Source organism: Ruoffia sp. FAM 26255 (assembly GCF_045528525.1).
In the GTDB taxonomy this organism is placed as follows: Bacteria; Bacillota; Bacilli; order Lactobacillales; family Aerococcaceae; genus Ruoffia; species Ruoffia tabacinasalis.
The window spans coordinates 57,672-112,373 of the sequence record NZ_JBGQQX010000001.1 but is presented as its reverse complement, the minus strand read 5'-3'; the positions used below and the strand labels follow the sequence as shown (position 1 = coordinate 112,373).

Here is a 54,702-nt window from a genome sequence, read left to right as displayed (position 1 = left end):
AGAACGAAAAAGCCGTATATATATTGCTTTACCCATGCCAAATCGCTCTAAAGTTGCTATGCAAACTGCGATTGAAGATTTGAGAGAAAACTTACCTAAGGAAGCTTTAAAGTCCTTTACCTCAGATTGAGGAAAAGAATTTGCTTGTTACCCTGAGGTCGAAGCAGCAGGGATTGATTTTTATTTTGCCGATGCTTATAGTGCCTGGCAAAGAGGAACCAATGAGAACTCTAACGGTTTACTGCGTGAGTTTTTTCCTATTAATTGAGTAAATAAAAAATTGTCGCAATAATTATTGCAATTCAACAAATGAAAAAAATTTATTACTATTATTCAAATGGATGTTCCCATGAAACATCTAACTAAATGGTGTTAAATAAGCGTTTTGTTAGATTGAGTTCTGAATGTTTGAAATCAGATTAGAATGTGATACAATTAATTTGTTAAAAAATTCTTGGAGGTTTTGTTATGAAAATTATTGTTGTAGGTACTTCACATGCTGGGTATGAAGCAGTGCAAACTATCTTAAAAGAAGATTCAAATGCTGAGATTCATTTATATGAACGCGGGGAAACAGCATCATTCTTATCTTGTGGGATTCAAAGTTATTTAGAAGATATCTCACCTTCTTTAGATAGCTTACATTATGCAAATGAAGAAAGTTATAAAGAGCAAGGCGTAAATGTTCATATGAATAGTGATGTTGTATCTGTAGATCCAGAAGCTAAAACGATTACAGTTAAAACAGCTGACGGAGAATCTGAAGAATCATATGATAAATTATTCCTTAGCCCAGGGGCTGTACCGATTGAAATTCCAATTCCTGGAACTGATTTAGATCATTTATACTACTTACGTGGCCGCAATTGGGCAGATAAAGTAAAAGAACGTATGTCATCTGCTAAAAAAGCAGTTGTTGTAGGTAGTGGATATATTGGAATTGAAGTTGCTGAAGCGTACGCGAAAGCAGGAATTGATACAACGGTTATTGATTCATTAAATTCAATCTTACCTACGTATCTAGATAAAGAATTTACTTCAGTCTTACAAGAGAACGCACTTGAACATGGAATGAAATTCCATGGTGGGGAAAAAGTTCAAGAAATCATCGGTGAGAATGGATCTGTTGCAAAAGTCGTGACAGATAAAGGTGAATACGAAGCAGATACTGTTATTATGGCCGTTGGTGTGCGTCCAAATACAAAATGGTTAGACGGTATCTTAGCGCGAAACGAACGTGGTTTTGTTGAAGTGAATGAACATATGCAATCAACATCAAATCCAGATATTTATGTAGCTGGAGATGCGACATTAATTCCATTTGCTCCAACGGGGGAAAAACGTGCCATTGCTTTAGCTTCTAACGCACGTCGCCAAGGTGTAATCGCTGCTAAAAATATGCTTTCAGATAACAAATTTGAAATGTCAGCCGTTTCGGGCACATCTGCATTATCATTATTCGATTACCACTTTGCTTGTACAGGTGTTAAAGACTCTGACGCAGATTTAAGCAAAGTCGACAGTAAATATTATGAAGAGACTATTCGTCCTAAATTTATTGGTGATGATACAACTGTTATGATGAAAATTCACTTTGAAAAAGAAACAAATCGTATTGTTGGTGCGCAGTTAATGTCTAAACAAGATGTTATGTTTGCGATAAATACAGTTTCAACAGCAATTTCAGCTGGCTGGACATTAGAACAATTAGCTTTAGCTGACTACTTCTTCCAACCAGAATATGACAAACCATGGAACTTCTTAAATGTGCTTGCACAACAAGCTTTAGGAGAAACGTTTGGTAGTGACAAAGAATTATTCTAATTAATTAATGAGGCGCATCTTAGATTTTATAATCTAAGATGTGTTTTTTATTAGTTTTAAATTAGAGAAAGTGTTGACAATCTCATTTAAAGGTGATAAATTGTATTTACTAAAGATATTTGGAGAGAGATAACATGAAAACTTTTAGCACACACACATTTAAATTAGCTACAATTATTAGCATTATTAGATAGTGTTTGTATCCGCAGTATAGATACAAACACGAAAAAACTTTCAAGTTTGTATCTATGCGTGCTAAAGATTTTTGTTGCTCGTATAGACTAATAATCTAAACGAGTGGCAGATTCAAATCTCGCTTCTTAATATACAGCAGTCAAAGCCTGTTTAGATTATTAGTTAATCTAAATAGGCTTTTTTTGTAATAAAAATTTGTTTAGGAAAGGGAATGAAGATTAATAATGGAAATGTCAGTTAAACCACAAGATTTAAATTGGGAAACCTTAGGTTTTGGATACATTAATACTGGTAAGAGTTTTAGAGCTTACTACAAAGATGGAAAATGGGGCGAAGGCCAAGTAGTAGATGCCAATACAATCACAATTAGTGAAGCTTCGCCAGCCGTTCATCTAGGTCAACAATGTTTTGAAGGACTTAAAGCCTACAGAACTAAAGATGGTTCAGTTAACTTGTTCAGAGTAGATGAAAATGCGAAACGACTGGCACGTTCAGCTGATCAAGTGATGTTGCCACCGTATCCAGAAGAAGCGTTTGTTGAAGCGGTGAAAGAAATCGTCCGTGCAAACGAAGAATGGATTCCTCCTTATGGAACAGGTGCAACACTTTACATTCGACCATTCTTAATCGGAGTCGGTGATATCGTCGGCGTATCTCCGGCATCAGAAGCCTTATTCGGAATATATGTCACACCTGTCGGTGCATACTTTAAAGGCGGTTTACAACCCGCACCTTTCATGGTCAGTGAATATGACCGAGCTGCACCAAGAGGAACCGGATCAGCTAAAGTGGGAGGAAATTATGCCTCAAGTTTTAAAGCAGGAAAAGAAGCTCAAGTGCATAACTTTGCGGATTCAATCTTCTTAGACCCAGCAACACATACAAAAATTGAAGAGGTCGGGGCAGCGAACTTTTTCGCTATTACTGAAGATGATGTCTTTGTCACACCTAAATCACCGTCTATTTTACCAAGTATTACAAAATACTCTTTATTGCATTTAGCAGAACATGTGCTTGGTTTAGAAACTTTTGAAGGTGACGTCTTAATTGACCAACTGGATCACTACAAAGAAGCAGGGGCTATGGGGACAGCCGCAGTGATTACACCGATTGGAAGTATTACTCAAGGCGACAAGAAACATGTCTTCTATTCAGAAACTGAAGTCGGACCACTAACTAGAGCCCTTTATGATGAATTAACTGGAATCCAATTTGGTGAAAAAGAAGGACCCGAAGGTTGGATTCAAAAAGTTGAATTTTAATTGTTGATGACTTGGATTAAAAGAAAGGAATTATAAAAAATGACAAACAAAGCAGAATTACTATTTAAAGCTTACCGAGTTAACGCACCTTTGGAAAAAGGGAAGTTTAATTTCGAATCGACTCAAGAAGCCTATCAAGTACAAGATGATGTACTTGCTCTGAAAGAAGAGAATGGTGAAAAACATCAAGGTTACAAAATCAGTTTAACGAGTAAAGAAACGCAAGATTTATTCAATAGTGACTCACCTTTATTCGGACAAATGACCGATGTCACTGTGAAAAAAGATGCTTCACTTTCATTAACTGATTACAATGAACCTCTTCTAGAAACTGAGTTAGTCTTCTTAGTTCAAGAAGATGTTAACGGCGACGATACAGACGAGGAAGTAATGAGAAAATGTTTGGTTGCCCCAGGGATTGAAGTACCCGATGGCCGTTATGATGACTGGTTCCCTAAGACAACTTTCTATGAAGTTATCGCAGATGGTGCAGTGAATGGGGCAGTCGTATATGGAGAAGCCAAGCAATACAGTTATGACGATGTGAAAAATATCGAAGCAGCTCTGTATTTAAACGATCAAGAAGTCAAACGAGGAAATTCTGAAGAAGTATTAGGACATCCAGTTAATTCCGTGAAATGGCTAGCCAAAGCCTTAGAAGAGCGTGGGGAAAAATTAACTGCTGGTCGATTTGTCTCATCAGGAACATTTATGCTCCCAGAGAGATTAGAAGCGGGAAATTATCGCGTTGAATATGAAAATGTCGGTGACGTTCAATTAACTGTCAAACCATAAAAATCGGAGGAAAATAAAATGAAATTAAATAAATTAAGTAAGTTATTATTATCAGGTTTAACTTTAGTCGGTGCCTTAGCGATGCCATTCTCTAACAGTGTGAGTGCTCAAGAAGCAACAGGTGAACCAGTTGTTCTAGGTGTAAACTTAGAACTGACAGGACCCGCAGCGCCATACAGTGTACCCGCTGTCGAAGCCTTTGAATTGTTTGTTGAACAAAAGAATGCTGAAGGCGGAGTATTAGATGGACGCCCATTAGAACTTGTAGTCTTAGATAATAAGACAGATACAACCGAAGGAGTTTCTTTACAAAAACGTTTAGCGAATGATGAAGACGTTGTTGCTGTCTTTGGACCAAACGCTTCTGCAGTTGTTAATGCAGCAAAACCTGTAATCGAAGAAAATAATAAACCAAATGTCCTTCCAGCGACGACAGGAGATGGCCTGACATTAGATAGTAACGGCGAAGCCGTAGAGAACTTATTTAGAGTTGCCTATGAAGATTCATATCAAGGACGTGCCGGAGCTGAATATGTTTATAATACACTTGGCGCTGAGAACACGCTTCTTATCGTAGATAACGCATTAGATTATTCTTTAGGTCTAGCGGACGCTTTCGTTGAAGATTATGAAGCTAAAGGAGGAACTGTTGTTGCAACTGAAGCTTATACTTCAGGTGATACAGACTTTTCATCACTGTCTACAGCAGTTTTAGGACATGAATTCGATGCCATTTATGTACCTGGTTACTATACAGAAACAGGCTTATTAGTCAAAGCACTCCGTGAAGTTGGCGTAACAGCACCAGTGGTTGGAGCAGATGGATTTGCGAGTGATACATTCGTAGAATTAGCTGGACCTGAAAACACAAATGACGTTCACTATACAACTCACTATGACACATCTTTAGAAAACGAAAAATCTAATAACTTTGTCGCAGACTATGAAGAAAAATTTGGTAAAGCCCCAGATACATTCGCTGCTTTAGGTTATGATGCGATTGCTTTCTTAGTTGACGGTATCGAAAGAGCTGGATCAACAGAGGCTGACGCAGTTAACCAAGCTTTAGCTGAAACTGTCGACTTCGAAGGAGTGACAGGTACATTCTCTATTAATGAGGAACATAACCCTGTGAAACCAGCCGTGATGGTTACCCTAGAAAACGGGGAAATTGTCAATGCTCAAGAAGTAAATGTGGAATAAATAGAAAAAAACGAGAAAGTACAGTTCATATTTGACTGTGCTTACTCGTTATTTTTGTAATAGCTCAGTTAATGCGCATTCGCTTAAAATACGAATGCGCGTTTCTGGCTAAACTAGAACTCGTTTAAAATAGGAATGCGCGTTTCCAGCTAAACTAGTATTCGTTTAAAATAGGAATGCGCGTTTCTGGTTAATCAAGTATTCGTTTAAAATACCAATGCGTGTTTTAGATTTTATGCTGGTCCTATGGACGTGGACAACCAGAGACACGCTCAATTTATTCATGAACTAAACTTATTTCTACCAAAAAGATAGTCAAGTAGTGTATTTCAGAATAAATATAAACTACGCTCCATTAATTGTTATTTTTTATAGAAAAAAGAAGCATGAATAATTCGTAAATTATCCGTGCTTCTTAATATTTCTATTTTTGTGAACTAGAATTGAAATCCTATCAGATATCGAATTTATGGCAGTAAATTCGGTATCTTTTATTTTACTTTAGTTACTGAATACTTGTGTTGAATAGATAATGATGTTGTCTCCATTTTCGTACGTATCAAGTTGAATTGCATGATCTAAATACGAACCATCCATCATGTTTTCATAGTGTCCTGGACTCTTCTTCCAATTATCAAATAATTTTTGAGCAATTTCTTCAGGTGTTGCATTGCGTGAAATGTATGTTTGTTGTAGGTTCTCTCCGACAATCGTTCCACCTTGATCAAAGCCAGGTGCGGTGAAGAATGATAATCCATTCGGTCTTGTATGTGAGAAATGCTCTGTAATTTCTGTTGTTCTATTTACGGCTGCAGTTTGTAAATGATCACCATAATTCAATTGACTCTGACCATTATTTAAGCGTTCTTGATTAACTAAATTATGGAATTCTTGAGTAACTGCATCTAAATTGACATTATTGGAATCAGTTACTGTTGTATCAACGGGAGGTAATTCATCTAATGTAGTTTCAGCTACTTGATCATTTCCTGTTTGATCTGGCGATTGTGTTGTTTCTACTTCTCTCTCCTGAGCTATCGTTGTAGGGATATCACCTTCGGTTTTCGGAGTGTGTCCTGGAATGTTATTTGGATCGTTATAGAATCTTTCTAACCAATAATTGTCGTCATCGTCCCAATCATCGTCGTCCCAGTCATCGTCATCCCAATCATCGTCGTCCCAGTCATCGTCATCCCAATCATCGTCGTCCCAGTCATCGTCATCCCAATCATCGTCGTCCCAGTAGTCATCAACCCAGTCATCGTCATCCCAATCATCGTCATCCCTGTCATCATCGTCCCAGTCGTCATCATCCCAGTCATCATCATCCCGGTCATCGTCATATGCACCAGCGACGTGAATACCTTGGTTATCTATGAGACCGATTAAGACATCTGAAGTATTGATATGATAATCCGAACTTAGACCATTTAAGTCTAATAATTCATTAACAGTCAATCCTGCAGCGGAAGCAATATTAGGAAGTGTGTCTCCCCATTGAACGACATAAGCAATTGAGCCTGCTTCTTCTTGACGAAGTAACTCCTCTTTTATTTCTTCAGGAGACTTTTCTTGCCAACGATTAATCAATGCATTTAAAGCAGCATTTTGTTCTTTTTGCACTATCGGATGGCTTAATACATTATTTGTTTGAGTTTTTTCTACATTTTCAGTTGCAGAATTAGCCAAAGCACTTTCTAAGATCTCAGTCGAATGACTAAAAGCTAATCCAATGGAAGCAACAACACCAATTGATAATAGAGCCTTTTTAACACTAAAACCTTTTCTTCTTAATAGATATTTCTTGTTTCGCATTTTCGTACCTTCTTTCTTATTTTTGACTTTGCTTTGCCAGTCGATACATAATACGAAAGCTATATCAATTTTAGGGACCTTTTTGGAGGATAATTAGATTAAATCAATAAATATTTGTGCTATGATTTAACCAACTACAGAAAAAGGTCCCTAAATTGTTAAAAAGTTACGTATTATATATTGAGCAGATAGGAGGCATTTCAAATCGAAAAACAAATTGAGCAACTAATTGAAGAACATTACGGCTTCATAATAAAAGTAGTTAGTGAGACTACCAATAGATATGTTAATGTTCAAAATGATGATGCTTTTTCAATTGCTTTGTTAGCTTTTAAGGAAGCCGTTGAAAAATATGACGAGTCAAAAGGATCCTTATTGAATTTTGTAAAAGTGGTTATTCGAAGTCGCGTGATTGATTATCTAAGGAAAGAAAAAAAGAATGAAGAGATGGCATCCTTAGATTCGATGGCAGAATCAGGCGTACAATTTCAAGACGAATCGAGACAAAGTGAAAATGTATTAGCGATTGAAATTGAAGAGTGGAAAAGTACGATTGAAGACTTTGATATTAGTTTGGAGCAGTTAATAGAAGAATCTCCAAAACATAAAGATAGTCGCGAAAGAGCTATTCATATCTCGGAGAAATCAAGTAAACATAAGCCGATAACAATTCCCTTATTTGAAAAGAAGCGTCTCCCTATAAAACTAACCGCAACATATAATAATGTCTCAGTGAAGGTTATAAAAGGAAACAAAGTGTTTATCACATCGACTATTATTATATTTAAAAATGGGTTAGCAAGCTTAATAGATTGGATAAAGAGGGGATAAGATGAGTAAATATGATGTAAAAGAAACGATTGTCATAGAAATCAAAGAAGATTACGTCATCGTCATGGACCCGAGTGGTGAAATTCATCGGTTGAAAAGAAAAGATTCTTTAGCCGTAGGTGATCAAATTTTTTACTTTGATTCTGATCGATATCAAGCGAAAGAAAAAGTTCGTCATGTGAATTTTAGGCCACTAATAAGTCTCGTAGCGGTTGCAGCAGTGTTGTTCTTATTCTTTAATCTTTCTCAAAATATTTTTGGTCCATCAGAACCTGCATATGCAGCCATTTCAATCGGAACTCAAGAAGGTGTTCAAGTTGAACTGAATGATGATTATGAAGTCGTTAGAGTCATCAATCGACTGGGTGAAATGGAGAATGAAAGTATAACTGAAGGAGAAAAACTAAGTGAAATTACGCCTTCACTGGTAAGTCTCATTGATGAATCAGATTCCTTAGATGTACTTATTGCTATCTCAGCCGCCAATGCGGATGATACGAATGCGATTGAGGATCTAGTAATAGATGAGTTAAGGAATGCAATGGCGAATAATAATATTGTCGTCATTAAAGGGTCAATGGAAGATTACGAAAATGCAACTCAACAAGAAGTCTTATTGGGTGATTATCAATTGGCTAATGCAAATATTTCATTGTGGACAGATGAAGAGAGTCGCGTATTATCAGCTAAAGAAAAACGTGACCGCTTATCAGGAAACGCGGAGTATTATAATTTTAACCAAAGTAGTGAACGTTTTAGAGAATTATTAGAAAGTATCTATAATCGCTCAGAAGTTCAAGAACTACAAAGCTTCTTCAAAGGATTAGTTACACCAAAACCAACAGATAATAGTGAATTTAATTCAGATGATGATTGGTTCGAATCGTTTTATGATGAAGATTCGTATAGTACTGATGACAATGTCAATAGTTCAGTGAATTCTTATATAGAAGGTGATGATGACTGGGATGACGATGACTGGGATGATGACGATTGGGACGACGATGATTGGGATGATGACGATTGGGATGATGATTTTGACGATGATGATGATTAATTTTTAAAAAAGGTACCTAAAAACAAATCGACATTCGTATTATTTAATAAGCCGAGCAAACGGTAAAAAAATAAGGGAGAGATAGAAAATGAAGATGAAAAAATTCCTTCTACTCAGTGCATCAATGCTTGCTCTAAGTGGCATTACGCCTGTAGTAAGTATTAATGCGCAAAATAATGATGTTGGTACTGTTGCGATTTCTCAAGAACAAACAAGTGAGTTACAAAATGCTTTTGATGAGGCAGTTTCACTTTATCAATCATACTATCCAAATGCCGAATTAACAGATATTGATATTCACATGCATCAAGAAACAGGGCAGTTTATTACAAGAGTTCTTGGTCGTGGTGAGACAGAAGCATATCAATTAATTAGATATAACGGGGAAAACTTTTTTGCAAGTAAATCTAGAGATGATGACGATGATAATTTAGCTATAAATGTTGATGAGCTGGCTTCCATCGAAGAAATCACTCAATCAGTCATGGATCACACTCAAAATAATAATATCGTTAATTGGAGTTTAGATAGTGATGATGATGATGATATCAGTGATGACGATAAACTAGAGTGGGAGATTACACTCATTGATGGTAATCGGGAAATCGAAGTCGAGATTGATGCCTTAACAGGGGATATTCTTGACCAAGATGATGATGATAGAAATGACATTAATGACGATGTAAATGATGACGATAACGACGATGATGATGATCGCCATTACTACCGTCAATTCTATAATGATTATAGTGGAAGCCGCCCAACAGTTTATGATAATAATTATTACTATGGACGTGATGATGATCGCTACGATGACGATGATAGGGATGACGACGACCGTTATGACGATGACTGGGACGACGATGATTGGGATGACGACGACCGTTATGATGATGACTGGGACGACGATGACTGGGACGACGATGACTGGGACGACGATGACTGGGACGATGATGACTGGGACGATGACGACTGGGATGACGATGACTGGGACGATGATGACTGGGATGACGATGACTGGGACGACGATGACTGGGATGACGATGACTGGGACGACGATGACTGGGATGATGACGACTGGGATGACGACGATTGAGACGACTAACGAGACGCATCGTTTAAATTAAGACGATTCAAACTAAGTTGAATAATTATTTTTAACAAGAAAAAAACGTAATGAAAGTGGATTTGCTTCCCCTCTTCACTACGTTTTTATTTGTTTATCTTTTGAAGCTAGTCGCAGATCCAAGTTCCATTTTCAACGCGACACGATGCGCCAGTATTATCACCTAATACTTGAAACTGAGGTGTCGTAGGTTTAGTGATATTAATATTTGCTTCTTGTGCTGCTTGCTCTAAAGCTTGTTCAATCAGCTCTTGAGGTTGGGCACCACTAATGAGGTATTTTTTATCAATCACTAAAGCAGGGGCTCCTTGAATACCGTAAGCATTAACAAGCGCTAAGTCATTTAAGACTGCTTGTTTAGTTTCATCATTAGTTGCTTGTTTTTTCCATGAATCAAAGTCGATGGACGTTTCTTTTACTAAGTCATCAATGACATTTTGATCTGCTATATTTAAATTGCGTACAAACAAGCCTTCTTGAAGTTTATCAAAGACTTCCCAGTACATTGAATCGCCACCAATTAAACCTGCAGCTTTAGCTGCAATTAGACCAGGTTGCGAATGAGGGAAGTTGAAGTCAGTCTGTCTCATACCTTCGATATTAAAGCGGTGCTCATCATCGTTTTGATTTGCGGCATCCCAGTGATTTAAAACTTCGGGTTTAACTGCTTCATGACTGCCAAACATTTGCTCAAAGTGTTCTACTTCCCAACCTAGGGCAAATGAACGGTGTTGTATATCTAAATTCTGATATTTATCCATGACTTTTCGCATGCGATTTGCATCGGAAAGCAAAAAGAACAGATAACATCGTGAAAAAATTCGATTTCTAGCATAATAGCCTCCTTTATTCCGTAGTGTTAGTATAGCATCCACACCTATCATTACAATGGATATTTGATTGTGTAAGCGCTAAGCTAAATTATATTTTTTTTGCCAGACTAATTTACGTTCAGGGTGTTCAATATTTGATAAGTATAAGAGGTCACCTTCAATATTAACTGAACGTTTTTGTTTTGATCCTCGATATGCAGGGATAAGGCTTAATTATACAGAAGTAGTCATCACAGCTTTTTCTTCATCCAAACTAAAATGCCCTGAATATGCATGATACCCATGCATTCCCATTGCTTTCTCAACATCCGTTCTATAGTGAGCGACGGCATCTTTAGATAAAGCTTCTTTAGCCATTAATTGAACAGAGAATAAGCCAGTATGATCAAAGACTATAAAACCTTTAGCATCCTCACCTAAAGGGTAATAAATATGGTCATTTTGATCGACTGATTCGAATGATTTAAGTGACCAAGTGGTTCCGATTAATTGTTCTTCTAAGTTTTTCATATTTACCTCCAGATAATTGTAGTTGATAATTATAGAATACTATAGTTGTCTAAGATTGGCTGTATTCATGCTTGCGTACATTTTATTAAAAGTTTTATCGAATTAAAAAAGGGAATTATGTTATAGTAAATTAATTGACATATGAAGAAAAAAGAAGCAAAATATAATTAGTTTTTAACTATCCTGTAAGGAGGATTTAATTATGATAAATATTGGAATTGTGGGTTACGGTAACTTAGGGCGCGGTGTAGAGGCTAACTTAAAGAATGCACCAGACATGAACTTAGTGGGGATTTTCTCTCGTCGTAATCCAGATACTTTAGATACAGAAGCAACAGCATATCACATGGATGATATCTTAAACTTCAAAGATAAGATTGATGTTTTAATTTTATGCGGGGGGTCACGTTCGGATATTCCAGAACAAGGACCCGCTTTGGCAGAACATTTTAACACTGTAGATAGCTATGACAATCATAGTCAGATTCCAAACTATTTTGAAAGTATGGACAGTGTGGCAAAAGCACATAAATATGTGTCAATTATTGCGACGGGATGGGATCCAGGATTGTTTTCTTTAAATCGTTTAATTGGAGAGGCTATCTTACCTAAAGGAGATACATATACTTTCTGGGGTGAAGGCTTGAGCCAAGGGCACGGAGATGCGGTTAGACGTGTTGAAGGGGTTAAAGATGGCGTTCAATATACAATTCCAAATACAGAATTAATTGATCAAATCCATGCAGGAGAAACCGTCGAATATACATCTAAATCCGCTCATAATCGTGATGTTTATGTGGTGTTGGAAGGGGGTGCAGATGCAGAAAAAGTAAAAAATGACATTGTAACGATGCCAGATTACTTTGAAGGGTATCAAACCGAAGTCACTTTCATTACGGAGGAAGAATTACATGCAATTCATGCTGGTTTACCACACGGTGGACGAGTGATTCGCTCAGGAGAAACCTCCCCTGACATGCAGCAAGTCTATGAATTTGGTTTAAATTTAGGCAGTAACCCTGAGTTTACAGCTGCAGTCAATGTGGCATATGCACGTGCCGCTTATAAATTGCATCAAGAAGGGCTTTCTGGAGCTCAGACAGTTTTTGATATTGCACCAAAATATTTATCACCTAAGAGTGCTGCAGATTTACGAAAAGAATTATTATAATGAGAAACCCCCGAAAGAAATGCGGTGACATTCCTTTCGGGGGTTATTGTTATCCTAATTTGATACTAGCATCTTCAAGTGCTTTCTCTGCCACTTCCATGACGATTTTACTATGTGTGAGTTTCTCACGAACAGTATCCATATCATGTTCATTAATGATGCGGTTGAAGGCGATAAATTCCTCATACATACGATGCGGGTGTACTTTTAAATCAATGACTTCTTCCGTGAGTTTGCCAATAATTTTAGTATAACTTTCTAACGTGTTTGTTGGACCATTAATAATGAGCGAGCCATCGGTTCCTTGAATCGTACTTTTAATCGGTGCGCTCGTGTCTTTAGATCCAATACAGACAACTTTTGTTTGATCATATTCCATGACTAATATTCCGGATGTATCAATTTCTCGTTCGATATTGGCATAATATTCAACCCGGTTTGGTTTACCTAATAAGCCAACAACGAGGTGGATGTTATAAATATTAATATCCATTAGCGATCCGCCACCCATTTTTGGGTTAAAAGCCGGCAGAATAGTTCCTTCTTTGAAAGCGTCATAACGTGAAGAATACTGTGAATAATTACATTCAATGATTTTTAAATCACCAACATCATTTAAATCCTCTTTAAGTTGGGCAAAATTAGCAAAGTATTGATTGGTAATTGCTTCAATTAAAACTAAATCTTTCTCTAAAGCGATGGCTTCTAACTCTTCTAATTCTTTTAACGTTAAGGTGAAAGGCTTCTCGCAAATCACATGTTTGCCTGCTTCAAGAGCTTTTTTACTAAATTCATAGTGCAGATGGTTCGGTAAGGCAACGTAGACAGTATCTACATCAGTGCGCTTAAGAATCTCATCTTCATTAGTATAAACCCCATCAATATCATAAGTGACGATTAAATCTTTGTTTTTTTCTATGCTCCGCTCAGAAGATAATAGAGCAGTTAGATTAATTTCTGGAATGTCTTTTACCATTTCTAAGAATTCTTGAACGATTTTTCCAGCGCCAAAGATAGCTAAATTCATAAAACTTCCTCCATTCAATGGTTTAACTTAAGTGTTTTGTTCCTTCTTCAAGTAATTTAATTTGTAGTAAAGTTTGGTCGTCTTTAACAACTTTATCTTGCTTGTTAATAAGTGTTTGATAGACATCTTCATAGAAGCGACTATAGTCGCCCACTTCAGAGATGACTTTTTCTTGATGATAGTGATTGTCATCATCCATATATGTTAATGTGCCGTAATGTTGGGGTAAGTCAACGCCAAAGTCAGGTTCAGTTGGCATGTAAAATTGTTTCAAATGCTCTTCCTGACGGTCTTTAGTCTCTTTAATAAATGAGCCTTTTTTACCATAAACAATAAAGCTAGGACGCGGTGTCAAACGGAAGTAACTAGATTTTACGGATACCTTTAATTTGCCGTAGTAAAGGTCTAAATCAAAGTAATCGTTCATTCGACCTTTACCTAATAACTGGCGCACGTCTGAATAAACTTCGTCAGGCTCTCCAAAGTATGAGATAACTTGATCTAAAGTATGGCAAGCATGTCCATACAAAAAGCTGTCAATTCGAGAATACGTACTATTCTCTGGTACTTCGGGTCGGAAGTAATCAAAATGCATCTCAAGTTCTAATAAATCGCCTAACTTATTTGATTCAATCACTTTTTGAACCGTTAAGAAATCTGAATCGTAACGTCTATTTTGATAACTTTGAACAAATAAATTCTTTTCATTAGCGAGCGTGAATAATTCTTGAGCTTGTTCAACTGTTTCAGTGAAAGGTTTCTCGACCAACATATTTTTCCCACGCAATAAACCTTCTTTAGCTAAGGGATAATGACTTGAACTTGGTGTTGTTACTACTACAAGTTGGATTTCTGGGTCATTATAAATATCGTCGATATTCGTTGTATACTGCACTCCTTCAATCGGAGTCCAGTCACTTTTTCCACTGCGAGAATAAATGGTTTTGATTTTTATTTTGTCAGATAATTGGGTTGAAAAAGGCAAATGGTAGCGATTAGTACTTTTACCATTGCCAATGTATGCAATTGTAAGCATGAAAATCCTCCCTTTATATTGTTATTACTAACTATATGCTAAAAATGAGAAAATTAATAGAGATAACTATTCGTAAGATATTATGAATCGAGAAAAAAATAAGGTACAATTTACATAATGAAAACTCTTTTATAAAAAATACATTTAAAAAAAAGGGGTAACGTATGATTAAATGGGGAATTATTGGCGCGGGAAATATTGCACATCGCTTTGCGACGAGTTTAGAACAAGTGAAGGGTGCACGTTTATATGCCGTAGCACGACGGACGATGGAGAAAGCAGAAGCTTTTAGAGCAGAACATCCATGTGATGTCAGTTATGATAATTATCAAACTTTATTAGATGATTCAGAAATTGATGCGGTCTACATTGCTTTACCACACCAATTTCACCTAGAATGGGTTAAGAAATCATTGCGAGCTGGAAAGGCTGTTCTGTGTGAAAAGCCGGCGACGCTGTCACTTCAAGAAATGGAAGAGATTACTGAGACGGTGAAAGAAACGAATGTATTCTTCATGGAAGCAATGAAAAGTCGCTTTGTCCCGGCTTATCGTGAGATTAAAGAGCGCATCGAAAAAGGAGGTATTGGTGAAGTGTTAAGTGTTTCAACGTCTCTGTGCCGTGTATTTACTGAAACGGATGCAAGTTATCACTTTGAGCCTGTTCAAGGGGGCTGTTTACTGGATATGGGAGTGTATAATATTTCATTGATTGAAGATTTCATGACATCACCGGTTCAAGTGAAAGCCGTAGATTATGAAGTGACAGATAATGGGGTTGAAGTCTATGTCGATGCGAAATTAGAATCGAATGGTGTGATTGGACGAGTGGAATCAGCTTTTGACCGTGAAACGGAGACAGTCGCAATTATTACGGGAACGATTGGAGAAATACGTATTCCAAACTTTCATCGACCAGCTTCATACACACTCACTTTAGCTGACAGCAATGAATCACAATTACATGAAGTGCCATATGATCATGATGATTTCTATAGTGAAATCGTTCATGTCGTTGAATGCATTCAAGAACACAAAACAGAAAGTCCGATCATGTCATTAAAGCATTCAGAGAATGTAGCTCAAATCATGGACCAAATTAAAGATGAGATTGTGTTATAATAGAAGGTTGTTATAAAAGATCTAAAGGAGGAATACAAATGAAAGATGGAACTAAACGTGCCGATATTCAAATCGGGACAAAAGTAAAGGTTGTTCAAAAACAAGATCAACGTTCAGGAAAATTGACTGAAGGAGTTGTCAAACGTCTCTTAACTAATTCACCTAATCACCATCACGGAATTAAAGTGATGTTAGAAAGTGGCATTGTAGGTCGAGTTAAAGAAATTATTGAATAATTTTTCAAAGGATGTATAATAGGTGACTTGAAAAAACTGAGAGGAGGAATGTAATGAATCTAACGTTTGATTTATATGAATTAAATACAATAACGATTCTTGTTCGAATTTTACTGGCTGTTCTCATTGGCGGATTAATTGGGATGGAACGTGGGATGAAGAATCACACGGCAGGGCTGCGAACTTATATTCTCGTCTGTCTTGGTTCTACCATGGTCATGATGACAAACCAATACGCTACTGAGAATATTGGGGGAGGAGACCCAACTCGTTTAGGTGCCCAAGTAATAAGTGGGATTGGCTTTTTAGGAGCTGGAACCATTCTTGTTACCAATCGAAATCGAGTGAAAGGCTTAACAACTGCTGCTGGTTTATGGGCGGCTGCCTGTATTGGTCTTGCGATAGGTATTGGCTTCTATGAAGGAGCGATTGCTGGTGGTATTGCCATTTTACTGATTATGACCTTACTTAGACCTTTAAAGAAAGTCATCCAAGGTAAGTCGAGTAAGATTGATTGTTATATTATTGCAGATTCTTTAGATAGCTTTAATCACTTTTTAGAATTTTGTGCGGATTTACGGGTGAATATCATTGATATGCAGATTGAGAGTGAGCATGTCATTGAGAGTGACTACGAAACGGACTCCAATGAAATTGTTTACTTTGTAGCTATCGATTTATATAACCGAATTCAGAAGCAAGACTTTATATTGCGTGTCAAAAACTTAAAAGGGATCAATTATTTTGAAGAATTAGAAGGAGAGTAGTCATACCCTCCTTTTTTTATTTCCAAATTTGTGCGTATTTCTTTTGATACTTGGAGTCATCGACAAAGGTGATAAGTTCAAGTGCTTGAGTTTTAATGACTTCGTCATGCGTTTCGTCATATAAATTGCGCATACCTTGTAAGAAGTCATTACGAATGAGTGTATAATTTTTTTCTTTGTCGCCATCATTGAAACGGTCTATCACGTGTGCTAAGAATAGATTCTTAGCCGCGTCGCTTCCAAGCCCGACTCGCCATAGAGTTTGAATAGTGTGGCGTGCAGTGACAAATTTTTCATCGAAAGTGACTTGCCATAAAGCATCAAAATCTTTTAAAATTCGGTCTTCAGGGTCGCTATAGGCAGCTAAGCGAGATAAATATTGGGCAGCTCGTGATCTTTGATGACCATCTTTATCTGATAATAATTCAATTAAATCATCCCAAACGTCATACGCCCAATCCACCGGTTGTTCTAAAGTCGAATTTAGTTCAATTAAAGCATTATAACGTTCTTCTTTGGTTCCATTTTTAGATAGTTCAAATAAGTCTTGGATTTTTTGATCCATAACGCACCACTTTCTATTGTTTTATTTCTAGCCATTGTTGATAGGCGATATTGAATACTTTTTCTAAAGTTGGTAAATCAATATCATCAAATTGTTTGAAACTAATGCTACTGCTACCAACCTTTACTTTCCCCAGTTGATCTTGATATTTCTTAGCCAAGTATGTCTTATCCTCAACTGCATTCACATACAGACTGAAGTAAGCTTTTTGCCGGGCTAAACCTACCATAAACCATGTTTCATCGGTCTTACCTTTTATTGGGATTTCTCCGTAACCGATGATTTGTTGTTGGGGCCCGCCCAAAAATTTACCTTCCCAAATATTGCGACTATCTCTGCCAAATTGTTTCGTTAACATTTGATCTAATCGAATGATAGTATCTTGATCCTTTTCGTCTAATTCATTTAAATATACATCAAACGTTGTGTCTGTTTTAACTGTCGCCATAATAAGACTTCCTTTTCTTAATCAATATATCATATTATTTATAAAAACACTGCGAAATTAACTTTAACTAAGTTGAATGATTTTGTTGATAGATTGTGTGGTATTAAAATATAGATATAAGAAAAGGAGAGGTTTAAATGGAATTCTATAATGTAAATGACGGAAATAATTTTCCTAAGATTGCTTTAGGGACAGTTGGCCTCAAAGGAGCAAAAGGCGTTCAGTCGATTAAGACAGCACTCAGAAATGGTTATGAGTTAATCGACACATCGACGAATTACAATAATGAAGGGGCTGTTGGGAAAGCCATTCGTGAATTAAATATTCCTAGAGAGCACATTCAAGTCTCATCTAAACTACCAGGAGCTAATCATGAATATGATAAAGCGATTGATGCGATACAAGAATCATTGTATCGGATAGGCATTGATTATTTTGATAAATATTTAATACATTGGCCACTACCAAAACGTGATAATTATGTTGAAGCTTGGCAGGCATTAGTTGATGCTCAGAAATTTGGTTTAATTAAGACCATAGGTGTGTCTAACTTCTTACCAGAACACTTAGACCGTATTATTGAAGCCACTGGTGTGACATCAGTAACGAACCAAATTGAACGCCATCCCTATTTCAATAATTTAGATTTACATCAAGCGAATAAAGATCGAGGGATACTTACGGAAGCATGGAGTCCACTTGGACGTGAGTTAAATGACTTATTAGAGAATAAAGTATTAGCTGAGATTGCTAGAGAACACGACAAATCAATCGCACAAGTAATTATTCGCTGGAATATTCAAACAGGTATCTTAGTCAATGTAAAATCAGGGCAACTGGAACATCAGATTGAGAATATTGATGTTTTTGACTTTGAATTAACCCAAGAAGAGATGGAATTAATTAATCAATTAGACAAAGGAAAAGAAGGTTTAGTTGAAGGGCAAGATCCTAGAGAATACGAAGAGTTTGACTAAGAAAAATAAAAAAATAAGAAGGCGAAAAAGATGAAGCTTTTACAAGGTCTGCATGCAGTTTTGGCTTTAATCATTGAAATTGTTGCTTTAATTAGTTTCGGCTATTTTGGCGCAAGCTTCTTCTCACAAAGGTGGTTACAAATATTTGGAGCTATCGTAACTGTGGGTGTCATCATTATTATTTGGGGAGCCTTTTTCGCACCGAAAGCAACGTACCCACTGCCAATTGCTTGGATGATCATCGGTAAATTCCTTATCTTAATGCTGCCAAGTTATATGTGGTTTCAAAAGGGGAATACTGTGTATGCCGGCAGTTGGTTTGTACTCATTCTTTTTCACCAGTTTTTTCTTTATAACTTTCGAGAAAAATCAATTGTATAAGTATTTAAACTGAGTGAAAAAACTCAGTCTTTTTTTATAGATATTATTGGCGAATGATGAAAGTATTGCTATACTTATTTGTAAACGCTTAAATAAAAAGGAGACACATATGAAATTACAATTCAAAGCTGCTCTAGCACTCAGTTTACTTAGTTTAATGTATCAACCAGTCACAGTTAGTAACACTCAATATGTCATGGCAGAGGCCGTCGAAACGAGTGTCGAATCGGATGTCGTCACAGCCAATGTGAGCCAGCCTTTTCATTATAACCAACATGCCATACTCGAATTGGATGTCGAAGAGGGAGTACAAATTGAACAAATTGTTGCGGATGTCTCACAATTAGGAGGCTCTAGCCAATTAAACATCTCACCTGAATTATTAAAAGTGACCTTATCAGTCACACATGATGTGGAACCGGGTGACTATTCGATTCCGATTACTTGGTGGGATTCAGAAGAACAAGAATATCAAACTGAAACAACCGTGACGATTCTTCCGAGAGAGAAAGAAGAAGGAGAACTGGATTGGGATGAAGAAATTATTTACTTTATGCTGACAGATCGCTTTAAAGATGGCGATGAGTCCAATAATAATCCATGGAATTTAGCATACGAAGAAGCAGATAATCAACGAGGTGTTTATCAGGGTGGGGATTTTAAAGGGATTACTGAACAGATTGATTATTTAGATGAGTTAGGTATTACGACGATTTGGATATCACCGATTGTATCGAATATCGCTTATGATGTATCTTCAGGGACGAATGATGGGGCATTTTATGGCTACCATGGTTATTGGGCACAAAACTTTGAAGAATTGAATCCGCATTTTGGTACGTTGGAAGAGTTTCATGAATTAATTGATACAGCAGCTGAAAAAGATATAAAAATTATGGTCGATGTTGTCTTAAATCATGCAGGTTATGGCATGCACAGTAAAGATAGTGATGTCGATAATGCGCCCGAAGGCTACCCAACAGAGGAAGATCGAGAAGTGTTTGAGGGGATGTTGCGTGATTCCCCAGGTATGGATTCACTGACTCAAGAATTATCTGGTTTGCCTGACTTTACGACAAAAGAACAAGACGTCTATGAACAACTAGTTGATTGGCAGACAGCTTGGCTAGATTTATCAACCACACCTGCTGGTAACTCGATTTCTAGCTTTAGAGTGGACACAGTGATTCATGTTGATAATAAGGCTTGGCAACACTTTAGAAATGAACTCACAGCAATTGATCCAGACTTCCAATTAATCGGTGAAGTATGGGGAGCAAGTGCAACAAGTCCGAAAGGGTATTTGAATTTCGGAATGATGGATAGTGTCTTAGATTTCGAATTTAAAAACTACGCTAGAGATTTCATTAATGGTGACTTTAGAGGTGTAAACTCTCGTCTAGAACGCCGAAATGGTGCAATGACAAGTGCGAGTCCGACTGGGCAATTTCTAAGTAGTCATGATGAGACCGGTTTTTTATATATGATAAACGGCAATGAAGATAAATATAAAGTGGCAGTCACATTACAAATGACTGCTAAAGGGCAACCAGTCATTTACTACGGGGAAGAATTAGGTCAGACGGGAGCCAATAATTGGCCGGTGTATGACAATCGGTATGATTTAGCATGGGACCAAACGGAAGACAATGATATCTTAACGCACTATAAGAAATTACTTCAATTCCGTCGTGCAAATTCTGAATTGTTAGCTCGTGGTTCTAGAGAAGTTTATGGTCAGTCATTAGAAGATCAATGGACAATCGTGACTAGAGAGCTTGAAGGGGAACAAGTTTATATTATCTTTAACTTATCTGAAGATTCACACACAATAAACTTACCCGTATCATCAGAAGATGCAGCAATAACTGATTATTATAGTGACCTCACCTATACTGCGGAGGCAATTGAATCGGGAGAAGCAAGCATTGAATTGATGATTCCATCAATTTCAGAAGGCGGCACAATGTTGTTAGTAGTAGAAGACGGCGAACTGACTCCAATGACTGAGGAGTGATATTCAGTGACTGTGATGCAAATTTCTTTATACTGAAATAAGTCACACTGTACAAATTATGAAAGGAGTTTGATATGTTTAATTTATTAAAGAGGGTATCTCAATTATGTAAATATTTATTAGTTGTAATCCTCGCTGTATCAACGATGACACCGGGATTAGTCTCGGCATCTGAACAAGTGGAAGGAGATTTTGAAGGAAACTTAGCCCAACAAATTCAAGACTTTTCCCAGGAACTTAGACCCTTAGTATCAGAGGAAGTGGAAGAGAATGCGCTTTACTCACCCTTATCGTATTACTTAGCCTTACTCACCTTAGAACCAGGTTTAACCGGATCAGAAAAAGAACGACTCAGTGAAGTTCTAATTCCAGAGGGGATGGACCGAGATGAGTATGTTGCCTCGATGGCAAGTTTTATAAAGGAAGCGACCGAAGGTGATGAACCAATCTTTGATACGAAAACGTATCTTTTAGGTCGGGAAGATTTAAAATGGAATTCGACTTATTTGGAAGATACAAAAGATTTAGCGACTGAAGCGAGTCGAGTTGATTTTCAAGATTCATCAACCTACGAGTCATTGAATGAAGATATTGCTGAATTAACGGAAGGTCTGATTGATCCGTATTATAGTGAAGCACGTATCGCTGAGATGACATCCAATGATTATTTACAAATAGTCATGATGAATTTACTGTATTTCAAGAGCAATTGGTTAAATGTGTTTAACGAAGAATTAAATACAGACGAAACTTTTTACGGTCGCGATGATGAAACAGTTGTTCCAATGATGCATTTGGAAGAAAGTATTCCTTACTTAGAAGGAGACGGCTTCCAAGCTATCTTACTTCCGTATCGTAACCAAGCTAACTTATTAATCGTCATTCCTGATGAATCGGCAGATGATGAAAGCATGTGGGAAGCGTATCAATGGGTATTAGAACAAGAGGAAGAAATTAATAACAAGACAATCGCTTTAACTTTACCGAAATTTGAAAGTAGTGGTTCCTTTGATTTAACGAACTCGTTAGATGCTTTCGACTTAAGTAATTTTAAAGAAGACTTGGGTGAGACCGACTTTTTCACTACTCAAGAAGAAACTGCTTTGAGTCAAATTCTTCAACGCGTTGAACTTGTTCTGGATGAAGAAGGAACAAGTGCAGCGGCAGTCACAGAGATAAATATTGAAACAACGATGGCGCCGGTTGAAGAAGAACCGATTGAATTAAAAGTAGACCGCCCCTTTGCTTACGGGATCATCTATAAAGATATTCCTTTATTTGAAGGATTGATCCATAATATTTCTGAATAAATATACTTAATAAATAAATGAATTAGTCATGCAATTTTCAATGTTTTTTTCTGAGTAGACTGCTATAATAATCTTGTTGTCTATAGAAAGGAAATAACAGATGAAAATAAAAAACAAACTAAATATAATTTTGTGGATGATGTGTGCATTATTAATGACACAAATCACTTTACCTGTAATTCAAGCTGAAGAGGCTTCGAGTTCAGACTTATCTGAATCAGAAGCGACCGAAGAAAAAGATGAATCTGAAGAGAGCAACATTTATGATTATGAAGCGATGGAAAATTTAGATATGGAGCCGCTTGCGTATTCTGAATATGAATCTTTAGAGGATATTGTGTATGAATTATTAGCCAAATATGGTTTAGATGTTTCACAAATTGGTTTAGCTTATACAAATTTACAAACGGATGATGCGTATTATTTAAATGAAGATGAGCAATTTATTGTCGCAAGTATGTATAAAGTACCGATGGTTGCGATGTTTATTGACTTGATTAACCAAGGATACTTAACTTGGGATTCAGAATTACCATATAGTGAAGAATATTACCAAGATGGGGCAGGCGAGATTACCGCAAATCCTAAACAAGCCTATTATCGTTTAGATGATCTGGCATATCAAGCTATTGTTTACTCTGATAATACAGCTTCGCTCATTCTTTATTATTATTACGTAAATAACTTTGGAAGTTTCCGAACAGGACTTTTAGACTTTGTTGATTTTTATGAAGTACCAGAAGTTTATTACTCTGATAATTACGGTTCAGCTTACATGATGAACTTGTCTCTACAAAAGATTGCGACTTACGATACTTACGCTCATGTTCGTGATTTAATGATGCAGACATCACCAAAACAATTATTTTCATTATTTGTTAATGACATGGCGACAAAGTATGGTCGTTATGAGAACATGTTAAATGATAGTGGTATTTTCTATCAAGACGATGAACCGATTTATTCTTTAGTTGTTATGGTAAGTGATGATTTATATGCAGATATGTTCATTGCGGAATTAAATCTACGTGTCAATGAATGGACACTCGCCCAAACAGAAGCATCAGAAAGTTAATCTCACAAACAAATAAAAACACCCGTGAAAGAGGCAGTGATATTCGTCCTCAGTTACGGGTGTATTTTTGGATTTTATAAACCAGTATGTCTTAACCATTGATCTGCGATAAAGGCATGACCTAGACTTGTCGGGTGAACCCCATCAGCACCAGTTATTGTCTCATAACCTAAGTTTTCTCCAGCTTGATTTAAGGCGTCGTCTAACTTCACTAACGTTGCGCCGTATTCTTCGGCTAAGTCTGCAATTACTTCTTTCATTATATCGACATAGGGACGCCAATCTAAGCGGTCCTCAGGGTATGGTAATACATAAGGTTCGACTAAAATAATTTGAACCTCTCGTTCAGTCAATGTCTTTAATAAATATCGATAATTCTCTTTATATTGTTCGAGAATTGTTTCTGTATAGGGAATACCAGCAGACAAACGGTGCCATATATCATTAATTCCAATTTGAATCGTTACTATATCTGGATTTAAATCAAGGCAGTCCACTTGCCAACGAGTGAATAAATCGGTCAATTTATCACCACCAACCCCTTGATTTAAGATATTTAATTGAAGGGGAATATATTGACGATATAACTGTCCGGCAATCATATTGACATAACCTTGCCCTAAATTCGCACCGAAGTATTCACCACGCCCAGCATCCGTAATGCTATCACCGATAAACAGTAGCGTATTTTTATGTTGTAATTGTACCATTTGTTTAACCTCCTAATAGAATTGTTAAGTATGTATTCAATTATTATTATATGATACTTGGAAGCGATTCACTAGTAATGTGAATAAACTGGTTTTTATATCAATTAGCTTGAAAATTGGTTATGATGTAAGAAATTCAATGTGGAGGTCGACTAATGATTCAAGGTATATTTTATTCATTATTTGCGGGAATCTTAATTGCTTTACAAAGTATCTTTAATACGAATATTAGCGCTAAGACGGGTTCTTGGACAATGACAACCGTTGTTCACGGAGTTGGATTTTTAGCAGGTTTGTTAATTGTTATGTTTGTTCGAGACGGTAGTGTGGAAGAGTTACTTTCAGTAAACAAGATGTATTACTTAAGTGGTTTCTTTGGTGTATTAATTGTATACGTTGCTGCACAGGGAATGATGAGTTTAGGACCCGTTTATTCCTTCATGATATTAATGGTTGCACAGTTGTTAATTGCGCTCATCATTAATACGAATGGTTGGTTTAACGTAGAAATGATTGAATTAACATCCGGCAAAGTCTTTGGTATGATAATAATGATTATCGGTATCGTTATTTTTCAAAGAGGCTAGCTTTAAAGGTAAATAAAATATCAAAAGGGGTAAAGTAGAATATGACATATTACTTTCAAGAACATCAATGGGAACCATATGTATACAACAGATTAAACCAGTTAATTGACCAATTTAAAACAAGCGAATCATCAAGTTTTCAAGCAAAACCCTATGTTGTTTTTGACTTTGATAATACAAGTATTATTGGCGATGTAGAAGATAATTTGATGATCTACATGCTAGATCACTTATTATATAAGATGACTCCCGAAGAGTTTGAACAAATAATTATATCTGACATATTTGATATGGATACTAACTTAGATGAGGAACTTGAACATACTTCCCCAAGAAAGTTAGCGATAGATATTATCCAATGCTACACTTGGCTGTGGGAGCACTACATCAAAAAAGATAAAAGTGAACGACCTAGCATAGAAGCTATCAAAGAAACAGGACAATACAAAGCTTTCCAAGCAAAACTTCGCTTTTATTATGTCAATGTGAATGGTAAATTTACTCGTCAAGCAGGCAAACCTTGGCTCACTTATTGGTTTAAAGGCTACACTCCTGAAGAGTTAACAAGCTTAACAAAAGATATGCTAAAAGAAGCAACGAATAAAAAAGCTGAGAAACATATTTATTCAACACCTAAAGAGTTTTTAGGTAAAACAGGTCAAATCAGTAGTGAATTCCAAAGTGGTTTAATCTATCCAGAAGAATTAATTGCTTTATATGAAGCCTTTCAAGCGAATGGTATTGTGACTTATGTCGTGAGTGCGAGTCCGGTTGATGTTGTCAGAACAGCAGCAAGTGAATATCAATTCAAAGTGCCAAAAGAGCAAGTCATTGGAATGAATTATGATTTAGACGCTGAAGGTAAGATCAAAGCTTATATGACTGCTGGGGCGCCGATTACGAAAAAAAACGGTAAGACAGAGGCGATAATGAATTTAATTGCTCCTAAGCATGAGAACCGCCAACCTATCGCTTTATTTGGTGACAGCATGGGGGATTATCATATGATGACAGAATTAAAAGATGTATCGTTAAATGTGATCTTTAATTGTTTAAATCAAGATAAGACTAAAGACTTGAAACAGATTGCAAAGAAGCAGTATCAAAGTGATGGTGCGAATTTTGTAGTCCAAGGGCGAGATGAGAATGCAGTTCGTCTGATCCCGAATACTAAGACATTAGCTCTTGGTCAAACTGAATTAGAATACTAAATTGAGTAGATAATTAGATTAAGTCTTTGAATTATTTTATAATAATTAACATAGGAGGCGTTATAAATGAAGAAAGTTGCAGTAATTTTAGCTAATGGTTTCGAAGAAGTTGAGGCAGTTGCACCGATAGATATTTTACGCCGAGCGAAATTTGAAGTTGATATTTATGGATTAACAGAAGAAGTAACGGGAGCGCATAATATTATTATTAAAGCGGATCACATTCTGGAAGAGCCTATAAAAGGTTATAATTTAATTATGCTACCAGGTGGGATGCCAGGGGCGAAAAATCTACGTGACAATGAACTTGTTATCAAGTCTCTTCAACAAGCCAATCAAGACCAACAACAGATTGCAGCAATTTGTGCGGCACCCATTGTATTAGAAAAGGCAAATCTCTTAGACGGTAAGAAATTTACCCACTTCCCAGGATTTGAAGATCAACTGACAAGTGGTTTTGATCAAAAAGAAGCTGTCGTAATTGTAGATGGCAATATTGTCACGGCACGTGGTGCGGGGGTAGCCCTTGAATTTGGTTATACTTTAGTTGATTTACTTGGCGGTGACGGTGAAGCGATACGTCAAGATATGCAATATAATTATTTATTTAGCTAAACAATAGATAGTAGGTTTAAAGCTGTAAGAATTGTTCAAAGCAATTCCTACAGCTTTTTCTAAATATCAGACCATATGCTGATGCCCGCAATTATTAGCATTGATATATTAGAAACAAATAAACCGATGGAGGTAACAATGGCAAGGAAAACGAACAGACAGGCGAAATCTTTTGGTACGGGAAAATTAGTCTTAACGTTATTTGCACTTATAATTATCATTGGAATAAGTATGTTAGCTTTTATTTTTATTACCGAAGATGCCAAAACTAATTACCAACCATACTATACAATGGCTCAAGTTAATGAAAACTATTTAATTGAAAATCAATCCCAGATTGTAGAGGATATAGAAGCAACGGATGTTGACCTACAACAATTAGGGCACGTCTTTATCCCTGAAGAGCCTGCGAATTATATTGATATTCAACATGTTGGACAGCATAATGTACCATATTTAAACCAAAATGATCCAAGATGGGCGGACAAACATTATGGTACGGATGGTTCACAAACAATTTGGGAAAATGGCTGTGCTGTGGTTGTCTTAGCAATGATAGATAGTTACTTTACTAACACAAAAGTCAGACCTGAAGAAATTACACGTTGGGCTGGAGACGAATACTATATGACAAATCAAGGAACGTCTTGGTCTATTTATTCAACTTTTGGACAAGATTTTGGTTATGAAGTTGTGGATGTAGGTAATGATTTCTACTCAGCGGTGAATCTATTAGACAATGGTTACTTAGTTGTCGTATCAGTTGGACCAGGCACATTTACTCAAGGTGGCCATGTGATGTTAATGCGAGGTTATCAAGATGGATTAGTCTATCTGAATGATCCGAATGATGCACCAGACAAAATGTTTAGTATTCAAGGGATTGAAGCACAGACAATGATAGATGATGCGCTAAATTATTGGGCAATTGCCCCAGTTTAGTGAGTTTAGACATAACTTTAAGGAGGGATATGCATGATTCACGTATTATTTGTATGTTTAGGAAATATTTGCCGTTCACCGATGGCAGAAGCGGTCTTTAGAAAGATGATTCAAGAAGAAGGACTGACTGACAAAGTTACAGTAGACTCTGCCGGAACGAGTTCGTGGGAAGAAGGGAATGCCACACACTCGGGTACTCGAAGACGATTAGCTCAAGAAGGTATTTCAGTTGGTGGTATGTACTCACGACCACTAAACAAAGATGATATAAAACAAGCGACTTACATTATCGGTATGGACGAAAGTAATATGCAGAACATCCAAAAATTTACAAATGGCCAAGCAAAAGGGCAAACGAAGAAGTTACTTTCTTTTATTGGCAGTGATGAAGATATTGCAGACCCTTACTATACATGGGATTTTGAGACAACCTATACTCAGGTTTATGCAGGATGTCAGGCCTTATTAGAGTAAATCAAACAAGAACTTAAATGAATTCAATAGAATGGTATTAATTCACCATGATATTAGTTATAATTAGATGAGAATGATTAGAATAGAGGTAACGTATGAGTCGAGATTTTATGAAAAATTACAAGCGAATTGTGATTAAGATAGGAACAAATTCAATTATGCTTGAGGGAAACCAAATTGATTATAAGAAGTTGGATCGATTGGCATTTGTATGTTCAACATTAATCCAAGAAGGAAAAGAAGTTATTATTGTGACTTCGGGAGCTGTCGGAGTAGGGGCAAGTCATTTGAATTTAACTGAATATCCCCAAACGATTGAGGAACAACAAGCTTTGGCTGCCATTGGACAAAGTATTCTAATGGGGCACTATAGTCGTTTTTTCCAATATTACAACCGAGACACAGCTCAAATTCTACTGACTCGTGATGTTGTGACGTTTGAAACCTCATACTACAACGTTAAGCGAACAATGAATACATTGTTGAAGCAGAAAATTGTTCCAATCATTAACGAGAATGATGCGATTGCTGATGATGAGTTAAATCATCAAACAAAATTTGGTGATAACGACACACTTTCTGCGATCGTTGCAGGTGTCAGTGAAGCGGATTTACTCATTATAATGAGTGACGTGAATGGTTTATACGATTCAAATCCAAAAGAGAATCCAGATGCTACATTAATCGAACACGTTGCGGAAATTACTGATGAAATTGAGTTAATGGCAAGTGGTAAAGGTTCAGCCTTTGCGACAGGTGGTATGGCTACGAAACTTAAAGCAGCCAAAAAAATACTCAATCAAAACCAAGCCATGATTATAACAAGTGGTGAAGATCCGGTATCTATCTTTAGAATACTGGAAGGAGATGTTATTGGTACTTTATTTAAGTAATACATAGAATAAGGAGAATTAATAATGACTGAACAATGGGATGCTAAATTAATTGAATTAGGTAAAAATGCAAAAGCAGCAGCAAAAACCTTGCGCCATGTTACAGAAGCAGAAAAGAATGAAGCTCTTTTAAAAATGGCAGACGCAGTAGTTGCGAATCAAGAAGCAATTATTACTGCAAATCAAAAAGACCTTGAACTCGGAAAAGAAAAAGGACTTACAGATGCTTTGCTAGAAAGATTGACACTGACAGAAAAACGAGTGGAAGCAATGGCGAATGGCCTTCGTCAAATGGCAGCGTTACCCGATCCAACCTTAGTGACTGAGAAACAATGGATAAACCGAGATGGTTTAAAAATTTCTCAAAAACGTGTTCCATTAGGTGTTATTGGTATCATTTACGAATCTCGTCCAAACGTTACGGTGGATGCGACTGGTTTATGTATTAAAGCTGGTAACGCGGTTATCTTAAGAGGTGGGAAAGAAGCCTTAGAGAGTAATCAAGCAATTGTCAACGTTCTTCAAGAAGCTTTAGAAGAAACTAAACTTTCAACAGAGTCTGTTCAACTTATTACGAACCCTTCACGTGAATTAGCGAGTCAATTCATGCGATTAAACGACTATGTAAATTGTTTAATACCTCGTGGTGGCGCAGGCTTAATCAATGCTGTCATGCGACAAGCGACTGTACCAGTGATTGAAACGGGTGTAGGGAACTGCCACTTATATATTCATGAAGCAGCTGATATTGAAAAAGCACGCAACATTTTAATTAATGGTAAGACGCAAAGAAATTCTGTATGTAATGCCTTGGAATCATTAGTGATTGACGAAGCAATAGCTAAGACAGCTTTACCGGAATTTGTTGAAGCTTTAAAAGAATATCAAGTTGAAGTTCGTGGAGATGAGAAAGCGAGAGCGATTGTTTCAACAATTGGAGCAGCAACGGAAGAAGATTATGCTACAGAGTTCCTTGATAGCATTATCGCAGTCAAAGTTGCAACGGATTATGATGAAGCCATCCAACATATTGAAACATACTCTACAGGGCATTCAGACGCTGTGATTACTGAAGATTACTCAACAGCTCAAGCTTTCTTAAAGGATATTGATTCCGCTGTTGTCTATGTCAATGCATCAACTCGATTTACAGACGGCGAAGTCTTTGGTTTTGGTGGCGAGATGGGGATTAGTACCCAAAAACTACACGCGAGAGGACCAATGGGCCTTGAAGCATTAACAAGCTATAAATACACAGTCGAAGGAAATGGGCAAGTTAGAGCATAAAAATTGAAACAGATGTAAGATGGGATAATGACGCGATCATTATCCCATTTTTATATCCACAACACTGATATTACTTGAATAATTGTTGTCTACGCATTATACTATACATATGAAAGTAAATTCATATGAAAGGTGGCTTTTATTATGAAATATCAACTCGTTGGCATTCGTAATCAAGATCACGCTAATAAATTATTTAATCAAATTAAGCAATTACCAAATAAAGAACAAATACATCTGAATGAAGAAGAACTAGAAATTGAAGTTGAAGATATTACTTGCTATGAGAACTTACAAAGATTACTCAGCTATGAAAAAGTAGGCTTAAAGTCACTTGATTATCATGAGCTTGAACATCATCATTCACAAGAACATAATCATAGCCATGACCATAGTCATGATGTAGACTTTACTAGTGGCAGTCAAGCGGTACGCAATATGATGCTTGTCTTTGGTATTAATATTGTCTTTAGTGTTCTAGAAGCCATTTTTGGCTTGTTATTTAATAGTGCATCAATATTAGCCGATGCCGTACATGACTTTGGGGATGCTTTGTCCATTGGACTTGCGTGGTTTTTCCAAAAGATTTCTTTAAAAGGCTCAGACTCGACGTTTTCATACGGTTATAAACGATATTCGCTTTTAGGTGCTTTAATTACAAGTGTTGTGCTCTTGGTAGGGTCGGCCGTGATGATTATTCACTCAGGTGAAAAACTGATGAATCCTGAACCAGTAAATTATCAAGGGATGCTCATATTGGCGATTTTTGCAATTGCTGCGAACGGGGTTTCTGCTTGGATTATTAGTAAAGGTTCATCGCACAATGAATCAATCTTGTCGCTTCATTTACTTGAAGATGTCTTAGGATGGGTTGGAGTATTAATCGTGAGTGTGGTGTTACATTTTACCGACTGGTACTTTTTAGACCCGCTACTATCAATTGGAATTGCGCTCTTTATACTCTATAAGACCATTCCAGAATTTATGAAAGTGGTGAGACTGTTCCTACAAGCTGTGCCAGATAATATTGATAGTAAAAAACTACGGGAAGAAATTCAAAACATCGATAATATCAATGGCTTATCGCACTTCCATCTACGGTCTTTAGACGGGGAAGCGCATATGATGTCTATGACAATTAGTACAACATCTGATTCAGTCCCAACGCATGAACAAATTAAAAATGAAGTGCGTCATATTCTGTCAGAGAGTGACATCGCCCATTCAAATATCGAAATTGTTTATGATCCATATAATATTTTAAATAGTAAGTAAAAAATGAACCTGATTTTGACTGGGCAAGCCTAGCCATCATTCAGGTTCATTTTTTGTATTAATTATTTTTCAAAGTAGTTTAAGTATAGATTATTTAGAGCTTTTTTAAGGTCTTTACTTGGAATAGCGAAGAACATACTAATCTCAGAAGCACCTTGGTTAATCATACGTAAACTAATATTACTATCTGTAAAGGCAGCTGTTGCTTTGTTCGCAATACCAATCGTATCACGCATTCCTTCACCAACAATCGCAATAACGGCTAAGTCTCTCTCAACATGAATCCATTCTGGTTCGAATTGTTGTTTAATATCTTCAAGCAGTTCTTCAAGTTTATTATTATGTTCAAATTGATTTGCGCGCATAACCACTGAGATATCATCAATTCCCGTTGGAATATGTTCAACGTTTATATCATGGTCTTCAAAAATTTGTAATAGACGACGCGTATAACCAACTTCTCGGTTAAGTAAGTAGCGTTTAATAGTGACAGAGATAAATCCTTCGTCTCCACTCACTCCAATCACTGGATATTTATTAACCTCCCCGCGGTCGACAACAATTTTAGTCCCTACAATTTCGGGGGCATTAGTATTTTTAATTTGAATTGGGATGCGAACTTCATATAAAGGTGTTAGAGCTTCATCATGGAAAATACCAAAACCAGAGTAAGCAAGCTCTCGCATTTCTCGGTAAGTAATTTCATTAATCGCATGTGGATTATCAACGATACCAGGATGAGCTGAGTAAATATGTGATTGATCCGTATAGTTCTCATAAATCTCTGCTTCGACCCCACGAGCAATAATCGCACCTGTAATATCTGACCCTCCACGTGAGAAAGTGACGATATCACCTTTTTTTGATACTCCGAAGAACCCAGGAATCACAAGAACTTTATCACTGTCTTTATTTGCAGCGATTTTGCCATACGATTCTTTAAGAAGTTGGGCATTACCGGGTTCATCGGTTACAAAGATTCCCATAGCTTCTGGTGATTTATATTCTGCTTCTAAACCGATTTTGTTAAAGTATTGGCTGATTAGTTGGGCATTAAAGTCTTCACCACATGATTTTAAGGCATCGAGTAATCGTTCTGAATTCGTAATCGTTTGAAGTAAATCATGTAATTGTGCTTGGAATTCTTTAACAATCGCTACATCAATATCAAGATCTTCAGCGATTTGTTGGTATCTATCTATGATTTGATTTTCGATACTTGTCGTCGATATGCCGATCGAATGATTCGTATGAAGGGCAATGAGTAAGTCGGTTATTTTAATATCCGAATCATTACGTTTACCTGGGGCGCTGACGACGACAAAGCGAATGTTTGAATCATTTCTAATAATATTTGCTACTTTTTTAATTTGAGTTGCGGAACTTAAAGAACTTCCGCCGAACTTTGCAACTTTCATGTATTATTACTCCTCTTTTTTTAATCTGATTATAATAATACATTATTTATTGGCAAATTCATACCACCTGTTGTAAAATATGCATGAGGGAAATTTTAATGTATCTCTAATATAAATTAAGGAGAATTTAAATATGAAGATTGCAATCTTAGGTATGGGGACAGTTGGAAGTGGAGTAATAAAGGTAATTCAAGAGAATCAAATGGAAATCCAACAGTTCACCAATGAACCGATTGAAATTTCACATGTGTTTGCTAAAGCGATTAATAACCAGCATAATGCGGATTTTCAAAATGTGACAGTTACAGAGAATATCGATGATATATTGAATAGTGATGTAGAATTAGTTGTTGAAGTGATGGGTGGGATTGATTTTACCTTCAGTCTTCACCAAAAATTCTTATCACATGGGATACATGTTGTCAGTGCTAATAAAGATATGTTGGCAGTTCATATAAAAGAATTAGCTAAAATTGGCGATGAAAATAAAGCGCAATTAGGTTATGAAGCCAGCTGTGCCGGTGGAATTCCAATTATTAATGCGTTAACGTATGGTTTACAAGCGAATAAGATAAATCGCGTGATGGGGATTTTAAACGGAACGACAAATTATATTCTAACAAAGATGACACAAGATGCTTGGTCATACGATAGAGCATTAAAAGACGCCCAAGAAAAAGGCTATGCTGAAAAGGATCCAACCAATGATGTGGAAGGTTTGGATGCAAGACGTAAGATTGCCTTACTATCTCGTATCGCTTACAAACTAAACTTAAATGTTGAAGATATTCCAGTTAGAGGGATCAGTCAAGTGAGCGTACAAGATTTAGAATACGTCCAAGCTGCCGGGCTGACTATGAAATTATTAGGTAAGAGTGAATATCACGGTGACAAAGTTCAAATCAGTGTTGAACCTGTATTACTACCAAATAATCATCAACTTGCAACAGTAAATAACGCAGCAAACGCGGTTTATGTCAACGGAAATGCTTTTGGTGAAACAATGTTCTACGGACCAGGTGCAGGAAGTTTAGAGACAGCTTCAGCCGTAGTTTCAGATGTGATGAATATTGCTAAGTTTGGCTTTGTAGGAAACTTAATTGTTGAAGAAGATGCAAATATCGACATAGCTGGAGAAGCAGCGTCATACTTTATTCGCTTTGCAAAAGGGCAAACAGAAGTTCAATTAGACGCAAATTATAAAGTTGTAGCTGAAGAAGAGGAATTAGTTATCCTTACTGAAGATATGAGTGCGAATGCTTTAGAACAATTAGAAAATAGTCATCAAGTTGAGGCAGTATACGTAGTAATTAAAGATTAGAATTGGAAGTGGATAGTGTGAACAATGTATCATTAAAGATACCAGCAACAAGTGCCAATCTTGGGCTCGGCTTCGATACAATGGGAGTGGCAGTGAATAAATATTTATCTATTAAAGCAACTGAGAGTGACAAATGGGAATTTGAATTTCTTGATGAAGAATTACGTGATTTACCTAATGGAGAAGCGAATTTCGTCGCTAGTACAGCCATTGATATTGCTAAGAAATACAATAAGGTGATACCTGATTTATTTATTGAAATGTCGAGTGAAATTCCACTCACACATGGATTGGGAAGTTCATCGAGTGCTATTGTGGCTGGAATCGAGTTAGCAGATCATTATTGTCAACTAGGATTATCAACGTATGATAAGATTTTACTCGCCTCTAAGATTGAAGGGCATCCAGATAATGTTGGACCATGTATCACTGGAGGAGCTTTCGTAGGATATTATCAAGACGGTTACTTAGCTTATCATCAATTAAACTTAGATAAGATTAGTTTGATCCTTTCAATACCTCCTTATGAGATTTCAACGAAAGTGGCCCGCGAAGCGATTCCAGATTCGTACGAAAAAGGGGCAGCCATCGAACAAAACGCTCTAAATAATGTCATGTTACTTTCAATGGTTAAAAAAGACTACAAAACAATGGGTGAGTTGATGATGCAAGATAAATTTCATGAACCATATCGCCAACCATTAATTGCAGAGTTTCCTGAGATTAAAGAAATTGCGGTGAAGAATGGGGCTTATGCTACTGTCATAAGTGGCGCAGGGCCAACCGTTTTAACACTTTGTCCAGAAGATAAAGTTGAGGGAATATTAAAAGAACTGCAACAAGTATCGACATGTAAACACGAAAGTGTTGAAGTGCATTATAATTAAGCATAAAAGGAGTCCACTTTAAAGATATTCATCTTATAAGTTGGCTCCTTTAGACTTTATAACACATATAAAAAAGGCCGTTGAGCAACGCTCAACGGCCTTTTAATTTTTGCTTACTAATTATTCAGCAATTTTCTTTTGGTATTTATCAGCTAAGCCTGTAGAACGGAAGATCCATTTTACAATCTCGACGATAATTACAATACTGAATGCAAAAGCAATAGAAATTGCCCATTCAGTAGGCCCAGGGATAGTTACCGAGAAGTATGTGTTAATTCCAGGAATTAAGATTACTCCAAGTAATAAAGCACCAGAAAGAATGAAGGCACCGTTTAAGTATTTGTTATCAAACGGATTTCCACTGAATAATGAGCCAAAGATTGATTTAACGTTATATGAGTGGAATAGTTGGATAAATCCAAGTGTAATGAATGCCATTGTTTCAGCAGTTTGATGTTCTACTTTTAGAACGTATTCACCAATATAGTAAACAGCTAAAGTAAGGAAGCCTTCAAGTACACCTTGGTAAGCAATACTTGGTAATACACCGAATGATAAGAAACTATCTTTCTTAGTACGAGGTGCTTGTTTCATCGCTTGAGGTTCAGCTTTCTCCATACCTAAAGCAATAGCAGGGAACACGTCAGTTACTAAGTTAATCCATAAGATATGAACTGGTTCTAAGATTGTCCATCCGAATAAAGTTGCAACGAATAAAGTTAAAACCTCACCTAAGTTAGCTGAAAGTAAGAATTGAACAGCTTTTTGGATGTTAGAGAATACTTTACGTCCTTCTTCAACAGCCACAACGATTGTTTCGAAGTTATCATCAGCAAGAACCATGTCTGAAGCACCTTTAGCAACTTCAGTACCAGTGATACCCATACCAACACCAATGTTTGCTTGTTTAAGAGATGGTGCATCATTAACCCCGTCACCTGTCATTGAGATAGTACGTTCATTTGCTTGCCATGCTTTAATAATACGAACTTTATGTTCAGGTGATACACGAGCATATACAGAGAAGTTAGTTACATCTTTCGCTAATTCGTCATCAGTCATATTATCTAATTCAGCACCAGTACGAACATGCTCTTCGTTGTTAGGCTCGTTAGGATCTAAGATTGATAAACGTTCAGCGATTGCTTGTGCTGTAATGGCGTGGTCACCAGTAATCATAACTGTACGGATTCCTGCTTCACGAGCACGGCGGATAGCTGCACCAGCTTCAGTACGCTCAGGATCAATCATACCAATAAGTCCAGCAAAGATTAAATCTTGCTCAACAGTTTCAGTACTCATTGTATCTGGAACTGTGTCGACAATCTTATAAGCACCAGCTAATACACGTAGTGCTTCACGAGCCATGTTTTCGTTCTCTTTAAGTATATGATCAATATTTTCTTGAGTAATATCTGTAACTTGACCATTGTTATCAATTTTAGTTGCACGTTGGATTAATTGATCTGGAGCACCTTTAACAGCTATAAAATAACGACCGTCTTCCATTTTGTGGATTGTTGACATTAATTTACGGTCTGAATCGAACGGTACTTCGTTTACACGAGGTTCAGAGCTTACTGCATTTTTAACATCGAAGCCTTGCTCAATCGCATATTTGATCATAGCCGTTTCAGTAGGGTCACCAATTAGTTCACCTTTACCATCGATTTCAGTATCGTTAGCGAATGTAATTGAACGTAATAAAGGATTAGTATGAGCAATCTCTTCTGATGCATTATGAAGCTCGCCATCATAGAATACTTTTTCAATCGTCATTTTATTAACTGTTAATGTACCAGTTTTATCCGATGCAATAACTTCTGTACTACCTAAAGTTTCAACAGCAGGTAATGTACGAACTAACGCATTACGATTTGCCATTGATTTTGTACCTTGCGAAAGGATAATTGTTGAAATCGCAGGTAAACCTTCTGGAATAGCAGCAACTGCTAATGAGATAGAAACTAATAACATATGAGTAATTTCAAAGTCTTGGAATGTAATTCCGACGATGAATGTTAATACTGCAATAACAATGATTGCGATTGTTAAGTTTTTACCTAATTGCTCTTGGTCACGTTGTAATGGTGTTAATTGGCCTTCAGTGTTTGCTAACATGTTAGCAATATGACCAACCTCAGTATCCATACCAGTACCAGTAACGATACCTAAACCACGACCATAAGTTACGTTTGTACTTGAGAAGGCCATGTTTTCACGGTCACCGATACCGACGTTTTCTTCATCGATTGTGTCAGTACTTTTAACAACTGGAACTGACTCACCAGTTAATGAAGCTTCTTCAATTTGTAATGAGTTTGCTTCAATTAAACGTACATCAGCAGGAACAACGTCCCCAGCTTCTAATGTAATAATGTCCCCAGGTACTAATTCAGTACTTTTAACTGAGTTCATTGAACCGTCACGGCGTACATGAGCTTCAGGAGAAGCCATGCTTCTTAGGGATTCAATAGCATTTTCTGCTTGCTGTTCTTGGAAAACTCCCATAATTGCATTTAAAATAACAACGATTAAAATAATGATTGAGTCGGCAATACCTTCACCTTCAGCAATCCCAACAAAACCTGCAACGACAGCTGCTACTAATAATACTATGATCATAAAGTCTTTAAACTGATCTAAGAATTTTTGTAGAAGTGTTCGATTTTCTTCTGCTTGAATTTCGTTCGCACCGTATTTTTCAATACGCGCTTGTGCCTCAGAAGAGCTCAAACCTTGTGAAACGTTACTGTCAAGTTTAGAGACAATTGAATCTGTCGATTCACGATAGGCAACAAAATCTTTCATTAACAATATTCCTCCTATTTCTTTTGTTATAAGTTAGTTTACTTGAAAAAGAGACTTATACCAACTATAAAGCGGATGCGATACAGGTGGCATAAGTCTCACTATTTAAGTACAGTACCAGTAGCTTAATTACTACTTATCGATGTTGATACTGACGAGGACAATTCCCCTAGTTACTCCCTTATGAACAATTATTATCACTATTATAAAAGATTACAAAAAAATATCAAACTAAAACAACAATGGTTATGAATTTTTTTCTAATAATGTTTGCTTTTTTATTAAATTAGCGCTTTTTTCTACAATATCATTCAAATAAGTGCTATTATAAATTCGATATATGATATATGATATATGATATGTGATTTTAAAAAAATATATAATTTTTGGAGGTAAGTAGATGAGTAGTAATAGAGAGCCCAAGACAAGACGTGAAGCGAGAAGAAGTAGAAAGAAAGAGCGTAAGCGTGGCGGTGGGTTACGGATGTTCTTTGGTATCCTTTTAATTTTAGTAGCAGTTGGATTGCTAGCCTTAGATCCAATTAAAAACTACATAATTGAACAAGGAAGTACTCAAAACGCGGTTGGTAATTTAACACGTGAACAAATTGAGACAAACCAAAGTGTAGACGTAACATATGATTGGGGAGATATTAATACCTTAAATGCTCGAGAAGTTTTAGCAAGTGGTGTGAATCCAAGTGATTTACCTACGATTGGTGGAATCGCAATGCCTGAATTAGGAATGAACTTACCAATTTATAAAGGTGTATCAAATGAAGGTATGTTCTATGGTGCAGGGACGCTCTATCCTGATCAAGAGATGGGAGTATCCAACTATTCATTAGCAAGTCACCACTCAATTAATGATGGATTGTTATTTGAACCTTTAATGCGTGCTGAAATTGGTCAAACAATTTACTTAACTGACTTAGAGAATATTTATGTTTATCAAGTAGATTATATAGATACTGTTCCAGCAACTGCAGTAGAAGTTACTTATCCTACTGAAGAAGGCCGTGTAACATTAATTACTTGTGATACGGGCTTAATAGACCGTGTTGTAGTTCAAGGTGCGCTTGTTGATACCGTTAGTGTTGATGATGCTTCGCCAGACATGTTACAAGCGTTTGATATCGCACAAACAATTACAAGTTAAGTATAATATAGTCGAACCGCATTTACTTTTTGAGTAGATGCGGTTCTTTTTTTAACCGGCATGATTATTTATGAATAATTAATGAATTAACTGAGAAAGATTGCCTTTAAATTATGATATTTTTTGTACTTTAACCTATATAAAAGTGCTTTATGGTAAACTTAATATATAGTTATTACAAATTTATTTAGGAGGTAAGAAAGATGAAGAAGATGAAGTATATAACAGCTTTATTTATGATTATGTCTTCTTTTGTGGGTCTGTTCGTAGGCTTACAACCCGTCAATGCACAGGAGAATGCGGTCACATCAGTCACTGTAGATGCTCAAGTGTACTTAGCAATGTATGGCGGTGAGCCGACGGAACAAACTCAAATCAGTTATGACATAATTCAAACTGATCCAGATACAGGTGAAGGGACACTCGTTTATAGTTATCGTTCTAATGAACCAAATACTGAACCATTGATGTTAACACCAGGTAATTATAAATTCAGATTGTATGATGCCGGTAATTTTCAACGTGACGGACAAGAATTAATTCCAGCACGCGTAGAACAAACCCATCCAACAACAACTGATCAAGATGTTCTAAAAGAATTAAGCCAAACTGGTGATCTAATACCATGGGGTGATGGTACTGTAGTATTAGATGTACCATTCGAGATAGAATTAGGAGATAACTTATTAAATGAAGCAACTAACCAATATGAGGCGGAATTAGTTGTCACGATAGCGGATCAGCAATCGATTGCAACACTTCCAGAGAATCCAGATGAACCGGACACACCAGGTGAAGAAGTACCTGAAGAAACGGGTACATTAATGGTACAAGTTATTGGTAGTGATGGCTCATTAGTAGCGAACACTGTGCTTAGTGTAAATGGTGAAGAGTTTACAACAAATGCGCAAGGTTTCCTTAAAGTTGACAATGTTCCAGCTGGAGAGGTCCAAGTAGAAGTACTTTCTGTACCCGAAGATTATTCTATTGAAGGTATCACGATGCCAGCTGAACCAATTACGGTAGTGAGTCAAGAAACGACGAACGTTAAAATATCTGTTGAACGCATTCCAGAAACTCCAGAAGCAAACACAGTAACTTTAACTGTTCTTGATGAAGAATCAGTGCCGGTTTCTAATGTTTCGATGACATTGAATGATAGTGAAATTTATACAGATGTTTACGGTCAAGCGGTATTCTCAGAAGTACCCGTAGGAGAAGCAACTTATACAATTAATAGTGTTCCTGAAGGATATAGCCTAGAACAAACGACAGGAACAGTTGTTGTTGATCCAACCACTCACACTGAAGCAACGATTACTTTATCAGCAGATGTCAATACAAATAACATTGAATTTGTGGTAACAAATGAAGCTTTTGACCCCATTAATGGGGTGGAAATTCAAATCGCTGACAGTGTTTATACTACAACTGAAACTGGCCGAGTGGAAACTGAAGCCTTACCAGTTGGCGGTTACTCTTATGATGTAATTTCAGCTCCAGAAGGATTTGAAATACCTGTATCAGGAAGTGTAAACGTAGTTGAATCTGCACCTACTGAAGAAGCAATTGCCTTACCAACATCAGTAGCTTATGGTTCATTATTAGTTAATGTTGTTGATGATGTACAGCAACCAATTAATGGTGCAGAACTTACATTAGGTGAGCAGACTGCAATCACAGATGGTAGCGGGCAAGTCGTATTTGAAGATTTAGAAGCAAATCAATCTTACGAATACTCTGTTACGGCTTTACCAGAAGGTTATGTCTTAGATGGAGAAGCTGAAGTAAGAACGATTACAATTAATCCAGACCAACAAGTTGAAGATACACTGGTCATTGCGCAAGCAGAACAGGTTGATAGTGCTGTATTTACAGTGGTTGATGAAGCTAGCCAACCCGTTGAAAATGTTGAAATTCAATTAGGGAATGAGACTGCCACAACAAACCCAAGTGGTGTAGCTGAATTTACTGACATTGGACCGGGTACTTATAACTATACGGTGACAAATTTACCAGAACAATATGAAACACCGGCGGAAGGTCAACTAGCAATTGTTGCCAATGAAGAAGCAACACAAGAAATTAATCTAAGTGAAGTTGAGCAATTTGGGAAAGTGACATTTAGTGTCGTGGATCAAAATAACGAACCAGTTGATGGCGCTCAAATCACACTGAATGATAATACTTATCCATCAAATTCAAACGGACAAGTGATTATCGAAGGATTAAATGCAGACCAAACATACAACTATACTTTAGCAAGCTTACCAGAAAATTATACTGGTCAAGTATCTGGGACAGTGATAATTGAAGCAAATAATCATATTGAAGAGACTGTTACTGTAGAAAGAGAACTTGCACCCGGACAATTAACGATTACAGTCATGGATCAAAGTGACCAAGCTGTGTCTGGTGCCCAAGTACAGTTAAATGAAGATCAAACAGAAACAACCAATGCCGAGGGTCAAGTTGTATTTGATGAACTGGTAGAAGGTACGTACGAATATATTATTAATGAATTACCAGAAAATTATGAACATAATATCGCTTCTCAAAGTGTTTATATCGCTGAAGGAGCAACAGAAGCTCGAACTCTACAAGTTCAACATAATGTCCAACCGGGAACAGTCATCTTTAATGTAACTGATCAAGATAATTCTCCAGTAGAAGGAGCGGTTATTTCAATCAATGACACAACAATTACAACGAATACAGAAGGAACGGCAACGATTGCGGATATTGAACCCAATACGTACACTTATTCAATCACAGAATTACCAGAAGGATATATTGGTAATGCAAGTGGAGAAGTGACAGTCAATGAATCAGAAATAACAACTGCAGCGATTAGCGTTGAAAGAGAAATCGAATTATCAACGGCTGATATTAAAGTAGTCGATCAAAACGGGGATGCTGTTGAAGGTGCTAGTCTTGCTTTTGGTGGCTTAACTGGAACAACGAACGCTGAAGGTATCGCTCATTTTGAAAGTCTAGAGCCTGGTCGTTATAATTATTCTGTAACAAGTACGCCCGATGGTTACTATAATAATTCAGAAGAACAAGCGACTGAGCTTGAAGAAGGATCGGCTTTTGAAGCAGAGATAAGGATCGAAAAATTACCAGAGACTGCTTCAGTCACAATTCAAATTAGAGATAATAATAATCAACCTGTCGCAGGCGTTGAGATTAGAATCGATCACGAAACGTATACAACAGATAATAATGGAGAAGTGACAGTAGATAACTTAGAAGTTGGTTCATACCCATATGAAATTATCAATGTACCCGAAGGTTTTGAAATCGAAGAATTAACGGGTGAATTTGGGATTGTAGCGAATGAAACAATTACCGTTAGCCCAAGAGCCACTGCTCAAGAATCTTCAAGTTCTGAGGAGTCAAGCTCACAAGAATCAAGCTCTGAATCAACAAGCTCACAAGAATCAAGTAGCGAGTCTTCTAGTCAGTCACAATCATCAAGTGTGATTGTTGATGAGTCTCAAAGCTTAACACCAGCTGAACAAGCAAGTATTGATGAAGAAGCATCTCAAGCGACAAGACAATTTATTGATGCTGAAACAGGTATAGAAGTTTGGGTAAACCCACAAGACGCAATGAAAGTTTCAAATATTCATGTTGAAACATTAGATAGTGCAGCAACTTTAGAGAATGCGGATGCGGATATTTACACAATTACTTTATTGGATGAGAATAACGAAGCAGTTCAATTAACTCGAATTGCCGAGATTAAGATTCCAACACGTCCTGTTAATTCGCAATTACGAGTGGTTCGTGTAAACGATAGCAACAATTCAAACTTAACATTTGCATTACATAACCAAAGAATTACCTTTAGAACTCAACAATTAGGTACATTCGGTATTGTGTATAATGCAGAACAAGCGTCTATCTCACAAGAAGAATCTGTGGAAGTGACAGTCGAATCAAGTGTAGAAGAGAATGATGATGACTTACCAAATACCGGTGAAACGTCAACAAAAGGAATTTTATTCTTAGGCGTTTTAGTATTACTAAGTGGGGCATATTTAGTCTTTACTCGTAATAAATCAACAAATAAGCATTAAAGTGTAGACGAACATCATATATTTTGGTAGAATAATTGCGGTTTAGGAGACAGTTAACCCTTGAAAGAGAGTAGATAACTTATCTCTATACAGCAAGCTGGGATGTTGAGAGCCAGTCAGAGATACCTATCGAAGCGCACTTTCATCGTACAACTAGATACTCTAGTTCGGAGGAAACTTCGTTATCAATACAAGAGCATGAATGTTAGTGATTCATGGAACTAGAGTGGTACCGCGTATAAGTTAACGCCTCTAGAGAGACATTTAATTATGTCTTTCTTGAGGTGTTTTATTTTGAGTTTTATTATAGGAGGAATATAAACAATGGATATCAAACAAATATATGTAGATGCTTTAACACCAATTGTTGGTGAGCATTTAAGCAAAGAAGAAATTACCAAATTAATTGAAGTACCAAATAATACCGAACATGGGGATTTAGCTTTCCCTGCTTTCGCATTAGCTAGAGTATTCCGTAAAGCGCCTCAACAAATTGCGAGTGATATCGCTGAGCAAATAAGTATGGATAACTTCGAGAGCGTTGAAGCTGTAGGTCCTTATATTAATGTCTTTCTTAAACGTGAAAATGTCGCTAACGAACTGGTTACACAAGTTCTAAATGAAGGCGAAGACTATGGAGATTTAAATATTGGTCACGGCGAAGCAATGACGATTGATATGTCATCACCTAATATTGCTAAACCAATGTCTATGGGACACTTAAGATCAACAGTTATCGGTAATTCAATCGCTAACTTAGCTGAGAAAACGGGTTACAACCCAATTCGTATTAACCACTTAGGTGACTGGGGTACTCAATTTGGTAAATTAATCGTTGCTTACGAAAAATGGGGCGATGAAGAACAAGTTAGAAAAGATCCTATCAATGAACTTGTTAAACTATATGTTGAGTTCCATGAAAGAGCAGAAGAAAATCCAGAATTAGATGACGAAGCCAGAGCGGTATTCAAACGATTAGAAGATGGCGATCAAGAAATGATCGAACTTTGGACTTGGTTCAAAGACGAATCATTAAAAGAATTCCAAAAAGTATATGATATGTTAAATATCGAATTCGACTCATACAATGGGGAAGCCTTCTATAATGATAAAATGCAAGCTGTTATCGAAGAATTAGAAAGTAAAAACATAACTAAAATTGACCAAGGTGCAACCATCGTTGACCTTGAAGAAGAAAACTTACCACCTGCCTTAATTAAAAAATCAGATGGTGCCACACTTTACGTGACGCGTGACTTAGCAGCAGCCATCTACCGTTACAACACTTATAACTTTGCTAAAAATGTTTATGTAGTTGGGAATGAACAAAGTGTTCACTTTAAACAACTAAAAGCTGTTTTAGACAAATTAGGTTATGAATGGTATAAAGATATGACTCACGTACCATTTGGTTTAATTACTTTAAACGGTAAGAAACTATCAACACGTAAAGGTAAAATTGTCTTACTAGAACAAGTATTGAATGATGCGATCACTTTAGCAACTGAACAAATCAATGAGAAAAATCCTGATTTAGCGAATAAAGAAGAAGTGGCTCATCAAGTCGGTGTTGGAGCGGTAGTATTCCACGATCTTAAAACAGACCGTATGAATAACTTTGACTTTAACTTAAAAGATATTGTTCAATTTGAAGGAGAAACAGGTCCTTATGTACAATATACTTACGCACGTTCAATGAGTATGATTCGTAAATACGACAAAGAAATTTCAAAAGACACAACTGTAAATCTTAACGATGCATACAGTTGGGAAGTTATTAAGAAAATCGCTGACTACTCACGTATCGTAGAAAATGCCATTGAACGCTTTGAACCTTCTTTAGTTGCTAAATATGTTATCCAATTAGCTCAACAATTCAATAAATACTATGCAAATGTGCGTATCTTAAACGATGATGACCAATTAGAATCACGTATGGCTTTAGTTAAAGCTGTTACGATTGTGATTAAAGACGCATTAAATCTCTTAGGTGTTGAAGCACCTGAAGAAATGTAATATAGAAAAGTAATAGACCTGACTTAGCCAAAACTAAGTCAGGTCTATTTTTGTTAAAAGATACTTTGTATAAGAAACATATAAATAACGGTTCCAACTAAAATACTTAAGATTGTATTTCGTTTCCAATAATGAATAATGACAATAGATAGAGAAGCAATCACTTCAGGGATAGCATAAGGATAAGTGAGGACAGGTGTATTTCTCAACGCGAATACAATAATCAAGCCCATGGCAGCAGTGGGTAATACAGAACCTAAATAAATAATTGCCTTAGGTGGTTGAGAACCGGCCGGAAAAATAATAAAAGTTATAAAACGGGTCAGCATCGTAAGACCCGCAATTATAGCAAATGTAATCCAAAGTTGGGTTTGTGTCATTGACGAGCCACCCCATTCTTATTAAAGCGGTATAAGAAGAAGCCAACGATAAATACCATCGCAGGAATCATAAAATTGTTTGCACCAAATAGTACTAAGCAAAGCAAACCAGATAAGATTCCAACAAGGGCAGGAACTTTACTAGAACTATTTAACCATTGATCAACAAAGATAGTAATAAATAGTGCAGTTAGAACAAAATCAATCCCTTCAAGATTAATTGTAATCATACTTCCTAAGAGGACGCCAATAACGGTTCCAGAAACCCAATACATTTGATTGAGTAAAGTAATGAAGAAATACACCCAATCTCGACTGAGATTTTCAGGAACATCAATAGAAACAAGCACCGAGAAAGTCTCATCAGTTAAACCAAAGATGGTATAGTATTTTTTTGAATCTAATTTACTAAACTTTGTAAGCATTGCAATACCGTAAAAGATATGTCTAGCACCTACCATCAACGTAAGTATTATTGCATTAATTGGATTAAAAGATGCTAAAAATACATCAATGGCAGCATATTGAATTGCACCTGAGTAAATAATCACACTCATTAAAATAGCAAATAATGGCGAGAAACCTTGACTCACAGCCAATAATCCAAAGGGTATCCCTAAAAAGATATAGCCCGCCATAATTGGGATAGTATGGGGGAACGCAAATTTAAATGCTTCTTTCATTAAAGTCCTCCTAAATTAAAAAAATTAGATATAGTCTAATTATTTTCTCATAAATAGTCAAATTAGTAAACATAATCATAAGATTTATCAATAAACAAACATTTTGATACAATAATAAGACAAGAACAAAATTCAAAGGAGGAGCATGGTTGCAGGAGAAAAATTCAACACTAAAAAAAATATCGATGGCAGGACTCACTGTTGCGGGAGGAATTCTATTAGCAACTAAACTGTTTCCTAAGTATAAAAATCAATCCCTATCAAGTTGGCTAATTGAACGAGGTCTATTTGTTTACGGAATGAAAGAAGAGCAGCGAAAGCTATTCGAACATCAAAACCGCATTGATGATTTCATCAAATGGAATACCAAACCACAAATTAAACCAGATATCATGGTAGGGCATAAAGTAGAAGAAAGCTATCATGGGCCCATGCAAGTTTTTTCATGGAATAAGAAAAAGGAAAAGCAACCCATAATATTTTACTTACATGGTGGTGGCTATGCCTTTCCGCCTTATCCAACTCACTACTTCTTCTTACGTTCAGTAGTGAAGAAGACGAATGCTCAAGTAATATTCCCACAATATTTAAAAACACCGAAATACTCTTATAAAGAGTCTGTTCCATATGTCTTAACATTATACAAGCAAATGCTTAAAGAGAATGTGAATGACAATCCAATTATCTTGATGGGGGATTCTTCTGGCGGAGGTATGGCTTTAGGTCTGGCAGATGCATTAAGGGAAGAAGGTATCCAGCAACCGGATGAAATCATCGCCTTATCACCGTGGCTAGATATTGCCAACGAGAATCCAGAAATTCCAGATTTAGAGCCATTGGATCCGATGATCAGTCAAATTGGCTTGAATTTAGCAAGTGAATATTGGGTAGGAAAAGAGGGGCGTATCGATGATCCACTCGTGAGTCCAATGCTTATTAGTGGTCGTGATTTAGCACGTATTACGTTATTTGTTGGGACGCATGAAGTTTTTTATCCAGATATCCTTCAATTTGCGAACCGTTTAAAAGAAGATAATATTGAACACGATTTATATATTGCTGAGAAGATGAATCATATCTATCCCGTGTACCCGACGCCAGAAGGCGAAGAAGCACGACAAATCATTAGCGCTATCATTAATAAAACTCTAGAAAAATAAGAAGGTCAGCATTAGTTGGAAAGGTTTACAACGTTTTTGGAAGTAAATCTATTTAAAACCAGTGACTAAATATGATACTATTAATACGAAATGGACATCTTATAAGGAGTTTATAATGACTGTAAAATTAATTGTAATTGACTTAGATGAAACTCTGTTGAGAAAAGACAAAAGCTACGACGTCGAACGTTTTAATCACGCACTTCATACGCTGAAAGGCCGAGATGTATTGGTTTGTATAGCAACTGGGAACAGTTATCACAAAATTATTGACTACTTCTCGAAAGAAGATCAAAAAGATTTATACTTTGCTTGTGATAATGGGAATTTTATAGTAAAAAATAATGAAGAGTTATCAACAACGACTGTGGATAGAGAGACTCTCTATAAAATTGCATCCTTTGTTGATGAATTTGAAGGTTTCCACATTATGGTAAATACTGGAAATCAAGCCTTTGAACACATTTCTCAATATAATAATGCTTTAGCCTATATTGAAAAGTTCGAAGATTTACCGGAAGGAGAAAAGCCTACTAAACTCGCGATTTATTCAACGCACTCACTTGATCGAAATAAAATAATGACGCGTATTTTGAAAGAACGTTTTGAAGACATTGATTCGGTAACGAGTGGTGACGGTTGGCTAGATGTATACTCAAAAGATGGCGGTAAAGGAAGTGCTGTAAGAAAATTACAGACAAAATACAATATTAAAAAAGAAGATACAATGGCATTTGGCGATAGCTTAAATGATGAAAGTATGATGAAAGAAGCCCATTACAATATCGCAATGGGCAATGCTGATCATGAATTATTGTTATCGACAACCTACCAAATTGGAACAAATGAAGATTCTTCTGTGATAAATTTACTAGAGGAACTTCTTTTAAATGATTCTATGGAATTTATGAATAAATACTTAATCCATAAGAAAAGATAGAAAGGTCTGTGGAAGCGAGTTGGCAAAAAAGAGAAGACAAAAAGGTAAAAAAACTGAGCAAGAAGACTTAGTAAAAGTAGATATATTCTATATTCCTGAAGCACAAGCTGAGATGTATCAAGTATTGCGCGATGCAATCGCAATGGATGTCGAAGAGATATTAGAAAGTACTTATCATCACGTGGATCGAGTGTTCGACGAAGATGAAGGTGAGGCAGTTGCTGCATTTGATGAAAATAACAATGAGCAAGCGCGTTTATATCTAAACCCGACAAACATCTCTCAAGGGCAAACAGCGAGAGATAAGGGGCAATTGGATAAATTCTTGGATACACATTTAATTAAGAAAGCATAAAAAACTGAAGTAAATGAACGGCAATAAGCCATTCATCTACTTCAGTTTTTTTCTTCCTCGAGTTTAATTTCGATGGCTTTTTGGTAGACGTCTTTTAATTGCTTGCCAATTTCGATGAGATTTCTCTCTTTAGCAACCTCATAGGCGGCTTCGCCTAAAGGAGGCAAGTCATTTAATCTAAATTGTTCGATTAATCGTTCGAAATCGTCAATGTCTCTTCCTTTATAGACATGTTTCTTGTCAATTAACCAATCATCAAATACTGGGATATCTCTAACAATAAAGTTTGCTTTTGTTGCACAGGCCTCTAAAGCAGGAATCCCTTCTGTTTCTTCCATCGTTGGGAATAAGAATAAATCAGATCCTTGTAAAGCGAGTATGATGGAATCATTAGGGACATAACCAGCGAATCTTAGATTTGGTAAGTCCGTTTGAATCGCTTGTTTAATATTGTCAGGCACAAGTTTTAGATCAGTATAACCAAACCAAATAAATTGAACATGTGGCATGCGCTTGGCCAATTCCACGAAATCCAGAATCCCTTTCCGTTCTAAATATAAGCCAATACCCATAACGATAAAGTCATCAGATTCATAATTAAACTCTTCAAGAAACAGTTCTCTGGCATTATCTACGTGATTGAAACGGCGCAAATCAATCCCATTTGATACACTCACAATTTCTCGTCCGATATCATACGATTCAAGTAACTTTTTAGCATAAGGTGTAGGAGCGATGAGAATATCACCTTGACGATAAGCCTGAATCAACCATTGTTTAAACAATGGAGAGACTTGGTTTGAAAAGATGAATGAATTTCGAAAATCCTCCTCGGTTGAGTGAGCATGGTAAACGACAGGGATGCCACTATGCCCTAACTTATATGCGACATAATATGATTTTGGGAAATACGTATTAATATGAAGAACATCAAACGTATCATTTATGTCAGTTGTATATTCTATATTATTTAAAAAAAGAGCTTCTTTCTGGTGTTGAATGGCTTTACCTAAGCCAGATTTATTAATTTGTTTCAAGTTTTCGCTATATAGTAATACTTTCATAATACACCCCTTTAACTAAATTTAGTTTAGAACATGAAAAGCTTTTTAGCAAGTTTTACTGTCGTCATTATTTTATTTCTTTCATTATCAAAATAATGATAGTCATAACCGGAGAAAAAGCCTATTAATTGACAATAGCACTGCTTTTTCAATAAAATATAAGAATAAAGAAATAATAAAAATTTGGAGGGGAAAAATATGTCAGAAGATAAAAAAGATCAAGTTGTAGGAAAAACAAAAGAAGTTACAGGTAAAGTAACTGGCGATAAAAAACGTGAAACAGAAGGAAAAGCACAAAAAAATAGCGGTAAAGCTAAAGAAGCCCTAGATGACGTTAAAGATACTGTCAAAGGTGCGGTAGACGGTGTGAAAGATGCCTTCAATAACGACGATAAAGATAGAAGATAGTTAATCGTTTCTTGTGATTTAAATGCATACATTTTTAGTGTCTAAAACTAAAAGTGTATGCTTTTTTAATGTAAGCGTAGTAGCTGATAATAAAGAAGATAAAATTCATACTCAGTTCGAAATAATGTGCTAATATATGAAGCGGAGTAAAAAGGTCAGGAGCGAATAATTATGCGTCAATTAAAGAAATTATTGTTATCTCTGAGTCTCATTTCATTCATTAATTATCCAATACAGTTTGCCCAAGCATCTGAAGATGAAGAAATGCAAGAAGAGCTCGCCATACGAGAAGAAGTTGATCAAGATTTTAAGCAAGTATTAGATAAATTAGAAGCATCAGATAAATATAAAATCACTTTGCGATATATGAATGTTGATTCGAACAAATTACTTGCTGAAGGTGAGATTCTTGCTGATTCTATAAGTGGGGATGCAAGATTAACGTTTGATATTTATGAATATGGACAAGACAATACACAATCAGTCTCAACTTATGACATCGTTTCTTATCGTGAATTTTCTTTAGCTTACATTAATACAATCAATTTATTAACGGATACGGGATTTTTTGAGCAAACGTATTTTCCTCAAAATGTTCAAAACCAACTAAATGAATTCAATAATTACTACATTGCAATTAATCAAGATGAGTTAGGTTCGATTAATATGAATGAAGAGTTAATCGATAATTTATTATACTTTCCAGATTTATCTCAAATAGAGGATATCTCTACGGATGATATCTATCAATTAAATGATAGCACGATTATTGATATGGAAAGACTTGAGATTCCACGTGGATTCTATCAAAATGCGGGCAGTTTCAGTTTGAATTATAGTTTAAATGTGGATATTAACGAAAGTGATGATCGACACATTTCTTATGATGTTATTCCGAATCAACAATTTAATATCACTGAAAACTCACGAGGACTAACATTTCAGTCGACATTGTCTTCACAAATTACAGATGACTTAATATCTTCGAGAAGGTTGGATAATCGAGAGTTTCCAGCTGATTATCAGTGGGAAAGTAATATTAGTACAAATCACGTGACAGATAAATTAACCAAAGCAACTATTAGTATAAATCCTGAGGTAGGTAGTTATAACGCAACATTAACAGGTCTTTATGAACAATTTATGCTGAATATATTCAGTAATAAAACAGCAGATATCGAATCTTTTAATTATCGTTTAGAATTATCCATGACACCATCAGAAGAAAAGATACCAGAAATAAATGAATTGAATAAAATGACAATGAGTGAATTTTCATATTTGATGGAATCAGTGTTAACCGCTGAGAATCAACGTTATGACAACGACACACAGTTATTAAATTAAAAGAGAAAGAATAAGGTGTTCAAAATGGCAGAATATAAATTAAGAGAACTTGCGACAAAGCGAATTAAACAAGGTGGAAAATTAATTAAAGCGAAGGATTTCCAAAACGAAGATAAAGCAAAACACTTTATTGAAGGAGATGTCGTCATCTTACATGATTTTGACAATCAATTCTTAGGGAAAATGTTAGTCGGACGCCAAAATAAAGGTGTTGGCTGGTTAATTACCACTTATCAAGATGAATATTGGAACGACAGTTTAGTCTATTATGTCTTAGAAGAAGCTTTTGAAGAACGCGAAGCATTCTTTAATAGTACCGAAACGACTGCTTTCCGTTTATTTAACGGTGAAGGGGACGGAATTGGTGGGGTGACCATTGATTGGTACGACCACTACGTTCAAATTAATTGGTATTCTAAAGGGATTTATGAATACCGTCATTGGTTCTTTGAAGCAATAAAACAATTATTACCTAAAGTTAAGGGAGTTTATGAGACGCTCCGCTTCCAAACAGATGATTTAGAACCCATTCAATTAGTCAGTGGCGCCGAAGCACCGGATCCATTAGTCGTTAAAGAGAATAATCTTAACTATGCTGTGCATTTAGGTGAAAGTTGGATGACAGGAATCTTTTTAGACCAAAGAGACGTGCGTGATTTTATTAAGACTCAAGCGAATGGTATGTCTGTATTGAATATCTTTAGTTATACAGGTGCATTCTCGGTTGCCGCAGCAGTTGGTGGAAGCGACCATACAGTGAGTGTTGATGTAGCCAACCGCAGCATTGAATTAACAACAGAACAGTTTGCGTTAAATGATATTGAAGTTGAAGATTCTAAACATGAGATTCGTGTGATGGATGTCTTTAATTATTTAGATTACGCAGCCAAAAATGACATTACATTTGATTTAATTGTTAGTGATCCTCCAAGCTTCGCTCGAACTAAAAAGAAAATGTTCAGAGTCGAAGAAGACTATTCAAACTTAGCAAAACAATTATTTAAATTAACAAATCCAAATGGGATGACGATATTAAGTACCAACCATAGTGGTTATGCTTTAGAAGATTTCCGAGATGATATGGTTGCGGCAACGCAAGAGTTGAACGGAACTTATTATTTAATCCAACAATTCAGTCTTCCAGAAGACTTTCCAACAAGTCCAGATGAAGAAAGTAGTTACCTCAAGGTGTTGGTATTTTATCGCGAAGATTAGTAATAGAGGTGAGATTAGATGAGTTATATAGAACTAAATGATGTAGTAAAAGAATATAAAAGCGGTGAAGTAGTCACTCGCGCAAATGACTGTGTCACATTCACCATCGAATCAGGCGAATTCGCTGTAATACTGGGACCTTCAGGAGCTGGTAAATCCACAACGTTAAATATATTAGGTGGAATGGATAAAGCGACATCCGGTGAGGTTATTATTGCTGAAAAAGATATTAGTGATTATTCAGACAAAGAATTAACAACATTTCGTAGAAATAATATTGGCTTTGTCTTCCAAAACTATAATCTTGTGCCTAATTTAACCGCAAAAGAAAACGTTGAGTTATCGATTCAAATATCTAATAGTGATGCGGATGTGATGGATGTCCTTAAGCAATGTGGGTTAGACCACCGAGCGGATAATTTTCCAGCTCAACTTTCAGGTGGAGAACAACAACGTGTATCCATTGCTCGCGCTATTGCCAGCAAGCCAAAATTATTATTAGCCGATGAACCTACGGGTGCATTAGACTACGAGACAGGTAAGCAAATTCTTAAATTATTGCAAGATACAAGCCGTAATACCGATTCCACCATTGTTGTTATTACTCATAATACAACAATTTCAGAGATGGCAGATCGGGTAATAAAGATTAGAAACGGGAAAGTAGACGATATTGTTATAAATGAAACGCCTCTAAAAGTAGATGAAATAAAATGGTAATTAGTATCAAGAAGGGGGAATACTATGTATTCTGCTTTATGGAAGGATAATTTAAGAGAAATAAAAGAATCGATTCCTCGCTTTATCTCAATATTTGCCATCATTGCCTTAGGTGTCTCTTTCTTCGTTGGAATTCGAGCCGCAGGGCCTTCCATGGTAAGAACTGCTCGAGAAGTATATCAAGAGAATAATATGCCTGATGGACACATATTATCAACGGTTGGGCTCAATGACACAGATATTGACTTGCTAAACATTCAAGAAGACGTCACTATCTTACCCATGCAGTCCATTAATGCTATTGTCAGTCCTGGTGAAGAGAATGCGAAGATATTCACCTACAATGGTGATGAGAGTACAAATTTCTTCAAGATTTTTGAAGGACGAATGGTTGAAGATACGGATGAGATTGTCCTCGATACAAAATATCTAGAAACACTTAATGCACAAATGGATTCACCTATCCAAATAGGTGATCGAATTACACTAGATAATTCGGACAGTGCTGGTTTCACATTGGAGACGGAAGAGTTCGAAGTGGTCGGCTTTGCTCGTAATCCACTTTATATAGAAAGAATGACACGAAGCGGATCGGCTAATGTCTTTGGAATTATTAGTGATCAAGCAGTGAGTGGAGATTTATACTCTGAAGCATATTATTGGGTAGATGATGCGAGAGAATACGAAGCCTATACACCAGAATATAATCAAATTGTCGATCAGACTGTGGCTTCATTTGAAGAAGACTTAGAAGGTAGACCTGAAGTACGAATTGTGGAGCTGCAAGATGAAATTGCGACTTCCATCGATGAAGGGGAAACTGAAGTGGCTGATGGTTACCAAACATTAGAAGATGCTCGTGAAGCTTTAGAAGATGCTCAAGCAACTTTATCAGAGGGGCATCAAGAAATATTCGAAGGCCAAAGAACACTTAATCAAGGGATTGCTGACATCGAAAGCGGAGAAGAAGAACTGAATGATGGAATCAAAGAGTATCAACAAGGTCGGTTAGAACTTGCGGATGCACGGGCACAACTGAATTATAATGAAAAAACTTATGAAGAAGGCTTGGCCCAATATGAAGAAGGACTGGCGACCTTTAATGAAGAAATCGCATCTGCTCAGTCACAATTAACGGATGCACAAGCACAGTTAGA

At 36.4% G+C, this 54,702-nt stretch carries 49 protein-coding genes and 2 pseudogenes (1 of these 51 cut by a window edge); 38 read left to right on the top strand and 13 right to left on the bottom strand.

Going from position 1 to position 54,702, the window contains the following annotated elements; translation table 11 throughout:
- The 5 genes and pseudogenes from ACEN31_RS00480 to ACEN31_RS00460 all read left to right on the top strand — a co-directional run.
- A pseudogene (locus tag ACEN31_RS00480) lies at positions 1–259 on the top strand (IS30 family transposase); the annotation flags it as partial.
- A gap of 209 nt (positions 260–468) precedes the next feature.
- Positions 469–1,824, top strand: coding sequence for an FAD-dependent oxidoreductase (locus tag ACEN31_RS00475; RefSeq protein WP_407108288.1), 1,356 nt, complete (start codon positions 469–471; stop codon positions 1,822–1,824).
- 425 nt (positions 1,825–2,249) lie between these two features.
- Positions 2,250–3,281 carry a branched-chain amino acid aminotransferase gene (locus ACEN31_RS00470; RefSeq protein ID WP_407108287.1) on the top strand — a complete coding sequence of 344 codons (1,032 nt, stop codon included), beginning with the start codon at positions 2,250–2,252 and terminating at the stop codon, positions 3,279–3,281.
- 39 nt (positions 3,282–3,320) lie between these two features.
- Complete coding sequence (locus ACEN31_RS00465; RefSeq protein ID WP_407108286.1) at positions 3,321–4,076, top strand: 2-keto-4-pentenoate hydratase; 756 nt, start codon at positions 3,321–3,323, stop codon at positions 4,074–4,076.
- A gap of 18 nt (positions 4,077–4,094) precedes the next feature.
- Positions 4,095–5,279 carry an ABC transporter substrate-binding protein gene (locus ACEN31_RS00460; protein WP_407108285.1) on the top strand — a complete coding sequence of 395 codons (1,185 nt, stop codon included), beginning with the start codon at positions 4,095–4,097 and terminating at the stop codon, positions 5,277–5,279.
- Between the two features lie 501 nt (positions 5,280–5,780).
- Here ACEN31_RS00460 and ACEN31_RS00455 read toward each other — a convergent pair.
- Complete coding sequence (locus tag ACEN31_RS00455) at positions 5,781–7,094, bottom strand: CAP domain-containing protein (protein ID WP_407108284.1); 1,314 nt, start codon at positions 7,092–7,094, stop codon at positions 5,781–5,783.
- Between the two features lie 204 nt (positions 7,095–7,298).
- On the opposite strand from ACEN31_RS00455, the gene ACEN31_RS00450 reads away from it, so the two are divergent.
- From ACEN31_RS00450 to ACEN31_RS00440, 3 genes are all read left to right on the top strand, one after another.
- Positions 7,299–7,925, top strand: a complete 627-nt coding sequence (locus tag ACEN31_RS00450) for a sigma-70 family RNA polymerase sigma factor (RefSeq protein ID WP_407094643.1) — start codon at positions 7,299–7,301, stop codon at positions 7,923–7,925.
- A 1-nt stretch (position 7,926) separates the two neighbouring features.
- Complete coding sequence (locus tag ACEN31_RS00445; RefSeq protein ID WP_407090666.1) at positions 7,927–8,982, top strand: anti-sigma factor domain-containing protein; 1,056 nt, start codon at positions 7,927–7,929, stop codon at positions 8,980–8,982.
- Positions 8,983–9,070: 88 nt separating this feature from the next.
- Positions 9,071–10,078, top strand: a complete 1,008-nt coding sequence (locus ACEN31_RS00440) for a PepSY domain-containing protein (RefSeq protein WP_407108283.1) — start codon at positions 9,071–9,073, stop codon at positions 10,076–10,078.
- Positions 10,079–10,215: 137 nt separating this feature from the next.
- Here the strand turns inward: ACEN31_RS00440 and ACEN31_RS00435 are convergent.
- A pseudogene (locus tag ACEN31_RS00435) lies at positions 10,216–10,943 on the bottom strand (DsbA family protein).
- A gap of 211 nt (positions 10,944–11,154) precedes the next feature.
- Positions 11,155–11,451 carry a lipocalin-like domain-containing protein gene (locus ACEN31_RS00430; protein WP_407094640.1) on the bottom strand — a complete coding sequence of 99 codons (297 nt, stop codon included), beginning with the start codon at positions 11,449–11,451 and terminating at the stop codon, positions 11,155–11,157.
- A 202-nt stretch (positions 11,452–11,653) separates the two neighbouring features.
- On the opposite strand from ACEN31_RS00430, the gene ACEN31_RS00425 reads away from it, so the two are divergent.
- Positions 11,654–12,622: a diaminopimelate dehydrogenase gene (locus ACEN31_RS00425; RefSeq protein ID WP_407093934.1), complete on the top strand. Its 969-nt coding sequence runs from the start codon at positions 11,654–11,656 to the stop codon at positions 12,620–12,622.
- A gap of 49 nt (positions 12,623–12,671) precedes the next feature.
- Here the strand turns inward: ACEN31_RS00425 and ACEN31_RS00420 are convergent, their stop codons facing one another.
- Positions 12,672–13,649, bottom strand: coding sequence for a Gfo/Idh/MocA family oxidoreductase (locus ACEN31_RS00420; protein WP_338489769.1), 978 nt, complete (start codon positions 13,647–13,649; stop codon positions 12,672–12,674).
- 22 nt (positions 13,650–13,671) lie between these two features.
- Positions 13,672–14,685 carry a Gfo/Idh/MocA family oxidoreductase gene (locus ACEN31_RS00415; RefSeq protein ID WP_407090672.1) on the bottom strand — a complete coding sequence of 338 codons (1,014 nt, stop codon included), beginning with the start codon at positions 14,683–14,685 and terminating at the stop codon, positions 13,672–13,674.
- Positions 14,686–14,849: 164 nt separating this feature from the next.
- Between ACEN31_RS00415 and ACEN31_RS00410 the strand changes: the two genes are divergently transcribed.
- Genes ACEN31_RS00410 through ACEN31_RS00400 form a run of 3 tightly spaced genes read left to right on the top strand, consistent with a single transcriptional unit; the run spans position 14,850 to position 16,809 of the window.
- Positions 14,850–15,806, top strand: coding sequence for a Gfo/Idh/MocA family protein (locus ACEN31_RS00410; protein ID WP_407090673.1), 957 nt, complete (start codon positions 14,850–14,852; stop codon positions 15,804–15,806).
- 38 nt (positions 15,807–15,844) lie between these two features.
- Positions 15,845–16,042 carry a YwbE family protein gene (locus ACEN31_RS00405; protein ID WP_197104157.1) on the top strand — a complete coding sequence of 66 codons (198 nt, stop codon included), beginning with the start codon at positions 15,845–15,847 and terminating at the stop codon, positions 16,040–16,042.
- Between the two features lie 53 nt (positions 16,043–16,095).
- Complete coding sequence (locus ACEN31_RS00400) at positions 16,096–16,809, top strand: MgtC/SapB family protein (protein ID WP_407090675.1); 714 nt, start codon at positions 16,096–16,098, stop codon at positions 16,807–16,809.
- Positions 16,810–16,825: 16 nt separating this feature from the next.
- Here the strand turns inward: ACEN31_RS00400 and ACEN31_RS00395 are convergent, their stop codons facing one another.
- Together ACEN31_RS00395 and ACEN31_RS00390 are read right to left on the bottom strand one after the other, a co-directional pair.
- Positions 16,826–17,374, bottom strand: coding sequence for a hypothetical protein (locus ACEN31_RS00395; protein WP_407090676.1), 549 nt, complete (start codon positions 17,372–17,374; stop codon positions 16,826–16,828).
- A 13-nt stretch (positions 17,375–17,387) separates the two neighbouring features.
- Positions 17,388–17,822 (bottom strand): hypothetical protein, encoded by a 435-nt coding sequence (locus tag ACEN31_RS00390; RefSeq protein WP_407090677.1) that lies wholly within the window; start codon positions 17,820–17,822, stop codon positions 17,388–17,390.
- Positions 17,823–17,959: 137 nt separating this feature from the next.
- Between ACEN31_RS00390 and ACEN31_RS00385 the strand changes: the two genes are divergently transcribed.
- The 5 genes from ACEN31_RS00385 (at position 17,960) to ACEN31_RS00365 (ending at position 23,582) form a co-directional block, all read left to right on the top strand.
- A complete protein-coding gene (locus ACEN31_RS00385; protein ID WP_138405313.1) occupies positions 17,960–18,799 on the top strand; it encodes an aldo/keto reductase in 840 nt (279 codons plus the stop codon).
- A gap of 30 nt (positions 18,800–18,829) precedes the next feature.
- Positions 18,830–19,180, top strand: a complete 351-nt coding sequence (locus tag ACEN31_RS00380; RefSeq protein ID WP_338489754.1) for a DUF2568 domain-containing protein — start codon at positions 18,830–18,832, stop codon at positions 19,178–19,180.
- 109 nt (positions 19,181–19,289) lie between these two features.
- Positions 19,290–21,197, top strand: coding sequence for an alpha-amylase family glycosyl hydrolase (locus ACEN31_RS00375; RefSeq protein WP_407108282.1), 1,908 nt, complete (start codon positions 19,290–19,292; stop codon positions 21,195–21,197).
- A 74-nt stretch (positions 21,198–21,271) separates the two neighbouring features.
- Positions 21,272–22,507 (top strand): serpin family protein, encoded by a 1,236-nt coding sequence (locus tag ACEN31_RS00370; RefSeq protein WP_407090679.1) that lies wholly within the window; start codon positions 21,272–21,274, stop codon positions 22,505–22,507.
- 154 nt (positions 22,508–22,661) lie between these two features.
- Positions 22,662–23,582 carry a serine hydrolase gene (locus ACEN31_RS00365; protein ID WP_407089356.1) on the top strand — a complete coding sequence of 307 codons (921 nt, stop codon included), beginning with the start codon at positions 22,662–22,664 and terminating at the stop codon, positions 23,580–23,582.
- Positions 23,583–23,656: 74 nt separating this feature from the next.
- On the opposite strand, the gene ACEN31_RS00360 is transcribed toward ACEN31_RS00365, so the two are convergent.
- A complete protein-coding gene (locus ACEN31_RS00360; RefSeq protein WP_138405318.1) occupies positions 23,657–24,292 on the bottom strand; it encodes an SGNH/GDSL hydrolase family protein in 636 nt (211 codons plus the stop codon).
- A gap of 155 nt (positions 24,293–24,447) precedes the next feature.
- On the opposite strand from ACEN31_RS00360, the gene ACEN31_RS00355 reads away from it, so the two are divergent.
- The 8 genes from ACEN31_RS00355 to ACEN31_RS00320 all read left to right on the top strand — a co-directional run bounded on the left by ACEN31_RS00355 (position 24,448) and on the right by ACEN31_RS00320 (position 31,576).
- The gene (locus tag ACEN31_RS00355) at positions 24,448–24,879 is read left to right on the top strand and encodes a DMT family transporter (RefSeq protein WP_407089357.1); all 432 of its coding nucleotides are present in this window, start codon (positions 24,448–24,450) and stop codon (positions 24,877–24,879) included.
- Positions 24,880–24,920: 41 nt separating this feature from the next.
- Positions 24,921–26,090, top strand: a complete 1,170-nt coding sequence (locus ACEN31_RS00350) for a haloacid dehalogenase-like hydrolase (RefSeq protein ID WP_407108281.1) — start codon at positions 24,921–24,923, stop codon at positions 26,088–26,090.
- 66 nt (positions 26,091–26,156) lie between these two features.
- Positions 26,157–26,705, top strand: a complete 549-nt coding sequence (locus ACEN31_RS00345; RefSeq protein WP_138405321.1) for a DJ-1 family glyoxalase III — start codon at positions 26,157–26,159, stop codon at positions 26,703–26,705.
- 138 nt (positions 26,706–26,843) lie between these two features.
- Complete coding sequence (locus ACEN31_RS00340; RefSeq protein WP_407108280.1) at positions 26,844–27,647, top strand: C39 family peptidase; 804 nt, start codon at positions 26,844–26,846, stop codon at positions 27,645–27,647.
- Between the two features lie 33 nt (positions 27,648–27,680).
- Positions 27,681–28,121: a low molecular weight protein-tyrosine-phosphatase gene (locus ACEN31_RS00335; RefSeq protein ID WP_407108279.1), complete on the top strand. Its 441-nt coding sequence runs from the start codon at positions 27,681–27,683 to the stop codon at positions 28,119–28,121.
- A 95-nt stretch (positions 28,122–28,216) separates the two neighbouring features.
- The gene (gene proB, locus ACEN31_RS00330) at positions 28,217–29,014 is read left to right on the top strand and encodes a glutamate 5-kinase (protein ID WP_407089362.1); all 798 of its coding nucleotides are present in this window, start codon (positions 28,217–28,219) and stop codon (positions 29,012–29,014) included.
- 24 nt (positions 29,015–29,038) lie between these two features.
- The gene (locus ACEN31_RS00325) at positions 29,039–30,301 is read left to right on the top strand and encodes a glutamate-5-semialdehyde dehydrogenase (RefSeq protein WP_407108278.1); all 1,263 of its coding nucleotides are present in this window, start codon (positions 29,039–29,041) and stop codon (positions 30,299–30,301) included.
- A gap of 144 nt (positions 30,302–30,445) precedes the next feature.
- Positions 30,446–31,576, top strand: a complete 1,131-nt coding sequence (locus ACEN31_RS00320) for a cation diffusion facilitator family transporter (RefSeq protein ID WP_407108277.1) — start codon at positions 30,446–30,448, stop codon at positions 31,574–31,576.
- Between the two features lie 62 nt (positions 31,577–31,638).
- Here ACEN31_RS00320 and ACEN31_RS00315 read toward each other — a convergent pair whose 3' ends face one another.
- Positions 31,639–32,994 carry an aspartate kinase gene (locus ACEN31_RS00315; RefSeq protein ID WP_407094633.1) on the bottom strand — a complete coding sequence of 452 codons (1,356 nt, stop codon included), beginning with the start codon at positions 32,992–32,994 and terminating at the stop codon, positions 31,639–31,641.
- Between the two features lie 133 nt (positions 32,995–33,127).
- Between ACEN31_RS00315 and ACEN31_RS00310 the strand changes: the two genes are divergently transcribed.
- Both ACEN31_RS00310 and thrB read left to right on the top strand, forming a co-directional pair.
- Positions 33,128–34,315 carry a homoserine dehydrogenase gene (locus ACEN31_RS00310; protein WP_407108276.1) on the top strand — a complete coding sequence of 396 codons (1,188 nt, stop codon included), beginning with the start codon at positions 33,128–33,130 and terminating at the stop codon, positions 34,313–34,315.
- 17 nt (positions 34,316–34,332) lie between these two features.
- Positions 34,333–35,202, top strand: a complete 870-nt coding sequence (gene thrB, locus ACEN31_RS00305; protein WP_407093948.1) for a homoserine kinase — start codon at positions 34,333–34,335, stop codon at positions 35,200–35,202.
- Positions 35,203–35,322: 120 nt separating this feature from the next.
- Here thrB and ACEN31_RS00300 read toward each other — a convergent pair whose 3' ends face one another.
- On the bottom strand, positions 35,323–38,013 hold the full coding sequence (locus ACEN31_RS00300) for a cation-translocating P-type ATPase (protein WP_407093949.1): 2,691 nt from the start codon (positions 38,011–38,013) through the stop codon (positions 35,323–35,325).
- A gap of 400 nt (positions 38,014–38,413) precedes the next feature.
- Between ACEN31_RS00300 and ACEN31_RS00295 the strand changes: the two genes are divergently transcribed.
- The 3 genes from ACEN31_RS00295 (at position 38,414) to argS (ending at position 45,273) form a co-directional block, all read left to right on the top strand.
- Positions 38,414–39,172 carry a class A sortase gene (locus tag ACEN31_RS00295; RefSeq protein ID WP_138404345.1) on the top strand — a complete coding sequence of 253 codons (759 nt, stop codon included), beginning with the start codon at positions 38,414–38,416 and terminating at the stop codon, positions 39,170–39,172.
- 203 nt (positions 39,173–39,375) lie between these two features.
- The gene (locus ACEN31_RS00290; protein ID WP_407108275.1) at positions 39,376–43,257 is read left to right on the top strand and encodes a SpaA isopeptide-forming pilin-related protein; all 3,882 of its coding nucleotides are present in this window, start codon (positions 39,376–39,378) and stop codon (positions 43,255–43,257) included.
- Between the two features lie 324 nt (positions 43,258–43,581).
- On the top strand, positions 43,582–45,273 hold the full coding sequence (argS, locus tag ACEN31_RS00285; RefSeq protein ID WP_197104133.1) for an arginine--tRNA ligase: 1,692 nt from the start codon (positions 43,582–43,584) through the stop codon (positions 45,271–45,273).
- A 53-nt stretch (positions 45,274–45,326) separates the two neighbouring features.
- On the opposite strand, the gene ACEN31_RS00280 is transcribed toward argS, so the two are convergent.
- Positions 45,327–45,653, bottom strand: a complete 327-nt coding sequence (locus ACEN31_RS00280; RefSeq protein WP_197104132.1) for a branched-chain amino acid transporter permease — start codon at positions 45,651–45,653, stop codon at positions 45,327–45,329.
- Positions 45,650–46,336 carry an AzlC family ABC transporter permease gene (locus ACEN31_RS00275; RefSeq protein ID WP_407093578.1) on the bottom strand — a complete coding sequence of 229 codons (687 nt, stop codon included), beginning with the start codon at positions 46,334–46,336 and terminating at the stop codon, positions 45,650–45,652. The genes ACEN31_RS00280 and ACEN31_RS00275 overlap by 4 nt, the downstream gene beginning before the upstream one ends.
- 149 nt (positions 46,337–46,485) lie before the next feature.
- Between ACEN31_RS00275 and ACEN31_RS00270 the strand changes: the two genes are divergently transcribed.
- The 3 genes from ACEN31_RS00270 to ACEN31_RS00260 all read left to right on the top strand — a co-directional run bounded on the left by ACEN31_RS00270 (position 46,486) and on the right by ACEN31_RS00260 (position 48,791).
- The gene (locus ACEN31_RS00270; protein WP_407089373.1) at positions 46,486–47,496 is read left to right on the top strand and encodes an alpha/beta hydrolase; all 1,011 of its coding nucleotides are present in this window, start codon (positions 46,486–46,488) and stop codon (positions 47,494–47,496) included.
- Positions 47,497–47,611: 115 nt separating this feature from the next.
- Complete coding sequence (locus ACEN31_RS00265; protein ID WP_407108274.1) at positions 47,612–48,436, top strand: HAD-IIB family hydrolase; 825 nt, start codon at positions 47,612–47,614, stop codon at positions 48,434–48,436.
- Between the two features lie 19 nt (positions 48,437–48,455).
- Positions 48,456–48,791, top strand: a complete 336-nt coding sequence (locus ACEN31_RS00260; RefSeq protein WP_138404338.1) for a hypothetical protein — start codon at positions 48,456–48,458, stop codon at positions 48,789–48,791.
- A gap of 41 nt (positions 48,792–48,832) precedes the next feature.
- On the opposite strand, the gene ACEN31_RS00255 is transcribed toward ACEN31_RS00260, so the two are convergent.
- A complete protein-coding gene (locus ACEN31_RS00255; RefSeq protein ID WP_407108273.1) occupies positions 48,833–49,855 on the bottom strand; it encodes a glycosyltransferase in 1,023 nt (340 codons plus the stop codon).
- Positions 49,856–50,053: 198 nt separating this feature from the next.
- On the opposite strand from ACEN31_RS00255, the gene ACEN31_RS00250 reads away from it, so the two are divergent.
- From ACEN31_RS00250 to ACEN31_RS00230, 5 genes are all read left to right on the top strand, one after another.
- On the top strand, positions 50,054–50,263 hold the full coding sequence (locus tag ACEN31_RS00250; RefSeq protein WP_407095096.1) for a CsbD family protein: 210 nt from the start codon (positions 50,054–50,056) through the stop codon (positions 50,261–50,263).
- Positions 50,264–50,434: 171 nt separating this feature from the next.
- Entirely contained in the window at positions 50,435–51,610 is a 1,176-nt protein-coding gene (locus ACEN31_RS00245) for a hypothetical protein (protein ID WP_138404335.1), read from the top strand.
- 24 nt (positions 51,611–51,634) lie between these two features.
- Positions 51,635–52,825, top strand: coding sequence for a class I SAM-dependent rRNA methyltransferase (locus ACEN31_RS00240; protein WP_407108272.1), 1,191 nt, complete (start codon positions 51,635–51,637; stop codon positions 52,823–52,825).
- An 18-nt stretch (positions 52,826–52,843) separates the two neighbouring features.
- Positions 52,844–53,545 carry an ABC transporter ATP-binding protein gene (locus tag ACEN31_RS00235; RefSeq protein ID WP_407108271.1) on the top strand — a complete coding sequence of 234 codons (702 nt, stop codon included), beginning with the start codon at positions 52,844–52,846 and terminating at the stop codon, positions 53,543–53,545.
- A gap of 24 nt (positions 53,546–53,569) precedes the next feature.
- Positions 53,570–54,702, top strand: the 5' portion of a protein-coding gene (locus ACEN31_RS00230) for an FtsX-like permease family protein (RefSeq protein ID WP_407108270.1). Its footprint extends 3,232 nt past the window's final position; only the first 1,133 of its 4,365 coding nucleotides appear in the window; its start codon is at positions 53,570–53,572; its stop codon lies off the right edge, out of view.

Excerpts from the sequence above, each read along its gene's own strand:
- ACEN31_RS00335 (WP_407108279.1), top strand. The coding sequence starts at position 27,681 with ATGATTCACGTATTATTTGTATGTTTAGGAAATATTTGCCGTTCACCG.
- ACEN31_RS00275 (WP_407093578.1), bottom strand. The coding sequence starts at position 46,336 with ATGAAAGAAGCATTTAAATTTGCGTTCCCCCATACTATCCCAATTATG.
- ACEN31_RS00385 (WP_138405313.1), top strand. The coding sequence starts at position 17,960 with ATGGAATTCTATAATGTAAATGACGGAAATAATTTTCCTAAGATTGCT.
- ACEN31_RS00300 (WP_407093949.1), bottom strand. The coding sequence starts at position 38,013 with ATGAAAGATTTTGTTGCCTATCGTGAATCGACAGATTCAATTGTCTCT.
- ACEN31_RS00295 (WP_138404345.1), top strand. The coding sequence starts at position 38,414 with ATGAGTAGTAATAGAGAGCCCAAGACAAGACGTGAAGCGAGAAGAAGT.
- ACEN31_RS00255 (WP_407108273.1), bottom strand. The coding sequence starts at position 49,855 with ATGAAAGTATTACTATATAGCGAAAACTTGAAACAAATTAATAAATCT.
- ACEN31_RS00465 (WP_407108286.1), top strand. The coding sequence starts at position 3,321 with ATGACAAACAAAGCAGAATTACTATTTAAAGCTTACCGAGTTAACGCA.
- ACEN31_RS00320 (WP_407108277.1), top strand. The coding sequence starts at position 30,446 with ATGAAATATCAACTCGTTGGCATTCGTAATCAAGATCACGCTAATAAA.
- ACEN31_RS00370 (WP_407090679.1), top strand. The coding sequence starts at position 21,272 with ATGTTTAATTTATTAAAGAGGGTATCTCAATTATGTAAATATTTATTA.
- ACEN31_RS00460 (WP_407108285.1), top strand. The coding sequence starts at position 4,095 with ATGAAATTAAATAAATTAAGTAAGTTATTATTATCAGGTTTAACTTTA.
- ACEN31_RS00415 (WP_407090672.1), bottom strand. The coding sequence starts at position 14,685 with ATGCTTACAATTGCATACATTGGCAATGGTAAAAGTACTAATCGCTAC.
- ACEN31_RS00240 (WP_407108272.1), top strand. The coding sequence starts at position 51,635 with ATGGCAGAATATAAATTAAGAGAACTTGCGACAAAGCGAATTAAACAA.
- ACEN31_RS00290 (WP_407108275.1), top strand. The coding sequence starts at position 39,376 with ATGAAGAAGATGAAGTATATAACAGCTTTATTTATGATTATGTCTTCT.
- ACEN31_RS00475 (WP_407108288.1), top strand. The coding sequence starts at position 469 with ATGAAAATTATTGTTGTAGGTACTTCACATGCTGGGTATGAAGCAGTG.
- ACEN31_RS00325 (WP_407108278.1), top strand. The coding sequence starts at position 29,039 with ATGACTGAACAATGGGATGCTAAATTAATTGAATTAGGTAAAAATGCA.
- ACEN31_RS00245 (WP_138404335.1), top strand. The coding sequence starts at position 50,435 with ATGCGTCAATTAAAGAAATTATTGTTATCTCTGAGTCTCATTTCATTC.
- ACEN31_RS00455 (WP_407108284.1), bottom strand. The coding sequence starts at position 7,094 with ATGCGAAACAAGAAATATCTATTAAGAAGAAAAGGTTTTAGTGTTAAA.
- ACEN31_RS00390 (WP_407090677.1), bottom strand. The coding sequence starts at position 17,822 with ATGGCGACAGTTAAAACAGACACAACGTTTGATGTATATTTAAATGAA.
- ACEN31_RS00410 (WP_407090673.1), top strand. The coding sequence starts at position 14,850 with ATGATTAAATGGGGAATTATTGGCGCGGGAAATATTGCACATCGCTTT.
- argS (WP_197104133.1), top strand. The coding sequence starts at position 43,582 with ATGGATATCAAACAAATATATGTAGATGCTTTAACACCAATTGTTGGT.
- ACEN31_RS00315 (WP_407094633.1), bottom strand. The coding sequence starts at position 32,994 with ATGAAAGTTGCAAAGTTCGGCGGAAGTTCTTTAAGTTCCGCAACTCAA.
- ACEN31_RS00360 (WP_138405318.1), bottom strand. The coding sequence starts at position 24,292 with ATGGTACAATTACAACATAAAAATACGCTACTGTTTATCGGTGATAGC.
- ACEN31_RS00355 (WP_407089357.1), top strand. The coding sequence starts at position 24,448 with ATGATTCAAGGTATATTTTATTCATTATTTGCGGGAATCTTAATTGCT.
- ACEN31_RS00405 (WP_197104157.1), top strand. The coding sequence starts at position 15,845 with ATGAAAGATGGAACTAAACGTGCCGATATTCAAATCGGGACAAAAGTA.
- ACEN31_RS00250 (WP_407095096.1), top strand. The coding sequence starts at position 50,054 with ATGTCAGAAGATAAAAAAGATCAAGTTGTAGGAAAAACAAAAGAAGTT.
- proB (WP_407089362.1), top strand. The coding sequence starts at position 28,217 with ATGAGTCGAGATTTTATGAAAAATTACAAGCGAATTGTGATTAAGATA.
- ACEN31_RS00395 (WP_407090676.1), bottom strand. The coding sequence starts at position 17,374 with ATGGATCAAAAAATCCAAGACTTATTTGAACTATCTAAAAATGGAACC.
- ACEN31_RS00420 (WP_338489769.1), bottom strand. The coding sequence starts at position 13,649 with ATGAATTTAGCTATCTTTGGCGCTGGAAAAATCGTTCAAGAATTCTTA.
- ACEN31_RS00235 (WP_407108271.1), top strand. The coding sequence starts at position 52,844 with ATGAGTTATATAGAACTAAATGATGTAGTAAAAGAATATAAAAGCGGT.
- ACEN31_RS00310 (WP_407108276.1), top strand. The coding sequence starts at position 33,128 with ATGAAGATTGCAATCTTAGGTATGGGGACAGTTGGAAGTGGAGTAATA.
- ACEN31_RS00265 (WP_407108274.1), top strand. The coding sequence starts at position 47,612 with ATGACTGTAAAATTAATTGTAATTGACTTAGATGAAACTCTGTTGAGA.
- ACEN31_RS00365 (WP_407089356.1), top strand. The coding sequence starts at position 22,662 with ATGACACAAATCACTTTACCTGTAATTCAAGCTGAAGAGGCTTCGAGT.
- ACEN31_RS00400 (WP_407090675.1), top strand. The coding sequence starts at position 16,096 with ATGAATCTAACGTTTGATTTATATGAATTAAATACAATAACGATTCTT.
- ACEN31_RS00380 (WP_338489754.1), top strand. The coding sequence starts at position 18,830 with ATGAAGCTTTTACAAGGTCTGCATGCAGTTTTGGCTTTAATCATTGAA.
- ACEN31_RS00340 (WP_407108280.1), top strand. The coding sequence starts at position 26,844 with ATGGCAAGGAAAACGAACAGACAGGCGAAATCTTTTGGTACGGGAAAA.
- ACEN31_RS00470 (WP_407108287.1), top strand. The coding sequence starts at position 2,250 with ATGTCAGTTAAACCACAAGATTTAAATTGGGAAACCTTAGGTTTTGGA.
- ACEN31_RS00345 (WP_138405321.1), top strand. The coding sequence starts at position 26,157 with ATGAAGAAAGTTGCAGTAATTTTAGCTAATGGTTTCGAAGAAGTTGAG.
- ACEN31_RS00445 (WP_407090666.1), top strand. The coding sequence starts at position 7,927 with ATGAGTAAATATGATGTAAAAGAAACGATTGTCATAGAAATCAAAGAA.
- ACEN31_RS00350 (WP_407108281.1), top strand. The coding sequence starts at position 24,921 with ATGACATATTACTTTCAAGAACATCAATGGGAACCATATGTATACAAC.
- ACEN31_RS00430 (WP_407094640.1), bottom strand. The coding sequence starts at position 11,451 with ATGAAAAACTTAGAAGAACAATTAATCGGAACCACTTGGTCACTTAAA.
- ACEN31_RS00425 (WP_407093934.1), top strand. The coding sequence starts at position 11,654 with ATGATAAATATTGGAATTGTGGGTTACGGTAACTTAGGGCGCGGTGTA.
- ACEN31_RS00375 (WP_407108282.1), top strand. The coding sequence starts at position 19,290 with ATGAAATTACAATTCAAAGCTGCTCTAGCACTCAGTTTACTTAGTTTA.
- ACEN31_RS00440 (WP_407108283.1), top strand. The coding sequence starts at position 9,071 with ATGAAGATGAAAAAATTCCTTCTACTCAGTGCATCAATGCTTGCTCTA.
- ACEN31_RS00280 (WP_197104132.1), bottom strand. The coding sequence starts at position 45,653 with ATGACACAAACCCAACTTTGGATTACATTTGCTATAATTGCGGGTCTT.